This window comes from Kitasatospora sp. NPDC059408 (genome assembly GCF_042751525.1).
Classification (GTDB): domain Bacteria; phylum Actinomycetota; class Actinomycetes; order Streptomycetales; family Streptomycetaceae; genus Kitasatospora.
The window spans coordinates 69438-127108 of the sequence record NZ_JBHYWI010000016.1; the positions used below are offsets into that span (position 1 = coordinate 69438).

33 protein-coding genes (1 of these 33 only partly in view) are annotated in these 57671 nt (G+C 74.4%); 12 read left to right on the forward strand and 21 right to left on the reverse strand.

Going from position 1 to position 57671, the window contains the following annotated elements; all coding sequences use genetic code 11:
- On the reverse strand, window positions 1-26 hold the 5' end (the start) of the coding sequence (locus ACFXDE_RS13505; protein ID WP_380448769.1) for a thioesterase II family protein. The gene continues 700 nt to the left of window position 1, outside the view; only the first 26 of its 726 coding nucleotides appear in the window; the start codon lies at window positions 24-26; its stop codon lies beyond the left edge, outside the window.
- Between the two features lie 145 nt (window positions 27-171).
- On the opposite strand from ACFXDE_RS13505, the gene ACFXDE_RS13510 reads away from it, so the two are divergent.
- On the forward strand, window positions 172-2049 hold the full coding sequence (locus ACFXDE_RS13510) for a KedN5 family methylcobalamin-dependent radical SAM C-methyltransferase (RefSeq protein WP_380493841.1): 1878 nt from the start codon (window positions 172-174) through the stop codon (window positions 2047-2049).
- Between the two features lie 75 nt (window positions 2050-2124).
- Here the strand turns inward: ACFXDE_RS13510 and ACFXDE_RS13515 are convergent, their stop codons facing one another.
- Genes ACFXDE_RS13515 through ACFXDE_RS13565 form a run of 11 tightly spaced genes read right to left on the reverse strand, consistent with a single transcriptional unit; the run spans window position 2125 to window position 19205 of the window.
- Window positions 2125-4464 (reverse strand): amino acid adenylation domain-containing protein, encoded by a 2340-nt coding sequence (locus tag ACFXDE_RS13515; RefSeq protein ID WP_380493843.1) that lies wholly within the window; start codon window positions 4462-4464, stop codon window positions 2125-2127.
- Complete coding sequence (locus tag ACFXDE_RS13520; protein ID WP_380449105.1) at window positions 4461-4751, reverse strand: acyl carrier protein; 291 nt, start codon at window positions 4749-4751, stop codon at window positions 4461-4463. The genes ACFXDE_RS13515 and ACFXDE_RS13520 overlap by 4 nt, the downstream gene beginning before the upstream one ends.
- Window positions 4751-11218, reverse strand: a complete 6468-nt coding sequence (locus ACFXDE_RS13525; protein ID WP_380493846.1) for a condensation domain-containing protein — start codon at window positions 11216-11218, stop codon at window positions 4751-4753. Before ACFXDE_RS13525 ends, ACFXDE_RS13520 begins: the two co-directional genes overlap by 1 nt.
- Complete coding sequence (locus ACFXDE_RS13530) at window positions 11215-11496, reverse strand: hypothetical protein (RefSeq protein ID WP_380493848.1); 282 nt, start codon at window positions 11494-11496, stop codon at window positions 11215-11217. The genes ACFXDE_RS13525 and ACFXDE_RS13530 overlap by 4 nt, the downstream gene beginning before the upstream one ends.
- Window positions 11497-11530: 34 nt before the next feature.
- Window positions 11531-13126, reverse strand: coding sequence for a benzoylformate decarboxylase (gene mdlC / locus ACFXDE_RS13535; protein WP_380493850.1), 1596 nt, complete (start codon window positions 13124-13126; stop codon window positions 11531-11533).
- A gap of 50 nt (window positions 13127-13176) precedes the next feature.
- Window positions 13177-15561 carry a xanthine dehydrogenase family protein molybdopterin-binding subunit gene (locus ACFXDE_RS13540; RefSeq protein WP_380493852.1) on the reverse strand — a complete coding sequence of 795 codons (2385 nt, stop codon included), beginning with the start codon at window positions 15559-15561 and terminating at the stop codon, window positions 13177-13179.
- Window positions 15558-16034, reverse strand: coding sequence for a (2Fe-2S)-binding protein (locus ACFXDE_RS13545; RefSeq protein WP_380441153.1), 477 nt, complete (start codon window positions 16032-16034; stop codon window positions 15558-15560). The genes ACFXDE_RS13540 and ACFXDE_RS13545 overlap by 4 nt, the downstream gene beginning before the upstream one ends.
- Window positions 16035-16052: 18 nt before the next feature.
- Window positions 16053-16922 (reverse strand): FAD binding domain-containing protein, encoded by an 870-nt coding sequence (locus ACFXDE_RS13550; RefSeq protein ID WP_380493854.1) that lies wholly within the window; start codon window positions 16920-16922, stop codon window positions 16053-16055.
- Window positions 16919-17200: a hypothetical protein gene (locus ACFXDE_RS13555; RefSeq protein WP_380493856.1), complete on the reverse strand. Its 282-nt coding sequence runs from the start codon at window positions 17198-17200 to the stop codon at window positions 16919-16921. Before ACFXDE_RS13555 ends, ACFXDE_RS13550 begins: the two co-directional genes overlap by 4 nt.
- A 43-nt stretch (window positions 17201-17243) precedes the next feature.
- Entirely contained in the window at window positions 17244-17813 is a 570-nt protein-coding gene (locus ACFXDE_RS13560) for an aromatic-ring-hydroxylating dioxygenase subunit beta (RefSeq protein ID WP_380441064.1), read from the reverse strand.
- Between the two features lie 30 nt (window positions 17814-17843).
- Window positions 17844-19205 (reverse strand): Rieske 2Fe-2S domain-containing protein, encoded by a 1362-nt coding sequence (locus ACFXDE_RS13565; RefSeq protein ID WP_380493858.1) that lies wholly within the window; start codon window positions 19203-19205, stop codon window positions 17844-17846.
- Between the two features lie 239 nt (window positions 19206-19444).
- Between ACFXDE_RS13565 and ACFXDE_RS13570 the strand changes: the two genes are divergently transcribed.
- The gene (locus ACFXDE_RS13570) at window positions 19445-20689 is read left to right on the forward strand and encodes a cytochrome P450 (protein WP_380493860.1); all 1245 of its coding nucleotides are present in this window, start codon (window positions 19445-19447) and stop codon (window positions 20687-20689) included.
- A 62-nt stretch (window positions 20690-20751) separates the two neighbouring features.
- Window positions 20752-22185, forward strand: a complete 1434-nt coding sequence (locus tag ACFXDE_RS13575; RefSeq protein WP_380441072.1) for an aminobutyraldehyde dehydrogenase — start codon at window positions 20752-20754, stop codon at window positions 22183-22185.
- A gap of 71 nt (window positions 22186-22256) precedes the next feature.
- On the opposite strand, the gene ACFXDE_RS13580 is transcribed toward ACFXDE_RS13575, so the two are convergent.
- The 6 genes from ACFXDE_RS13580 to ACFXDE_RS13605 form a co-directional block, all read right to left on the reverse strand.
- Window positions 22257-23591, reverse strand: a complete 1335-nt coding sequence (locus ACFXDE_RS13580) for a condensation domain-containing protein (RefSeq protein ID WP_380493863.1) — start codon at window positions 23589-23591, stop codon at window positions 22257-22259.
- Between the two features lie 42 nt (window positions 23592-23633).
- Complete coding sequence (locus ACFXDE_RS13585; protein ID WP_380493865.1) at window positions 23634-24914, reverse strand: MFS transporter; 1281 nt, start codon at window positions 24912-24914, stop codon at window positions 23634-23636.
- Between the two features lie 97 nt (window positions 24915-25011).
- Entirely contained in the window at window positions 25012-26097 is a 1086-nt protein-coding gene (locus ACFXDE_RS13590; protein WP_380493867.1) for a diiron oxygenase, read from the reverse strand.
- Window positions 26094-26309 (reverse strand): MbtH family protein, encoded by a 216-nt coding sequence (locus ACFXDE_RS13595; RefSeq protein WP_380441082.1) that lies wholly within the window; start codon window positions 26307-26309, stop codon window positions 26094-26096. Before ACFXDE_RS13595 ends, ACFXDE_RS13590 begins: the two co-directional genes overlap by 4 nt.
- A 55-nt stretch (window positions 26310-26364) precedes the next feature.
- Window positions 26365-40098, reverse strand: a complete 13734-nt coding sequence (locus ACFXDE_RS13600) for an amino acid adenylation domain-containing protein (protein ID WP_380493870.1) — start codon at window positions 40096-40098, stop codon at window positions 26365-26367.
- A gap of 193 nt (window positions 40099-40291) precedes the next feature.
- Entirely contained in the window at window positions 40292-41752 is a 1461-nt protein-coding gene (locus tag ACFXDE_RS13605; protein ID WP_380493872.1) for a methyltransferase, read from the reverse strand.
- A gap of 319 nt (window positions 41753-42071) precedes the next feature.
- Between ACFXDE_RS13605 and ACFXDE_RS13610 the strand changes: the two genes are divergently transcribed.
- The 5 genes from ACFXDE_RS13610 (at window position 42072) to ACFXDE_RS13630 (ending at window position 48708) form a co-directional block, all read left to right on the forward strand.
- Entirely contained in the window at window positions 42072-42545 is a 474-nt protein-coding gene (locus ACFXDE_RS13610) for a nucleoside deaminase (RefSeq protein WP_380441088.1), read from the forward strand.
- A gap of 288 nt (window positions 42546-42833) precedes the next feature.
- On the forward strand, window positions 42834-43364 hold the full coding sequence (locus tag ACFXDE_RS13615) for a GNAT family N-acetyltransferase (protein ID WP_380493874.1): 531 nt from the start codon (window positions 42834-42836) through the stop codon (window positions 43362-43364).
- Window positions 43365-43549: 185 nt separating this feature from the next.
- On the forward strand, window positions 43550-44494 hold the full coding sequence (locus ACFXDE_RS13620; RefSeq protein ID WP_380493876.1) for an ABC transporter ATP-binding protein: 945 nt from the start codon (window positions 43550-43552) through the stop codon (window positions 44492-44494).
- Window positions 44491-45849 carry an ABC transporter permease gene (locus ACFXDE_RS13625; protein WP_380493878.1) on the forward strand — a complete coding sequence of 453 codons (1359 nt, stop codon included), beginning with the start codon at window positions 44491-44493 and terminating at the stop codon, window positions 45847-45849. Before ACFXDE_RS13620 ends, ACFXDE_RS13625 begins: the two co-directional genes overlap by 4 nt.
- Before the next feature lie 54 nt (window positions 45850-45903).
- Entirely contained in the window at window positions 45904-48708 is a 2805-nt protein-coding gene (locus ACFXDE_RS13630) for a bifunctional YncE family protein/alkaline phosphatase family protein (RefSeq protein WP_380493880.1), read from the forward strand.
- A 29-nt stretch (window positions 48709-48737) separates the two neighbouring features.
- Here the strand turns inward: ACFXDE_RS13630 and ACFXDE_RS13635 are convergent, their stop codons facing one another.
- Window positions 48738-50180, reverse strand: coding sequence for an aldehyde dehydrogenase (locus ACFXDE_RS13635; protein WP_380493882.1), 1443 nt, complete (start codon window positions 50178-50180; stop codon window positions 48738-48740).
- A gap of 283 nt (window positions 50181-50463) precedes the next feature.
- Here ACFXDE_RS13635 and ACFXDE_RS13640 point away from each other — a divergent pair, with 283 nt between their 5' ends.
- A complete protein-coding gene (locus ACFXDE_RS13640) occupies window positions 50464-50889 on the forward strand; it encodes an Ohr family peroxiredoxin (protein ID WP_380493884.1) in 426 nt (141 codons plus the stop codon).
- A 107-nt stretch (window positions 50890-50996) separates the two neighbouring features.
- Here the strand turns inward: ACFXDE_RS13640 and ACFXDE_RS13645 are convergent, their stop codons facing one another.
- Complete coding sequence (locus ACFXDE_RS13645) at window positions 50997-51545, reverse strand: CGNR zinc finger domain-containing protein (RefSeq protein ID WP_380493886.1); 549 nt, start codon at window positions 51543-51545, stop codon at window positions 50997-50999.
- Window positions 51546-51782: 237 nt separating this feature from the next.
- Here ACFXDE_RS13645 and ACFXDE_RS13650 point away from each other — a divergent pair, with 237 nt between their 5' ends.
- Window positions 51783-52838, forward strand: a complete 1056-nt coding sequence (locus ACFXDE_RS13650; protein WP_380493888.1) for an alpha/beta fold hydrolase — start codon at window positions 51783-51785, stop codon at window positions 52836-52838.
- A gap of 73 nt (window positions 52839-52911) precedes the next feature.
- On the opposite strand, the gene ACFXDE_RS13655 is transcribed toward ACFXDE_RS13650, so the two are convergent.
- Window positions 52912-54516: a tannase/feruloyl esterase family alpha/beta hydrolase gene (locus tag ACFXDE_RS13655; protein ID WP_380493890.1), complete on the reverse strand. Its 1605-nt coding sequence runs from the start codon at window positions 54514-54516 to the stop codon at window positions 52912-52914.
- Window positions 54517-54881: 365 nt separating this feature from the next.
- Here ACFXDE_RS13655 and ACFXDE_RS13660 point away from each other — a divergent pair, with 365 nt between their 5' ends.
- Complete coding sequence (locus ACFXDE_RS13660) at window positions 54882-56516, forward strand: ABC-F family ATP-binding cassette domain-containing protein (protein WP_380493892.1); 1635 nt, start codon at window positions 54882-54884, stop codon at window positions 56514-56516.
- Between the two features lie 162 nt (window positions 56517-56678).
- Window positions 56679-57341 (forward strand): hypothetical protein, encoded by a 663-nt coding sequence (locus ACFXDE_RS13665; RefSeq protein ID WP_380493894.1) that lies wholly within the window; start codon window positions 56679-56681, stop codon window positions 57339-57341.
- The last annotated feature ends 330 nt before the right edge of the window (window positions 57342-57671 follow it).

Here is a 57671-nt window from a genome sequence, read left to right on the forward strand (position 1 = left end):
TCCACCAGCCATCGATATTTTGCCATGGACGGCATGATAGGCATTTCCGGCGCCCGCTGTCCGCGTTCCGGTCAAACGCCGCTTTACCCTTCCTCCGTGGACCGTCAGACTTTCTCCCGAACCATTCGACGTGGAGAATTGGAGCGCTGAATGCATGGTCCTCAGCTCAGGGTGGCACTCGTTCAGCAGGGCGTCTGGGACATGCCGCTGGAATCCATGCCGCTGGCCTCCGGATACCTGAAGGCGATGATTCTGGAGGACCCCGGACTCCGGTCCGGGACGGCGGTCGAGATCTGCAACTTCCGGGGCCGCGTGACGCACGGGGAGATGGCCCACCGGCTGTTCCGCGAGGAGCTCCCCGACCTCGTCGGCTTCTCCGTCCTGGGCTGGAACGTGCGGGCCTTCGGGGCGCTCGCCGCGACCTACCGCCAACTGCAGCCCGACGGCTGGACGGTGTTCGGCGGCACGCACGTCAGCGGCCAGGCGGAGCGGGTGTTCCGGCTCCACCCGGAGGTCGACGTGATCGTCAACGGCGAGGGCGAGCTGACCTTCCCCGAGCTGGTCAGGGCCCGCCGCGACGGCCGCTCCCGGCACGAGCTCGACGACATCGCCGGAATATCCTTCCGGCGCCCCGACGGCACCGTCGTGACCACGCCGGACCGGCCCCGGATCGAGAACCTCGACATCATTCCCTCGCCCTTCCTGACCGGCGCGATCGACCTGCTCGACGAGGCCGGGAACTTCCGTTACGACGTCGCCCTGATCGAGACCAACCGGGGCTGCCCGTACAAATGCGCCTTCTGCTACTGGGGCGGCGCCGTCGGCCAGCGCGTGCGGGCCTTCTCGCGCGAGCGGCTGCGCGCCGAACTCGAACTCTTCGGCAAACTCGGCGTGCACACCGTGGTGGCCTGCGACGCGAACTTCGGGATGCTGCCGATCGACCTCGAACTGGTCGAGGACCTCATTTCCATCAATCGCCGGCTGGGATTTCCCCGGGCCTTCGAGACCTCCTGGGCGAAGAACAAGTCGAAGGTGTTCTACGAGATCGTGCGGCGGATGAAGGAGGCCGGCCTGCGCAGTTCGTTCACCCTCGCCCTGCAGTCGCTCAGCCCGGACGCCCTGGACTCGATGCGCCGGCGCAACATGAAGGTCAACGACTGGCGGGAGCTCGTCGAGTGGCTCGGGCGCGAGGGCCTGGACTGCTACGCCGAGCTGATCTGGGGCGCACCGGGCGAGACCGTCGAGTCATTCCTGCGCGGCTACGACGAACTCGCCGAGCACGTCTCGCGGATCGCCGTCTATCCGATCATGCTGCTGCCCAACACGGAGTACTCCGAGCAGAAGGAGGTCCACGGGATCGTCGCGCTGCGCGGCGACCACGACGACTTCGAGTACGTGCTGGCGCACCGCACCATGACCTTCGAGGACAACGCCCGGATGCAGCGGTTCCTGTTCTGGGCGCGGGTGGTGGCCGAGAACGCCGTGCTGCGGCACTGCTGGCTGCCGCTGCGGCGGCTGGCCGGGTGGACCCAGTCCGAGGTCCTCGACAGCCTGGCCGACTGGATCGACACCACCCCGGCCCCCGAGGCCGCGCCGCTGCGCGAGGCGGCCGCGCGGGCGCACGGCGGCGGCGCCCCCGCCTACGCGGCGGCGATCGGCTACCTGTTCACCGAGCAGGCGGGCCGCACGGCGCTCGAACGCTGGTGGGACGAGGCGGTGAGCCCCCGGCTCGGCGCGGAGCACCGGGCGTTCCTGGACGAGGTGTTCCGCTACGACCTGCTGACCCAGCCGGTCGTGGCGGACCAGGAGGCGCTGGTCGAGGAGGTGGCGGGCCGCGGCTACTTCCGGCGGGCCGGGGTGACGTTCAGCCACAACGTCCCGGCGGCACTGGCCCTGATGCGGGCCGGGCAGGAGCCGGACCTCGGCCCGGACCCGACCTGCCTGGACCTCTACTACCGCAGCGGCGCGCTGAACGCGGTGCGCTCCACGAACCACGAGGAGATCGTCCACTTCATGGGCGAGCCCCGGCCGGCCGGGGCGGCGTTCTGACGGGCCCCGCACGACGGAACGGGCGGGGTGGGGGATCTCCCGCCACCGCCCGTTCCGGCGTTCCCGCTCAAGGCGTCAGAGCAGCCGCAGCAGCGCCGCCCGGTCCACCTTGCCGGTGTCGCGCACCGGGAACGCGTCCACCGCCAGCACCCGCGCGGGCACCAGGTGCGCGGGCAGCCGGGCGAGGAGGTGCGCCCTGGCCTCCTCGGGAGCCGGCCCGTCGGCCGCCGGCACGTAGAAGGCGACCAGGTCCCGGCCGCCGGGCTGGTCCACCGTGGTGACGAGCGCCGCGCGCACCCCCGGGCACTGGTGCAGGGCGTGCTGGACCTCGCCGAGTTCGATCCGGTGGCCGCGCACCTTCACCTGCTCGTCCAGCCGGCCGAGGAACTCCAGGTTGCCGTCGGCCAGCCAGCGGGCGCGGTCGCCGGTGCGGTACATCCGCCCGCCGGGCTCCGGCGAGCCGGGTTCGGGACGGAAGGACGCGGCGGTCAGCGCGGCCCGGCCCGCGTAGCCCGCCGCGACGCAGGCCCCGGCGATGTAGAGGTCGCCCGGCTCCCCCACGGGCAGGGGCCGCAGGGCGGCGTCCAGGACGTGGTAGCGGGCGTTGGCCATCGGACGGCCGTACGGGATGCTCGGCCAGGCCGGGTCCACCTCGCCCACCGGGAAGGCGTTGGACCAGACCGTGCACTCGGTGGCACCGCCGAGGGCCACGACCTCGGCGCGGGGGAAGGCCGTGCGGATCTCGTCGGGGAGCGTGAGCGGCACCCAGTCGCCGCTCAGCAGCACCAGGCGCAGCGAGCCGCGCGCCTCGGCGGGGAGGCCGTCGGCGGGCCGTCCGTCGAGGAAGGGGGTGAGCATCGCGAGCGCGGCCGGTGCCGAGTCCCACAGGGTGATCGGCTCGGCCTCCAGGAGGTCGATCAGGACCTCGGGTTCGGCGATCTCGGGCTGGGTCGCCAGGTGCACCGAGCCGCCCGCCGCGAGCACCCCGAAGAGGTCGTAGACGGACAGGTCGAAGCAGAAGGAGGCGACCGCGAGGATGCGGTCCCCCGGCCCGACCGCCCAGGTCCGGTTCAGCCAGTCGATCAGGTTGACGACCGGGCGGTGCTGGACCATGACGCCCTTGGGCTTGCCGGTGGAGCCGGACGTGAACACGGCGTACCCGAGGTCGTCCGCGGTGACGGTGCCGGGCGGCAGCGCTCCGGCGGGCCTGGCCTCGATGTCGGCGCCGGTCCACACCCGGCCGGGCCGCACGGCGGGTGCCGTGCCCTCCCCCACGGTGATGAACGCGTCGTAGCGGTGGGAGAGTTCGCCGGCGAAGTCCTCCGCGCGGCGGCGGCGCACCTCGACCCCGGCGACCGGCGGCAGCAGCTGCGGGAGCCGCTCCAGCAGGGCGGGCGGGATCCGCAGGCCCGCGTGGGCCTCCAGGCCGGGGTCGATGAGGTCGGCCAGCAGCAGGGTGCCGCCGGGGCGGAGCATCGGCAGCAGGCCCCGGAGGGTCTCCAGGAAGTAGTCCAGGTCCGGGAGGAACTGGACGGTGCTCGCCATGATCGCCAGGTCGAAGGTTCCGGACACGGCCTGCGGCACCTCGTGGGCGTAGCAGACCGCGCCTTCCGCCGCGTAGCCGCCCGCGGCCGCCGCGGCCAGGTTGCGGTCGACGGCCACCGAGGACGGGTCGACCGCCACGTAGCGGGCGGCGGTGGGCGCCAGCGCCTCCGTGATCAGGCCGGACCCGCAGCCGACCTCCAGGATCCGGGCGCCCTCGCCGGCCGCCTCGCGGCCCAGCCGCCCGACGTGGTCGCGGTAGCCGGTCACGTCGCCCGGCCGGTAGGGGCGTTCGGAGCGGCGGAGGTTGAAGCCGGCCGCCTCCAGCGGGTCGGGCTCGCCGGAGAGGAAGTCGAAGAACTCCTCGACCATCTCGCGGTCCAGCACCTCGGCCCAGGTGTCCTTCGCGGTGATCTCGGGGCAGATCACCTCGCGCACCGAGGGCGCGTCCCAGCGCAGTTCCTGGACGGCCTTGAGGCGGGCGCGGCCGGCGACGACGCAGCTCACGCCGAGGTCGGTGAGGAGTTCGAGGGCGCGGGCCCGGGGCCAGGCCGGGTCGATCGGCACGTACGCGGCACCGGCTTTGAGCACCGCCACCAGGGAGGCGGCGGCCGACGGGGTGCGGTCGGCGTACAGCGCCACGTACGAGCCGCGGCCGATGCCGCGCTCGGCCAGCAGTCGGGCCAGCCGGTCCGTCCAGGCGTCGAGTTCGCCGTGGGTCAGGGCTGTGCCGTCGCTCGCCACCAGGGCGGGCCGGTCGGGGTGGGCCCGGGCGGCGGCCCGCAGCAGGTCGGGGACGGTCGCGGTGTCGGGGAAAGGGCGGCCGGTGGCGAACCACTGCGGCGGGGGCAGGAGGCGGTCCGGTCCGGTCATGACGCGCCGGCCCCCTTCTCCTCGCGGTCCTCGCCGGGGACGAGCCCCCGGGCCGTGAGCGCTCCGGCGAGGTCGGAGACGGTCGGGTGGTCGAAGAACATCCGCAGCGGCAGGCGGGTGCCGACCCGCCTGCCGATGCCGGCCATGATCCGGGCGACCAGCAGCGAGTGGCCGCCGACCGCGAAGAAGTCGTCCTCGTCACCGAAGTCGTCGCGCCCCAGCGCGGCCGCCCAGCCGGCCCGGACCAGGGCGGTGGCGGAGGGGAGAAGAGGGTGGGCTGTTGACACTACTGGCCTCCTGCGAGTGGGTGCGCGCGGTCCGCGGCGGGGACCGTCGCGAGCGTGGACACGATGGCCGTCAGGCCGGTCAGGACGCGGTCGAGCAGCCGCTGGACGTCGGTCTGCGGGTGAGCGACGGCGTTGTGGCGCACCCGCACCAGCAGCCGGTCGTCGATCAGCAGGGCGCTGACCTCCAGCGGGTAGGGGCGCGGGTTGTCGGGGCCGCGGTCGCCGGTGCCGGCGAGCGGCAGCGGGGTCAGCGCCCGGCCCTCGGCGGGCGTGCCGCCGCCGACCAGACGGCCCGCGCGGCCCAGGTAGTTGACGTTGACGGTGGCGGGCGGGCGCGCGACCAGCCGGGCGCGCACCGCGGGATCGCTCGCGGCGTGGCGGAGCAGGCCGTGGCCGAGGCCCTCGGCGGGCAGCCCGGCCAGCAGCGCGCGGACGGTGCGGTAGGTGGCGGCGGGGCCGGCCTCCCCGGTCTCCCTGGCCTCCCCAGTCTCCCTGGCCTCCCCGACCTCGCCGGCCTCCCCGGGCGACCGGTCCGGTGCGACCGTCACCGGGTGGACGGCGGTGAACCAGCCGACGGTGCGGCTGAGGTCGACGTCCGGGAACAGGTCGGCCCGGCCGTGCGTCTCGACGTCCAGCACCACCTCGCGCTCCCCCGTCCACTCGGCGACCGCCTGGGCGACGGCGGCGAGCAGCACGTCCTGCGGGCGGTCGCGCCCGCGGCCGCCGGTCGCGACCAGCAGCGCGGCCGTCGCCTCCGCGGGCAACGCGGCCTCGGCCAGGGCGGCCTGGCCCTCCGTGCCCGCGTCGGGGCGGGCGACCGGCCGGGCGGCCGGGCCGCTCCAGCGCTCCAGTTCGGCCCGGACGGCGGGCGAGTCGGCGTGGGCGTGCAGCCGGGTCGTCCACTCGGCGAAGGGGGTGGTGAGCGGGGGCAGGTGCACCTCCTCGCCCGCGAGCAGTTGCTCGCAGGCGCGGCCGAGGTCGTCCAGCAGGATCTGCCAGGAGACGAAGTCGACGACGAGGTGGTGCGCGGTGAGGAGCAGGCGCAGGCCGGGCTCCTCGCTCCCGGGGAGGAGCACGGCGGCGAACAACGGTCCGTCGGCCAGGTCCAGTTCGGCCTGCGCGCGGACGGCGGCGCTCTCCGGATCGATGCCCGTGCCGGTGGCGTCGATGACGCGGACCGGCTCGGCGTCGGGCCGGGCGGTCTGGTGCCAGCCGTCCTCGTCGCGGTGGTAGCGGAAGCGCAGCGCCGGGTGGTGCGCGGCGACGGCGAGCAGGGCGCGGCGCAGCAGGTCCGCGTCCAGGCCTGGGGCGGCGCGCAGCAGCAGTGTCTGGTTCCAGTGCTGCGGCCGGACGAGCGGCAGGTCGAGGAACCACTGCTGGACGGGCGCGAGCGGGACCTCCACAGGGCCGTCCGGCGACACCGGGGCGGCGGGCCCGGGTGCTGCCGTCCGTTCGGCGACGGCGGCGAGTTCGCGCACGGTGGGGTGGGTGAAGATCTGCCGGGGCGTGAGCCGCAGACCGGCCTCGGCGGCCCGGGAGACGATGCTCATGCTGGTGATCGAGTCGCCGTCGAGATCGAAGTAGTCGTCCTCGGGGCCGACTTCGGCGACGCCCAGCACCTCGGCCCAGATCGCGGCGAGGACGGCCTCCACCGGGTCCGTCGGGCCGGCCGGGCGGTCCGGCTCCTCGGTCCGGGGCTCCTCGGTCCGGGGCTGCGCGGCCGGCGCCGGGCCGGTGCGGGCGGTCTTGCCGTTCCGGGCGGCGGGCAGGCGGTCGGTCAGCAGCACCTCGGCGGGCAGCAGGTACTCGGGCAGGAGCTCGCGCAGCGCCTCCCGCAGGCGGGGCGTCGACCGCCCGACGGCCACGCGGGCGACGAGGTCGGTGTCCTCCGTCACGGCGACGGCGCCCAGCACCCCGGGCAGCCCCAGCAAGGCGGCCTCCACCCGGCCGGGCGGAACCAGGTAGCCGTTGCGCCGGGTGAGATCGCCGGCGCGGCCCAGCACGACGATCCCGCCGTCGGGCAGCCGGCAGGCGAGGTCGCCGGTGCGGACGGGCTCGTCGCCCGCGAAGCGCGTCACCCACAACTCGCCGGACACCCCGGGCGGGGTCGGACGGCCGACGTCGTCGAGCACCCGGGCGGTCATCCCGTCCAGGGCCCGCCCGACCGGCAGCGGCCGGAAGGGGTCGGTCGCGGGCAGGTCGTCGGCGACGACCTCGCGGGCGCAGACGACGGGCGCGGTCTCCGCACCGCCGTAGCCGTGCAGCAGCCGGGAGCCGGGGCTCACCGCCCGCCACCGCGCGGCCACCGCGGGGGTGAGCGGCTCCCCGGTGACGAGGAGCGTGCGCACGGCCGGCTCGCGGCCGGACGCGGCGAGGCCGGGGAGGAGCGCGGAGAGCTCGGACGGGGTGACGGTGACGAGGTCGAAGGAATCGGTGCCGCAGAGGAGCGGGGACAGCTCGCCGGAGGTGGCGACCACCACGGTGCCGCCCGCGGCGAGCGCCGCGAGCGACCTGGCCAGCACCTGGTCGGCGCCCGGCCCTCCGTGGACGAGGACGCGACCGCCGGGCCCGCACTGTCCGGCGAGCCAGTGGGCCCAGGCGGCCAGCGCGCCGTGCGGCTGCACCACGACCCTGGGCTCGCCGGTCACGCCGGACGTGTTGAGCACCAACGCGGGATCGCCCGGCCCGACGGGGACCGGCTCGACCCGGCCGGCTTCGCCCGGCGCCTCCGGGCAGAGCACCGGCACAGGCAGCGCGCCGAGTTCGGCACGGCCCTCCGCCGTGGTGATCAGCAGGGCCGCGTCCGCGCACGCCGCACGGACCTCGGCGGCCGTGTCGAGCGGCTCGGCGACCGCGCCGCACCACAGCACGGCCAGCCCGGCGGCCAGCAAATCCGCGGGCCGCCCGGGAAGCCGGAGCAGGACGCGGGCGCCCGGAGCCAGGCCCAGCGCGGCGATCCGGGCGGCCAGCTCCGCGGCCCGGTCGGACACCTGCCCGTACGTCAGCGTGTCGGCGCCCGCCACCAGAGCGGTCCGCCCGGGGTGGGCGCGCGCCAGGTCGCCGATCGCCTGCGGCAGCGCGGGCGGCGGGCCGGCCGGAGCGGTGCGATCGGGCCGAGGGCCGCGACCGGCGACCTGCCTGGCGGCGGGCGCGACCGGATCGTCGACCGGCCCTCCCTCCGGCGCGTCCCCCGCCGACGGCCGCTCCGGCCGCTCCGGCCGCACCGCCGGGCCACCCGTGGCCGGGCCGGCGAACGGCGCCACCGCCCCGCCACCCGCGTCCAGCTCCGCCAGCGGCAGCTCCGGCCGCTCCAGGAGCCGCCCCACCCACTCCTCGAACCGGGCGGCGAACCGCTCGACCGTGGCCGCCTCGTAGAGGTCGGTGTTGTACTCCCAGGCGATCGCCACCGAGTCCGCGGACTCGTGGACCGCGCCGGAGAAGTCGTAGACCACACCGCGCCGCCGCAGCGGGAGCGACTCCAGCGCGAGCGAGCCCAGCCGCAGTTCCTGGCCGGCCCCGGACAGGAAGCGGCTCACCGCGAGCATCCCGCCGTCCTGGGCCTTGTTCTGGCCGAAGCCGATCTCCACCAGCGGCGTCCGGCTGCGGTCGCGCCGGCGGCCGGGGTGTTCGGCGGCCAACTGCTCCACGACCGTCGCGAAGGGCAGTTGCTGGTGCTCAAGACCCGCCAGCAGCCCGCGGCCCGTAGAGGCGAGCAGGTCGGTGAACGGGAGCTGCGGGTCCACCTGCGTGCGGCACACCACCGGGTTGACGAAGTAGCCGAGCACGTCGGCGAATTCGGAGCGCTGCCGGTTGGTGGTGATGGTCGCGACGGCGATGTCGCGCTCGCCGGTCCAGGCGTGGAGGTAGCCCTGGAAGGCGGCGAGGAGGACGGTGTAGACGGTGCTGCCGTGGCGGCGGGCGAAGTCCTGCAGGGCCTTGACCCGCGGCTGGTCGAACTCGTGGACGTGGAGGGCGCCGCGCTGGCTCTGGACCACCGGGCGGGGCCGGTCGGCGGGGAGTTCGAGGGCGGGCGGCGGGTCGGCGAGGAGGTCGCGCCAGTACGCCCGGTCGCGTTCGGCCGCCGGGCCGGCGAGGGTCTCGGCCTGCCAGCGGACGTAGTCGGTGTAGCCGTGCCGGGGCGCGGGCCGGTACAGCTCGCCGTCGGCGGCGTGGGCGGCGGCGAGGTCGCGCAGGAGGGCGACGGTGGACCAGAAGTCGGTGGCGATGTGGTGCACCGTCACGAGCAGGACCGGGCCGTCGGCGGCGCCGAGGTGCAGCCGGACGCGCAGCGGAGTCTCGCGGTCGAGCTCGAAGGGGCGGAACGCCGTCGCGCTCAGCTGCTCCGTCCGGTCGGGCCAGTCGGCGGGGACGGTGAGCACCGCGAAGTCGACGTCCGCGTGCTCGGCGACGCGCTGGACCGGGCGGCCGTCGCGCAGCGCGAAGGTGGTGCGCAGGGCGGGGTGGCGGTCGACGAGGGCCTGGAAGGCGCGGTGCAGGGCCGCGGGGTCGCAGTGCGAGGTGATCCGGGCCGCGAAGCTCTGGTTGTAGGCGGCGGCCTCCGGGACGAGCTGGTCGGCGTGCCAGATCGCGGACTGGTTGTGGGAGAGCGGGAACTCGCCGACGACGGGCCCGCGGACGACGAGCGCCTCGGTGGGCCCGGCGGTGTCCTCGGCGAGGCGGCGGGCGAGGGTGTCGAGGCTGGCGCCGCCGAGGAGTTCGGGCAGGCCGACGGTGCGGCGCAGGTCGTCCTGGACGGCCATCTTGAGGCGCAGCGCGGCCAGCGAGTCGAGGCCCTGGGCGTGCAGCGGCGCGGCCGGGTCGAGCCGCTCGGGCGGGACGGCCAGCAGCTCGGCGGCGCGTCGGCGGAGGTGTTCGGTGAGGAGGCGGGCGCGCCGGCGCGGGTCGGGTTCGTGCCGGATCCCGGCGGCCGGGCGGTCCGCGTCGGCGTCCACGAGGGCGGCGAGTTCGGCGGCCAGGCGGCCCCGGCGGAGCTTGCCGAGTTCGGTGCGCGGCAGGCCGTCGACGGTCTCGAAGCGCGCCGGGACCTTGTGCCCGGCGAGGCGGGCGCGGCAGTGCGCGCGCAACTCCTCGGCGGGGACGGGGCCGTCGTCGCCCGGTACGACGGCGGCGACGAGCAGGTCGCCGCCGCCGGCCAGGGGGACGCCCACCACGGCCGCCGCGCGGACCGCCGGGTGCGCCTCCAGGACCTCCTCGACCTCGACGGGGTTGACCTTGTGCCCGCCCGTGTCGACCAGGATCCGCTTGCGGCCGGTGAGGTGGAGGCGGCCGTCCTCGTCGAGCCGGCCCAGGTCGCCGGTGAGGTAGCGCTCGCAGCCGGGGCGCAGCAGGGTGCCGCCGGGGGCGAGTTCGCCGAGCATGACGGAGCGGCTGGTGACGGCGATCTCGCCGGTGCTGCCGGTCGGCAGGGCGCGTCCGTGCTCGTCCAGGACCTCGACCCGCACCCCGTGCAGGGGGCGGCCGACGGACTCGGGGACGAAGCCGTCGGGGTCGCAGTCCCAGCTGACGCTGCCGGCCTCGGAGCTGCCGTAGGTCTGGCGGACGGGGACGCCGAACCGGGCGAGGAAGCGCTCCCGGACGGCGGGCGGCAGGAAGTTGCTGCCGGAGAGGCAGAGCCGGACGGAGGAGAGGTCGGCGGGGCGGTCCTCGGGCCAGTCGGCGAGGGCGCCGAGCAGGTAGGGCACGGACGGGAGGACGGTGACGCGGTGGCGGGCGACGAGCGCCAGCAGGTCGGCGGGGTCGGGCCCGCCCGCTCCCGCCGCACCGGAGGGCTCGGGCAGGACGAGGGTGGCGCCCGCCAGCACGGCGACGATCATGCAGCAGAACTGGCCGAGCGCGTGGTACAGCGGCACGGGGCAGAGCAGGACGTCGTCGGGGGTGACGGCGGCGCTGGCGATGATGTGGTCGGCCTCGGCCAGCTGGTTGTCCTGGCTTCGGCAGATCCGCTTGGGCTCGCCGGTGGAGCCGGAGGAGTAGGTGAGCACCCACGCCCGGTCGGGGTCGGCCGGGCGGGCGGGCAGCGCGTCGGCGCGCATCAGCTCGTCGAAGTCGAAGGGGTGCCCGGCCGCCACCGGGCCGCCGACGACCACCAGGGCGGCGCCCGGGGCGAGTTCGGCCCAGCGGGGGGCGAGCGCCGCCGTGGTGACCACGACGTCGGGCCGGCCCTCGGCCAGCACCCGGCGGTACTCCGCCTCCGTCAGCCCCGGGTCCAGCGCGAGCACGCGGGCGCCGATGCCCGCCGTGGCGAAGTAGCCGACCACGAACTCGGGGCAGTTGGGCAGCGCGAGCAGCAGCAGGCCGTCCGGTCCGAGGCCGAGCGCGTGCAGTCCGCCGCGCGCCCGGGCGATCCGGTCGGCGAGTTCGCCGTGGGAGATCCGGCGCTCGCCGCAGACCAGCGCCGCCCGTCCGGGCCCGCGGTCCGCCACGGCGCGCAGCCGTCCGTCGATCACGCCGCGCCCCCGCTCGCCTCGGCCCGGGCCAGTTCGGCGACCACGTACTCCTGGACGTCGCTGAGCCGGCGGATGAGCCGGGCCCGCTCGCGGTCGATCGCCGGCAGGCCGTACTCGTCCTCCAGCGCGAAGGCCAGTTCGAGCAACGCGAGGGAGTGGTAACCGAGTTCCTCGACCAGCTCCGGGTCGGGCCGGTCGGCGAGGCCCTGATCGGGCGCCATGCCGATCACGATGTCGCGGATGTCCCGCCGGATCTCTTCCGCGGTGCGCTGGGTCATGGAGGTTGTCTCTCCCTCTCGAAGGAAACGGGATTCAGTCGCCGACGCGGACGTCGAGCAGGTACGGCCGGGGCGAGGCCAGGGCGGTGCGCAGGGCCCTCGCCAGGCGGGCCGGGTGCTCGACCCGGCCGGCCGCGCAGCCCTGGGCGCGGGCGAGGGCGGCGAAGTCGAGGCCGCCGATCCGCGTCCCGACGGCCTTGCCGAGCCCGAAGCGGTCGGCGAAGCGGTCCACCGTGGCGTAGCGGCCGTTGTTGACGACCAGGACGGTCAGCGGCAGGCCGAGTTCGGCGGCGGACCACAGGGCCTGGATCGAGTACATCGCGGAGCCGTCGCCGACCACCGCGATCACCCGCTCGTCGGGCCGGCCGAGGGCCATGCCGACGGCGGCCGGCAGCGAGTGGCCGAGCGAGCCGCTGGCGCACGTGTAGAAGCTCTCGGGCCGCTCGTTGGGCAGGTACTCGCACATCACCGGGCGGCTGCTCGGGGCTTCCTCGACGATGACGCTGCGGGCCGGGCGCAGGTCGGCGAGGGTGCGCATCAGCAGCGGCTGGGTGATGACGTCGCTGTCCGGGACGGGGGCCGGTGCGGGCCGCGGGGGCGGGAGTTCGCGGGGGACGGCCGGGTCGAAGGCGAGCAGGTCGCACACGCCGAGGCGGATGCCGGTGAGCAGCGCGTCGCCGACCGGGGTCCAGGCGGCGGTGGCCGGGTCGTCGGTGAGCTGGTGGAGCGCGGTACCGGGCGGCAGCACCGGACCGGTGCCCGCGACGTGGTAGGTGAAGACCGGTGCGCCCAGCGACAGCACGAGGTCGTGGCCGGTGAGCCGGGCCACGATCTCCTCGCGCACCGGGGGCAGGAAGCCCGCGAAGAGCGGGTGGGTCTCGGGGAAGGCGCAGCGCGAGGACATCGGCGCGGCCCAGACGGCGGCGCGGTGGCGCTCGGCCAGCTCCACCACGTCGGGAACCGCCCGGTCCTGGTCGACCGCGGCGCCCACCACGAAGGCGGGGCGGGCGGCGCCGGCCAGGGCGCGGCCGACGCGTTCCAGCGCCTCGGGGTCGGCGCGCAGCGTGGTGGAGACCGTCCGGGGTTCGACGGGTTCGCAGGGCCGGTCCCAGTCGTCGGCGGGCACCGAGACCAGGGTCGGGCCGTAGGGCGGTGACATGGCCAGGTAGCAGGCGCGGGCGATGGCGGCCGGGACGTCCTCGGCACGGGCCGGCTCGCGGCTCCACTTGACGTACGGTTTGGGCAGTTCGGCCGCCTGGTCGTTGAGCAGGTACGGTTCCCCGCCGAGCAGCGAGCGGGCCTGCTGGCCGGCGACGATCACGAGCGGGGTGCGGTTGCGCCAGGCGGTGAACAGGCTGCCCATCGCGTGGCCGACGCCGGCGGCGGAGTGCAGGTTGACCACGGCGGGGCGGTGGCCGGCCTGGGCGAAGCCGTCGGCCATGGCCAGCACCACGGACTCCTGGAGCCCGAGGACGTAGCGGAAGTCGGCGGGGAAGTCGCGGAACATCGGCAGCTCGGTGGAGCCGGGGTTGCCGAAGACCGTGGTCATGCCGAGGCTCCGCAGCAGCGCGAAGGTGGCCTCGCGGACGGTGGGCGGGCGGCCGGTCGGCTCGTCCTGACGGGCTGGCACGCTGGTGGTCCCTTCGGGGTCGGGGGTTGCGGCGGTACGGTCCGTGCGGGTCAGTCCCGGTCGGCCTCCGAGAGCTCCTTGGCCTCCGACAGCGCCGCCCAGATCCGTTCCGGCTTGAGCGGTGTGGCCGTCAGCCGGTGGGCGATGTGCGGGACGGCGGCGGCGACGGCCCCGGCCACGGTGGCCGGGGCGGGGATGACCCCGCCCTCCCCGAGGCCCTTGAAGCCGCCGGGGATGACCGTGCTCGGCGTGCACCGGTGCTCCACCGTGACCGGCGGGACGTCGGCGCAGACCGGGAGCACGTAGTCGGTGAAGCCGGTGGCGAGCGGCCGTCCGGTGGCCGGGTCGTGCACGGCCTCCTCGACCAGGGCGATGCCCAGGCCCTGGACGACGCCGCCGACGATCTGCCCGTCGGCGATGGCCGGGTTCACCAGGACGCCGCTGTCGTTGACGGTCCAGTAGTCCTCGACGGTGACCTCGGCGGTCTCCAGGTCGACCGCGACGGCGGCGCCGTGCGCGCTGTAGGAGTAGGTGATGGCGGGCGGGTCGAAGTCGACGCTCTCCTCCAGCCGGATCCGGTCCGGGTCGGGCCGGCCCCAGCCCCGCCAGCCGCGGGCGGCGACCTCGGACCACGCGGTCGTGGCGTTCCCGGCCGGCCAGCGGAACTGGGCGCCGTCCAGCACCACTTCGTCCGGCGGGGCGCCGAGGTGGGCGGCGGCGAGGGCGTGCATCCGCTCGCGCATCCGCCCGGCGGCCCGCACGAGGGCCCCGCCGGCCAGCGTGACCGAGCGGCTGGCCTGCGAGGTGAGGTCCGAGTAGGGCGCGGTGGCGGTGTCGCCGAGCTCCACCGCGATCCAGTCCAGGGGCACGCCGAGCCGGTCCGCGACGATCTGGGCGAGGGTGGTCTCGATGCCCTGGCCCACCGGGATCACCCCGGCGAACACGGTGACGGTGCCGTCCTGGTTGACCCGCACCCGGGCGCTCTCCCAGCCGGCCCAGTCGATCCGGAACAGTTCCAGCAGCGCGGAGGGGGCGAAGCCGGTGATCTCCACGCTGGCCGTCACCGCGACTCCTCGGCGCACCGTCCCGGTGGACTCCCGGGTGCGCTCCCGGGCCAGTTCGGCGGCGCGGCGCAGCGCGGCGGGGTAGTCGCCGTTGTCGTAGGTGAGCCCGGTCCGCGTGGTGTACGGGAGTTCGTCCGGCCCGAGCAGGTTGTGCAGCCGCAGCCGGACGGGGTCGTGGCCGAGTTCGCGGGCGGCCTCGTCGATCAGCCGTTCGCGGATCCAGGCCGCCTCCTGCATGCCGTAGCCGCGGTAGGCGCCGGTCGGCACGGTGTTGGTGTGGACGGTGGTGATGGTGGCCCCGGCCCGCGGGAACCGGTACGGGCCCTCCAGGGCGAGCCCGGCGACCTGGAACGGGCCGCTGCCGGCCTGGATCGCGAACGCGCCGAGGTCCCCGGTGATCTCGGCGGCGAGCGCGAGGAAGCGCCCGTCCGCGTCGAGGGCGAGGCGGGCGCGGGCCCGCTGGCCGCGTCCCTGGTAGGAGGAGCTCAGGTTCTCGGTGCGGTCCTCGATCCACTTGACCCGGCGGCCGAGCCGCACGGCGGCCAGGCAGACCAGCGCCTCGTCGACGTACAGGGTGACCTTGCCGCCGAACGACCCGCCGACGTCCGGCGTCACCACCCGCACCTGGTCGACCCGCAGGCGCAGCGCGGTGGCGAGCTCCTGGCGGACGGCGTGCGGGGACTGGGTGCTGCTGTGGACCGTCAGGCGCCCGGTGGCGGGGATCCACTCGGCGAGCAGGCCGCGCGGCTCCATCGGGCTGTGGTTGATCCGCTGCACCGCGAACTCCCGCTCCACCACGTGCGGGGCGGCGGCGAGGACGGCGTCGAGCGCGGCCGGGTCGTCGCCGAAGTGGATCCGCCCGCCGATGTTGTCGGGGGCCTCCGGGTAGAGCCGCGGGGCGTCCGGCGCGAGCGCGGCGGCCAGGCCGATCGCGGCGGGCAGCGGGTCGATGTCGACGGCGACCAGCTCCGCGACGTCCTCGGCGAGCGCCCGGCCGCGCGCCACCACCAGGCCGATCGGCTGGCCGACGTAGCGGACGGTGCGGTCGCCGAGGGCCACGGTGCCGGTGAGCTGGCCGGGGATCCGCCAGGCGGTGGGGATCGGGTCGGTGAACCGCTCGATCTCGTCCGGGCCGAGCACCAGCAGCGCCTCGCCGCCGGCCAGCGCCGCCGCCGGGTCGAACCGGGTGATCCGGCCGTGCGCCACCCGGCTGCGCAGCACGACGGCGTGCAGGGCCCCGGCGTCGTCGATGTCGTCGACGAAGCGGCCCTGGCCGCGCACCAGCCGGGGCGCGTGCACGCGCGGGACGGCGCGCCCGATCATGCGGCCGGCGTCGGGACCGGGCCCACGGCCGGCGTCGGACGCGGTCATGCCGTCGCCCCCTCGCCCTGCCAGTGCCGCTCGATGGCGGCGCGGATGCCCGCGTAGCCGGTGCAGCGGCACAGGTGCCCGCGCAGCACCTCGGTCACCGCCTGGTCGGCGCTCAGGCCGGCCCGGTCGGCGTAGGTGAGGCCCATCAGCACGCCGGGCGTGCAGAAGCCGCACTGCAGGCCGTGCTCGTCGGTCATGGCCTGCTGCAGCGGCGCGGGCCGGCCGTCCTCGGCGAGGCCCTCGACCGTTTCCACCCGGCAGCCGTCGGCCTGGCGGGCGAGCATCAGGCAGGAGCGCACCGGTTCGCCGTCCACCAGCACGGTGCAGGCGCCGCACACGCCCTGCTCGCAGGCCACGTGGGTGCCGGTGAGGCCGAGGCCGTGGCGCAGGAAGTCGCTGAGCAGGGTGCGGTCCTCGGCCTCGGCGGTGTGTGCGGTGCCGTTGACGCTCAGGCTGATCGATGTGCCGCTCATCGGTGACGTGGGCACGGGCTAGCTCCCCTCGGTGAGCAGGTGGACGGCGGCCCGGCGGAGGACCGCGCGCAGCAGGTCGCCCCGGAACCCGGCGCTGCCGTGGAGGTCGGAGGGCGGGCGGGTGCCGGCGACGGCCGCGTCGGCGACCTCGCCCAGCGCGCCGTCCGCCGCGGCGGCGCCGTACCCGGCCAGGGCCTGTTCGGCCCCGGTGAGCCGCAGCGGGCGGTCGGCCACCCCGCAGGCGGCGATGCGGGCCTCGGCCACCGCGCCGGCCTCCAGCCGTACGCCCACGCACACGCCGACCAGGGGGAAGCCCGCCCCACCGCGCCGGGTGACGGACTCGAAGCGGTAGCGGAAGCCGGGCCTGCGCGGGAAGGAGACGGCGGTCAGGAGTTCGTCCGGCCGACGGACGGTGCGGTGCGGCCCGGTGAAGAACTCCTCGGCGGGCACGGTCCGTTCACCGCCCGCCCGGCGCAGCCGCAGCGTCGCCCCGAGCGCGACCGCGGTGGCCGCGAGCTGCGCGGCGGGGTCGGCGTGGCAGAGCGAGCCGCCGAGGGTCGCGCGGTGGCGGATCTGCCGGTGCGCCACCCGGGCGGCGGTCTGCGGCACGACGGGCAGCGCTGCTCGCAGCCCCTCGTGCCGTTCCAGGTCGTGCAGCCGGGTCATCGCCCCGACCAGCACGGCCGTGCCGGTCACCTCGACGCCGGCCAGCTCGGTCAGCCGGTTGAGGTCGAGCACCACGGCGGGCCGCACCCGGCGCAGGTTGAGCAGCGGCACGAGGCTCTGCCCGCCGGCCAGCGGGGCGATGCTGTGCCCGGGCGGGTCGAGCAGGGCGAGGGCCTCGTCGAGCGTGCCGGCGGCCCGGTACTCGAAGGGTGCGGGTTTCACGGGGCGACTCCTACGGCGGTGGCGTCCCCCTCGGCCGGGCCGGCGCCCTCGGTGCGCTCGCGGACCAGGTCGGCGGCGCGCTCCGGGGTCAGGTGGCACAGGGCGTCCAGCACGGTGGCGTCCAGGAGGACGGCCGCGCCGGAGCGTTCCGAGACGAGTTTGAGCCGGGTCCCGTTCCCGGTCGGGTAGCTCGACACCGTGACCGCCGCCGACTCGCAGCAGATCCGGCACAGTTCGGTCTCCCGGCGTTCCTCGGCCGTCCAGGCCAGCCCGTTCATGCCGCTGCCTCGCCTCCCGCGGGCCGGCGCGTGCCGGCCCGCGCTAGAAGATGATCGAGAGTTGCTGGTGCGTGGCGACCTCGGTGTCCAGCAGGACCCGGCGCCGCAGCAGCCGGTAGCCGGCGCCGGGCAGGCAGCGCACGATGTCGTGCCGGGCGGCGGTGGCGAGGGCGGCCTCGCCCCGGCCCCGCGTCCAGGAGGCGAGCACGTTGCACTCCACCCGCCAGGTGTCAGCCTCGGGCGCGGCGAACACCCGCACGCCGCTGATGAAGTGGCGCGTCACCCCGCCCGGGCGGTCGGACCACGCGTGCCGCAGGCCGGTGCGGCCGAGCTTCATCGCGAGGATGTGCTTGGTCGCCTCGAACAGCAGCGCCCGGTCGCTGTGCCGGGGCAGGGCCGGGTCCTCGCGCAGCAGCGGGACGGGCACCTGGTAGAGGAAGCGCTCGTCGAGGAGGTCCAGCCAGTCCTGGTGGCGGCCCTCGTCCAGGGCGGCCGACTCCTCGGTGAGGAAAGCGCCCGCGGAGGCGTCGAGTTCGACCTGGCGGGCCCCGCGCGGCGGGAACGGCTGGAGCTCGTAAGCGGGTTGGTGGTCCGTGCGGACGGGCTCGCTCATCGTCGCCCTCCGAACGCGGTGCGGGCGGCCTCACGCATCGTCGCCCTCCATCAGCTCGGCCCAGCGGCGGTAGAAGGCCCGCTGGTTCTGCTCGGACAGGGTCAGGTACTCGGCGCGGCCGGGGCCCGGGAAGTCCGGCACCGGTTCGCCGAGGCCGAGGCCGAGCGAGAGGTCCAGCGGGGCGCCGTCGGCCACCGTGCCGCCGATCGCGGCGTCGATCCGGGCGAAGTTCTCGAAGTCGTCCATCTCGAAGAGGATTCCGCCGGCCGACTGGGAGCGGGCCTGGAAGGCGTACGAGCGGCGCTTCCACTCCTCGTCCACGTGCCGCTTGGGCACCAGCGTCCAGTAGAGGCACTCGGTGTGCCGGGCGTCGATCGGGTTGTGCACGCGCCACACGAAGTACTTGGTCAGCGGGTCGTCCTCGCGCCCGATCGCCCGGTCGTGCGAGACGCTCAGGAAGGCGGCGTTCGGGAACAGCACGCCGTGCACGACCTCGCAGTGCGAGTTGAAGCGCACCTGCTCGGGCGTCTGCCCGGCGGTGAACGCCTCCCACACCTCGCGCGGGTAGCCGATGTAGGCCGGGTCCTCGACCTTGGCCGGCAGGGTGCGCCGGCCCTTCTCGACGACGTAGCCGGCCCGCACCGCGTGCCCCTGCGGCGTGGGGACGTTGATCCCGATCAGCTCCAGTTCGCCCTTGCCGAGCGTGCCGTCGGCCAGGCTGGAGCCGTAGATGCCCTGCTCGAACGCGGCCTGGTGGGTGGTGCCCATGTGGTAGCCGTCGCCGGCGAAGTTGTCGGTGACGACCTTCCAGTTGCCGGTCGTCACCGAGCGCTGCGGCGGCCCGTACACCTCCCACTCGCCGCCCGCGAGGTCGAGCAGCGCGTCCAGGTACCAGCGGGCGTCGCCCAGGTACTCCTCCAGCGGCGGGGCGCTCTCGCTCCAGGTCGCGAAGACGAAGCCGCGGTAGCAGGTCACCCGGGCCCGGGGCAGGTCGTAGCGGTCCTTGCGGAAGTCCTCCGGGTAGTTGCTGCGCAGCGCGGGCACGCCCACCAGGCGGCCGTCGTTGGCGAACGTCCAGCCGTGGTAACTGCACCGGAAGTGCGCGGCGTTGCCGAACGTCGCCCGGCACAGCTGGGTGCCGCGGTGGCTGCACGAGTTGAGCAGCACGGTGAAGCGGCCCTGTTCGTCGCGGGCCACGATCACGCTGTCGTTGCCGAGCGTGCGGACCAGGTAGTCGCCGGCGTCGGGCAGTTCCGACGCGAACGCCAGTAACTGCCAGGACTCCCGGAACACCCGGCGCAGTTCCCGGTCGAGGACCGCTTCGTCGGAGAACGCCCGACGGTCCAGCGGATATCCGGGCAGGACTTCCTGCCAGGGCAGAGCTTCAGCCATCCGTACTCCACGGGCCGGTCGGCGGACGGGGGAAAACAACAGGGAAAGCGGGGGACGCGAAAACGCAGGTTAGGCCGTCCCGCCGCGCACTGGCCAGTGTCCAACCGCAGCCGCCCGAACACCGCGCTGACCTCGGGCGATGGCCCGATCACCGTTCACCGGTGACGCCTTGTCAGGCGTTCGGCGCCTTTGGTCCACTGAGGCCGTCCACGACCCGAATCCCGCCCGGAGGAATTTCCTTGGCCACCCACGCGCTCGCCGCCGAAGATTTCTCGCACAACGACTTCGAGTACATTCCCGACCCTTTCTCCTTCTACGACCGAATGCGCGCCGAGCACCCGGCGTACCGCTCCGAGAAGATCTTCGGCGGGGCCTGGCTCTTCTTCGGCTACGCCGACTGCCTGGCCCTGATGAAGGACGAGCGGCTCTCCAACGCCCGGGCGGCAGTGCCGCTCTGGTTCCTGCCCGAGGAACAGCGCACCGACTACGCCGACATGCTCGGCGTCTACGAACGCTGGCTGGCCTTCCACGACGGCGCCGAGCACACCAAGAACCGGCGCCAGGCCAACCGCAGTTACGTCCCCTTCACGGACGCCGCGCTGGAGCCCCGGATACAGCGGCTGGTCGACGGGCTGCTCGACGCCGTCGACCCGGCCGGCTTCGACCTGATGACCGACTTCGCCTTCCCGCTGCCGGCCATGGTCATCGCCGACGTCCTCGGCGTGCCCGTCGAGGCGCACCCCGAGCTGACCCGCTGGACCGACGACATCGCCTACCTCTTCGGCTCCACCAAGGTCACCGTCGAGCACCTCGACCGCACCCGCACCAGCACCCGCGAACTCGCCGAGTTCCTCGCCTCCCCCGAGTGCGCCAAGCTCTCCGAGGAGCAGAACGGCCTGCTGCACACGCTGCGCACCACCGAGGTCCACGGCCACCGCTTCAGCGACGAGGACGTCGTCGCCCAGGCCGCGCTCCTGCTGTTCGCCGGGGTCGCCTCGATCCGCTACCTCATCGGCAACAGCGTGCAGGCCCTGGAGGAACGCCCGCTGCACGAGCGCGACCTGCTGCTGGACCCGGCCACCGTCGGCCCGGCCGTCGAGGAGCTGCTGCGCTTCTGCACCCCGGTCCAGTTCGTCGGCCGGGTCGCCCGCGAGGACTTCTCCTACACCACCGCCGCCGGCCAGGAGATCGTGCTGCCGGCCCGCCGCCCGATGATGCTCTACGTCGGCTCCGCCAACCGCGACGCCGCCGCCTTCGACCGGGCCGACGAGCTCGTCCTCGACCGCCCGCTGCCCAACCGCCACCTCACCTTCGGCGCCGGCCGCCACCTGTGCTTCGGCGACCCGCTGGTGCGCCAGACCCTCCGGATCGCCCTCGCCACCCTGTACCGGCGCTGGCCCGCGCTGCGCGTCTCGCAGGACGGCTTCAACTGGAACAACAACCTCGGCTTCCACGGCTTCACGTCGCTGCGGGTGAGCGCCTGAGCGGCGACGACCGCCCCCGGATCCGCCGACCCCGCCGCCACCGCCGACCCACAGGAGCGCTGATGACCCCTCCCCGCCTGCCCCGCCTCGGCAACTTCGTCGACGGCCGGTCCGCCGAACCCGCCGACGGCACGTACACCGAACTGCTCGACCCCTGCACCGGCACCCCGTACCTGCTGGCGCCCGACAGCGGCGAGGAGGACGTCGACCGGGCGATGCGGGCCGCCGCCACCGCCTTCGAGCAGTGGCGCTGGACCAGCCCCGCCGAGCGCCAGGACGCCCTCCTGCGCATCGCCGACGCCCTCGCGGGCCGGCTCGACGAGTTCGCCGCCGCCGAGGCCCGCAGCACCGGCAGCGCGGCGGCGGCCGGCGAGACCCCGCTGATGGTCGACCAGCTGCGCTTCTTCGCCGGCGCCGCCCGGGTGCTGGAGGGCCTGGCCGCGGGCGAGTACTCCCCCGGCCACACCTCCTACACCCGCCGGGAGCCGGTCGGCGTCTGCGCGCAGCTCGCGCCGTGGAACTTCCCGCTGCTGATGGCCGTGCTCAAGAGCGCGCCCGCCCTGGCCGCGGGCAACACCGTGGTGCTCAAGCCCGCCGAGACCACCCCCGAGACGGCCCTGCTGCTCGCCGAGCTGGCCGCCGAGGTGCTGCCGCCCGGGGTGCTCAACGTGGTCTGCGGCGGCCCGGACACCGGGCGGCTCATGGTGCGCCACCCCGTCCCGGCGCTGGTGTCGCTGACCGGGTCGGTCGCGGCGGGCACGGAGGTCGCGCGGGACGCGGCGGCCGGGCTCAAGCGGGTCCACCTGGAACTGGGCGGCAAGACCCCGGTCGTGGTCTGCGCCGACGCCGACCTCCCGGCCGCCGCCGCGAAGATCGTCGAGGGGGCGTACGGCAACGCCGGCCAGGACTGCACGGCCGCCACCCGGGTGCTGGTCGACCGGGCGGTCCAGGAGGACCTGCTGGTGGCGCTCACCAAGGCCGCGCAGGCGGCCCGCCCCGGCCCGCCGGACGACGCCGGCGCGCTGTACGGGCCGCTCAACAACGCCGACCAGCTGGCCCGGGTCGACGGCTTCGTCCGCCGCCTGCCCGCCCACGCGCGGGTCGTCACCGGCGGCCACCGGGTGGGCGAGGCCGGGTACTTCTACGCGCCGACGGTCATCGCCGACGTCCGCCAGGACGACGAGATCGTGCAGCGGGAGGTCTTCGGGCCGGTCATCACCGTGCAGCCGTTCGCCGACGAGGACGAGGCGGTCGCCCTCGCCAACGGCGTCGAGCAGGGCCTGGCCTCCGCGGTGTGGACCACCGACCACGCCCGCGCGATGCGGTTCACCCGCCGGCTGGACTTCGGCTGCGTCTGGGTCAACACCCACCTCGGCTTCCCGAGCGAGATGCCGCACGGCGGCTTCAAGCACTCCGGGTACGGCAAGGACCTGTCGGTGTACGGGTTCGAGGCCTACACCCGGGTGAAGCACGTGATGCACCACCTGGGCGAGTAGCCCGGCCGGCCGGAACACCGAAGGGGCCCGAGCGTTTCGACGCTCGGGCCCCTTCGGTGTCACGCCTGTGTTCAACTGCCGCCGCCGCGCACTCGGACAGCGTCCTGCGCGAGCCGCGCGACGAGCTCCGCCAGCGGCCGTCCGGGCTCGGCGACGGCCGCTTCCGCGAGCCGCCGGAAGTCGGCGGTCAGGCCCTCGACCCAGGCCGGGTCGAAGCGGCGGCGGTCGTACCAGACCTGCCCCTCGATCCGGTCCTCGGTGGGCATCAGCACGAACTCCAGGTCGAACCGGCTCGCCATGCCGCCCGGCGGGTGGACCTGGGTGACCTCCAGGCCGCTCAGCCTCAGCGCGTACTCGGGCCCGACCGCGACCTGGAACAGGATGTTCTCCAGCCCCTCGCCCCGCTCCCCCCGGCCCTGCGGCACGAGGTGGTACGGGACCTCCTGGTGGGCGAGCGAGTCCAGCACGGTGTCCCGGGTCGAGCGCAGCACCTCCAGGAAGCCCGCCTGCGGTTCCAGGTCCAGGCGCAGCACCAGCAGGTTGCACAGGAAGCCGACAGTGCCCGCCAGTTCGGGCCGCGTGCGGTTGGCGAACATCGAGGCGAGCGCGACGTCCCGCTGCCCCTCCCGGCCGTACAGCACGCCGGCGAACAGGGCCAGGGCGGCGACGAAGATCGTCGAGCGCTGCTTGCGGCACAGCGCCGTCAGGCCCGCCACCAGCTCCGGCTCCAGGGTGAGGGCGGCCAGTCCGGGCAGCTGGCCGACGCCGTCGCGGATCGCCGACGTGCCGGGCAGCCGGGGCGCCTCGGCCCCGGCCAGGGTGTCGCGCCAGTACTTCTGGCTCTCCGCCAGCACGCCGTCCTCGTAGCGCTGCCGCTGCCACTCGCTGAAGTCGGCGAACTGCCAGGCCGCCTTGCCGAGTTCCGCCGCCGCCTCGCCGCCGGGCCGGTACAGCCGCCCGAGCTCCTGGGAGAGCACCCCGCCCGACCAGCCGTCGGTGGACAGGTGGTGGATGTTCAGCACCAGCACGGACTCCTCCGGCCCGACCGTCAGCAGCGCGGCGTGCAGCGGGGTGACGGCCAGGTCGTGCCGGTGCCGGGCGTGCCGCAGCAGCGCCTCGGCCAGCGCCTCGGGCTCCGGCCCGACCTCCTCCTCGACCAGCGCGGCCGGCCAGGGGGTGTGGACGTGCTGGACGAGCCTGCGCCGCACCGACTCGTAGGTGGTGCGCAGCGCCTCGTGCCGTTCGACGAGCCGGTCCAGCGCGGTCCGCAGCGCGGGCCGGTCGAGCGGGCCGCGCAGCCGGTAGCAGGCGTTGACGTTCAGCGGGGTGTCGGCGCCGCGGTAGTGCTCCATCATCCAGAGCAGCCGCTGCCCGGGTGTGGCGTCGACGGTCCTGAGGACGGTCATGTGTGAGCCCTTCTGGTGGTGGCGGGGCCTTGGGGTCAGGCCCTAGGACTGGGCCGGCGCGGCCTCCGTGACCGGGGCCGGGCGGGCGGTCCCGGCGGAGTGGCGCACCGCACGGTTGACGGTGGTCAGCACCGCGAGCAGGATCAGCCAGCCGCCGAAGATCACCGTGGTGGTGCGCGGGCCGAGGCCGTCGATCATCACGCCGCCGATCAGCGCGCCGAGGGACATCGCGCTCATGCCGAGGGTCTGCACCGCGCTGGAGACCCGCCCGCGCAGGTGGTCCGGGGTCGCCGCGAGCCGGTAGCTGGACAGCGCGACCATGTACACCGGCGCCAGCACCGACTCCGCGGCGGCCACCGCACCGAGCAGCCAGGCGTTCGGGGCGACGGCGTAGAGCGGGAACATCAGCGCCTCGACCCACAGCGTCACGGTGGCGATGCGGCCCAGCGGGAAGCGGTCGTTGACCCGGCTGGAGACCAGCGCCCCGACCATCGCACCGACGGCCGCCCCCGTGAAGACGAACCCGATCTCGGTGGGCGAGGCGCCGATCCGCTCGGCCAGCGTGATGATCACCAGGTAGCCGGCGCCGTAGCGGATCGCGTCCGCCGCCGAGATCAGCGCGAGGAAGCGGATCAGCGGCTGGCCCATCAGCCAGCTCAGGCCGGCCCGGACCTCCTTCAGCAGGCCGGCGGGGGTCTCCTCGCTGCGTTCCTCCTGGAACTTCGCCCGGGTGAAGCGCAGCGAGATCGCGGAGAGCACGAAGGAGACCGCGTCCACCACGAACGGCACCGCCCGCCCGAGCGAGTACAGCGCGCCGGCGACCATGCCGCCGCCGATCCGCACGGTGTTCGTCGCGGTCTCGAACCGGCCGAGCGCCGCCCCCAGTTGCCCGGCGCCGACGACGTTCGGCAGGGCCGCCGAGTTGGCCGACTCGAAGAGCGTCTCCAGCACCCCGTTGAGCACGGCCACCGCGCACAGCTGGGCGACCGTCAGGCCGTCCAGCCACATGGCGAGCGGCACACTGACCGTCACCACGGCGCGGCCCAGGTCGCACAGGATCATCGTGGTCTTGCGGTCCCAGCGGTCCGCCAGCGCGCCCGCGAAGGGGCCGAAGAGCAGCCAGGACAGCGAGCTGAGGCCCATCACGAGCCCGGCCTGGGTCGGCGAGCCGGAGACGGCGAGCACCAGCAGCGGCAGCGCGAAGACCTGGACCTGGCTCCCCAGGAACGAGACCACCTGACCGCTGATCAGCAGCCCGAAGTCGCGGTTGCGCCAGAGCCCCTGGGGCTTCTCGGCAGGGTCGGTGTCTGGGGACTGGGCCATGTGGGACCTCTTGTTCGGGGCCGCCGCGGTGCGACGGCCGTGGTGGACCGGACACGGTCAGCGACCGTACTCAGGTCGGATCGTCGACGACAAGTGATCAGGTGTGCACACGGCCGGTCCGCGCACCGAGCGCCGCCCGTTCCCGCCGGACCCGGGCGACGGTGTCCGCGCTCAGGCGGCTCAGCAGGTCCATCGACTCCAGGCCGCGCATCACGCGCGGGGTGAGCAGCCCGATCCGGGCGAGCATGGGCACCACCCGGGAGAACAGCATCTGCCGGTAGCCGGCCAGGCCGGGGTCGGCCAGCGCGAAGGCCGTGCCCTCGGCGGCCGGGACCTCGAAGCGCTCCCACAGGTCGCCCAGCAGGAAGCGGCGGCGCATGAGTTCGACGGACGCCAGCAGGAAGTCCTCCCTCCGCGCCAGTTCGGCCGCCGACAGCCCGGGGACGACGTCGCGCAGCAGCAGCACCCCGAAGGAGACGTGGCGGGCCTCGTCCCGGGCCACCCGGGCGGTGATCTGCTTGATCAGCGGATCGTGGAAGGTGGCCTCCGCCAGCCGGAAGCCGGCCAGTGCCAGCGGCTCGACCAGGCACTGGACGGCCAGCGCGAGGAGGTCCCACTCGGTGGCCCCGAGCGCGTCCGCGAACAGCCGCCGCAGCCCCTCCGAGACCGGGTACGGCTCGGGGACGTGCTCCCCGACGTAGCGCCCGAACGCCTCCGCGTGCCGGGCCTCGTCCCCGGCCTGGCTGACGGCGCACAGCTTCGCCTCGATGTCCGGCAGCACCTCGGCCAGCCGGGCGCCCGCGAGCATCGCCGCCTGCTCGCCGTGCAGGAACTGGCAGACCGTCCAGGCCTGGGTCTGCCAGCGGAAGTCGTCCCAGGCGCGGGGCCCGCGCCGGCCGATCGGCGAGGCGCGCAGCGAGTCCAGCGCGTACGCCGAGCCGGCGGGCAGCGGCTCGCCGAAGGGGACGTCCAGCGACCAGTCGATGTCGGTGGCGGCGTTCCACTGGGCGAGCTTGGCGCCCTCGTACAGCTGGGCGAGCCCCGAGCCGGCCGTGGAGCGCTCCCAGCCGAGGACGGCGGTCACCGGGGTGTCGACCCGGAGGTCGGCCAGCCCGGCGAGGGCGGTCGGGAGCCGGGGCGCCGCCGGCCGGGGCGGCCGGTCGTCCCGGGGCGGGGGCGTCACGCCCGCCCGGCCTGCTCCGCCATCAGCCGGCGCAGACTGAGCGGGCGCAGGTCGGTCCAGACCCGGTCGATGTGCGCGGTGCACTCGTCGAGGGTGCCGGTGGTGCCCTCGGCGGTCCAGCCGGCCGGGATCTCCTGGTCCTCGGGCCAGACGGAGTACTGCTCCTCGTGGTTGAGGACGACGTGGAAGCGGGCGGTGTCGCTGTCGAACACGGTGTTTCCCTTCGGTGGTTTCGGTCGGGTGATCACGGGGGGGACGGGGACGGGCTCAGCACCCGTCCAGGGCCTCGGCGACGAACCGGGCGATCGCGGCCAGCGGCTCGGGGCGGGTCAGGTCGAAGTGCTCGGCCGCGACCTCGTGCCGGTCGATCCCGCCGGCCGCGTACGGCTCCCAGGCCTCGGCGCCGGGCGCGTCCCCGGACCGGCCGAGGGTCGCGGTGACGTGCAGCACGCGGCCGTCGAACCGTCCGGTCGGGGCGTCCGCCACCGCCCGGACGACGGCCGTCGCGGTGGCGGCGAGGTGGTCGAGCGCGGCGGCGCCGGGGGCGAACCCGCCGCCCTCGCGGCCGAGCAGGTCGGCGACCAGCGCCGCGTCGACGTCCTCGGGTTCCGCGCCCCAGTGTCCGCTCTCGACCGGGTAGGCGTCCAACACGGCCAGCAGGCGCACCTGTTCACCGGCGGCGCGCAGCGCGCAGGCCATGGCGTGCGCGATGTTCCCGCCGGTCGACCAGCCGAGCAGGTGGTAGGGGCCGGCCGGCTGCACCTCGCGGATCCGGTCCACGTAGTCCCCGACCATCGCCGCCAGGTCCGCGGGCCGCTCGGCGCGACGGTCGAGCCCGCGGGCCTGGAGGCCGTAGACCGGGCGGTCCGGCAGCCCGTCGGCGAGGCCGGTGTAGCAGCGGCCGAGGCCGGTCACCGGGTGGACGCAGAACAGCGGCGGCCGGTCGCCCTCGCCGCCGAGCCGCACCAGCACCCCGGGGTCCGCGGCCGGGCCGCCGTCCAGCAGGGCGGCCAGTCCGGCCGGGCTCGGGGCGCGGAACAGGTCGGTCAGCTCGGCGGGTTCGCCGAGCTCGGCGCGGATCCGGGTGACGAGGCGGGTGGCCAGCAGGGAGTGGCCGCCGAGGTGGAAGAAGTCGTCCTCCACCCCGACCTCGGGCAGGCCGAGCGCCTCGGCGAACAGCCGGCAGAGCGCCTCCTCGCGGGCGCCCCGGGGCGCGCGGGTGACGCGCACCTCGGCCTCGGGGGCGGGCAGGGCGCCGCGGTCCACCTTGCCGTTGCCGGTCAGCGGCAGCGCGTCGAGCACCACGACGGCCGACGGGACGGCGTACTCCGGCAGGACGGTGCCCAGGTGGCGGCGCAGTTCGGCGCCCGTGACGGCCGCGCCCTTGCGCACCACCGCGTAGCCGACCAGCCTCCGGTCTCCCGGGCGGTCCTCCCGGACCACGGCGACGGCGCCGGTGACGTCCGCGCGGCGCTCCAGCGCCGCCGACACCTCGCCCGGCTCGATCCGGACTCCACGGACCTTCACCTGGTCGTCCGCCCGGCCCACGAAGACGAGTCGGCCGTCCGCCGTCCACCGCACGAGGTCTCCCGTGCGGTACATCCGCTCGCCCGGCCCCGCGAAGGGATCCGGGAGGAAGCGCGACGCCGTCAGCCCGGGACGCCCGAGGTAGCCGCGCGCCACCTGCGCCCCGGCGACGTACAGTTCGCCGGCCACGCCGGCCGGCACCGGCCGCAGCCCGGCGTCCAGCACGTAGACCCGGGTGCCGTCGAGCGGGCGGCCGATGGGCGCCCCGCCGTCCGGCCGCAGCGGCTCGCTGGCGGTCGCGCAGACGGTGGTCTCGGTCGGCCCGTAGGCGTTGATCAGCTCCCGGCCGGGTGCCCACCGCGCCACGAGCTCGCCGGGCAGGGCCTCGCCCGCGACGACCAGGACGGCCAGTCCGCCCAGGTCCGCCGCCGACCGCGCGGGCAGCGTCGCGAGGACGGCGGGCGTGATGACGGCGTGGGTGACACCGCGCTCCGCCAGCACCCGCGCGAGCGGCTCGCCGGACCGCGCGTCGGCGGGCGGCAGCACCAGCGCCGCTCCGGCCAGCAGCGCGTTGGCCCACTCGTAGACGGCCGCGTCGAAGCCCGGCGAGGCCAGCTGGAGCAGCGAGCGGCCCGGACCGAGGCGCAGCTTCGCCGCGGACGCGGCCACCAGGTTGGCGAGGCCGGCGTGCGGGACCTGGACGGCCTTGGGGGTGCCGGTGGAGCCGGACGTGTAGATCAGGTAGGCGGCGTTCTGCGGGTGGACCCGGCTAGGCAGGTCCTCGCTCGGATGTGCCGCCACGACGGCCGTCACCGTCGGGTCGTCCAGCAGCAGGCACGGCCCGTCGATCCCCAGCGCCGACGTCGTGAGCACCAGCGACGGACGGGCGTCGGCCAGCATGAACTCCACCCGCTGCCGCGGATATCCCGGATCCACCGGCAGGTACGTCCCACCGGCCTTCAGCACTGCCAGCACGGACACCACAGCGTCTGTGGAGCGAGGCAGCGCCACTGCCACCACCGACTCCGGCCCGACACCCCGCACCACCAGCTCCCGCGCCAACCGGTTCGCCCGCGCGTTCAGCTCACCGAAGCTCACCTCGCGGTCCCCGTCGACCACCGCCGGCGCGGACGGCTGCTCCGCCGCCCTCGCCTCGAACACCTGGTGGGCGAGCAGGCCGGAGTCCGCAGCGCGCACGGCTCCCGTCCCGTGGGCCAGGAGGGCGGCCCGCTCGGCGGGCTCCAGGAGCTCCAGCGCGCCGACCCGGGCTTCCGGGTCCGCCACCATCCCGGACAACAGCCGGACGAACCGGCGCGCGAGCGTCTCCGCCGTCGAGCGGTCGAACAGGTCCGTCGCGAACTCCAGCTCGCCGCCGATCCCGCCCGGCCCGCCGTCGCCGGTCCGGCGCTCCCAGAGGCCGGCCGCGAGGTCGAACTTGGCGTTCGGCAGGTCGACCGGGACCTCCTCGACCTCAAGACCCGGCAGCCCGGCCTCGGTCCACGCGTTGTTCTGCAGCACGAGCGCGGTCTGGAAGAGGGGGTGCCGGGCCGCCGACCGGACCGGGTTGAGCACCTCGACCAGCCGCTCGAACGGCACGTCCTGGCTGCCCAGCGCCTCCAGGTCCGCCTCCCGCACCCGGCGCACCAGCTCCCGGACGCTCGGGTCGCCGGAGACGTCGGTGCGCAGCACCAGGGTGTTGGCGAAGAACCCGACCAGGTCGTCGAGCGCCTCGTCCGAACGGCCCGCCACCACCGTGCCGACGGGGATGTCCGCCCCGGCCCCGAGGCGGGACAGCAGCAGCGCCCAGCCCGCCCGCAGCGCCATGAACAGCGTCGCCCCGGACTCGCGCGCCAGCGCCACCAGTCCCGCGTGCACGTCGGCGGGCACCTCGACGTCCACCGTGTCGCCCGCGAAGGTCGCGACGGCGGGCCTCGGACGGTCCGACGGCAGCGCCAGCTCCTCCGGCAGGCCGCGCAAACGGTCCTTCCAGAAGGCGAGCTGACGGTCCATCACATCCGGCTCGCCGAGTACCCGGTGCTGCCAGAGCGCGTAGTCGCCGTACTGGACGGGGAGTTCGGACCAGGCCGGAGCCCCGCCGCTCGCACGGCGGGTCGTGTACGCGGCGGTCAGGTCGCGCAGCAGCGGGCCCATCGACCAGCCGTCGCACGCGATGTGGTGCACCACCAGCAGGAACACGTGCTCGTCCGGTGCGACGCGGAACAGCGAGGCGCGCAGCGGAAGTTCGCGCGCCAGGTCGAACTCGTGCCCGGCCGCGCCGGCGATCCGCCCGGGCAGGTCCTCCGGGGCGCAGCCGGCCGCTTCCCAGGGGACGAGCGATTCGCCCGTCACCGGCACCACGTGCTGCCAGGGCGAGCCGTCCGCCACCGGGAAGACCGTCCGCAGGCTCTCGTGCCGGCCCACCACGTCCTCCAGCGCCGCCCGCAGCGCCCCCTCGTCCAGTGCCCCCTTCAGTCGCAGCGCGGTCGGCACCGTGTACGTCGAGGCGCTCCCGGTGCCCTCCCACTCGCGCAGGAACCAGAGGCGCTGCTGGGCGTACGAGAGCGGCGTCCGCTCGCCGCGCTCCACCGCGACCAGCGGCTCGTGCGGCGCTGCGGTCCGCGACTGCAGCAGCGCGGCGAGCCGGGCGGCCGTCGGCGCCTGGAAGAGGTCGCGGATGCCCAGCTCCACGCCGAGCGCCGCCCTGGCCCGGACGAGCAGGCGGATGGCCTGCAGGGAGTGCCCGCCCAGCGCGAAGAAGTCCTCGTCCACACCGACCCTGGGCACGCCCAGGATCTCCGCGAAGAGCCCGGCGAGGAGTTCCTCGCGGGCGTCGCGCGGGGCGTGCGCGACCTGCGCGACGACCGCGGGCGCGGGCAGGGCACGGCGGTCCACCTTGCCGTTGCCCGTCAGCGGCAGCGCCTCCAGCACCACGACGGCCGACGGCACCGCGTACTCCGGCAGCACCGACGCGACCTCGCCGCGCACGGCGGCGGCATCGGGTGAGGCCCCCGCGACCGGGACGACGTAGCCGACGAGCCGACGGTCCCCAGGGCGGTCCTCCCGGACCACCGCGACCGCGGCGACGACGTCCGCACAGCGCTCCAGCGCCGCCGACACCTCGCCCAGCTCGATCCGGAAACCGCGCACCTTCACCTGATCGTCCGCCCGCCCCACGAAGGCGAGTTGGCCGTCCGGCAGCCACCGCACCACATCGCCCGTGCGGTACATCCGCTCCCCCGGACCGGCGAAAGGATCCGGGAGGAAGCGCGACGCCGTCAGCCCGGGGCGGCCCAGATAGCCGCGCGCCACCTGCGCCCCGGCGAGGTACAACTCGCCCGGCACCCCCACCGGCACCGCACGCAGCCCCGCATCCAGCACGTAGGCCCGCGTGTTCGTCGTCGCCCGGCCCAGGACCGGCGAACCGGCCGCCGACAGCGGCGTCATCACCGTGTCGACGGTGCACTCGGCCGGTCCGTACGCGTTGTGCGCGACCAGGCCGGGCGTCGCGCGCAACCGCTCCCACAGCGGTGCCGGGAGCGCCTCGCCGCCCAGGAGCAGGGTCCGCACGACGGGCAGGCCCTCGGCCGGATCCGGGTCGAGCAGTCCCTCCTCGACCAGTTCCGCCGCGTAGGCGGGCGTGGTGTCCAGCAGGTCGACGCCCGCGCGGCGTAGGTCCGCCACGGCGGCGGGGCCGTCCCGGCGGGTCTCCTCGTCCAGCACGTACAGCTCGTGTCCGAGGAACAGCGCGCTCAGCGACTGCCAGCTCGCGTCGAAGGAGGACGACGACGTGCTCGCGACGCGGGCCCGGGAGCGGCCCGTCGCGGCGAGGTGGTCGGCCAGCACCGAGCGGTCGAGGTGCCGGGCGAGGTTGGCGAGGCCGGCGTGCGGGACCTGGACGGCCTTGGGGGTGCCGGTGGAGCCGGACGTGTAGATCAGGTAAGCGGCGTTCTGCGGGTGGACCCGGCAGGGCAGGTCCTCGCTTCCATGTGCCGCCACGGCGTCCATCACCGTCGGATCGTCGAGCAGCAGGCACGGCCCGTCGATCCCCAGCGCCGACGTGGTCAGCACCAGCGACGGACGGGCGTCCGCCAGCATGAACTCCACGCGCTGCCGCGGATACCCCGGATCCACCGGCAGGTACGTCCCACCGGCCTTCAGCACCGCCAGCACGGACACCACGGCGTCCATCGAGCGCGGCAGGGCCACCGCCACCACCGACTCCGGCTCCACACCTCGCACCACCAGCTCGCGAGCCAGCCGGTTCGCCCGCGCGTTCAGCTCACCGAAGCTCAGCCCGTGGTCGCCGAACACCAGAGCGCGTTCGGCCGGGCGCGTCCTCGCCTGCTGCTCGAAGAGCCGGTGCACCGGCTCGACGTCGAGCTCGGGCGCCACGGCACCGGCCCACTCCTCCAACTGGTGCCGCTCCGAGTCCTCCAGGAGCTCCAGCACGCCCACCCGGGCGTCCGGGTCCGCCACCATCCCGGACAACAGCCGGACGAACCGCCGCGCGAGCGTCTCCGCCGTCGAGCGGTCGAACAGGTCCGTCGCAAACTCCAGCTCGCCGCCGATCCCGCCCGGCCCGCCGGCCGCCGTCGTCAGCTCCCAGCAGTCCACCGACAGGTCGAACTTGGCGATCCGGTGCTCGACCGGGACGTCCTCGGTCTCCAGTCCGGGCAGGTCCAGCTCGGACCAGGTGGTGTTCTGCAGGATCAGCAGCGTCTGGAAGAGCGGGTGCCGGGCCGCCGACCGGACCGGGTTCAGGACCTCGACCAGCCGCTCGAACGGCACGTCCTGACTGCCCAGCGCATCCAGATCCGCCTCCCGCACCCGGCGCACCAGCTCGCGAACACTCGGATCGCCCGACAGATCCGTCCGCAGCACCAACGTGTTGACGAAGAACCCGATCAGCTCGTCCAACGCCTCGTCCGAACGACCCGCCACCACCGTACCGACGGGGATGTCGGTACCGGCCCCAAGGCGGGACAGCAGCACCGCCCACCCCGCCCGCAACACCATGAACAACGTCGCACCACTCTCACGAGCCAGCGCCACCAGCCCGGCGTGCACGTCGGCGGGTATCGCGAGGTCCACGGTGTCGCCCGCGAAGGTCGCGACGGCGGGCCTCGGACGGTCCGACGGCAGCGCCAGCTCCTCCGGTATGCCGGCCAGCCGCTCGCGCCAGAAGTCGAGTTGACGGTTCATCAGTGAATCGGAGTCATCCTCCTCACCCAGCACGCCGAGCTGCCAGAGCGCGTAGTCGCCGTACTGGACGTCGAGTTCGGACCACGCCGGGGGCTCGCCCGTCCCGCTGCGGGCCGCGTACGCGGCGGTGAGGTCGCGCAGCAGCGGTTCCATCGACCAGCCGTCGCACGCGATGTGGTGCATCACCAGCAGGAACACGTGCTCATCGGGAGCGATCCGGAACAGCCAGGCCCGGAGCGGGAGTTCGCTCGCGAGGTCGAAGACGCCGTGCACGGCCCCGTCGATCAGGCCGGTGACGGCCTCCGCCGCACACGCCACGCTCTCCCAGGGCACGAGCGGTTCGCCCGTCACCGGCACGACCCGCTGCCACGGCACGCCGTCGACGACCGGGAACACCGTCCGCAGGCTCTCGTGCCGGCCCACCACGTCCTCCAGCGCCGCCCGCAAGGCGCCCTCGTCCAGCGCACCCCGCAGCCGGACGGTCAACGGCATCGCGTACGTCGCCGTCCGGGCCTCGCTGTCCACGGTCCCGAGGAACCAGAGGCGCTGCTGGGCGTGCGAGAGCGGGAGCCGCTCGGGGCGCTCGACGGGCCGCAGCGGCGGCCTCGGGTCGGCCTCCCCGCGCTGGTCGAGCAGAGCGGTCAGCCCGGCCACGGTCGGCGCCTGGAACAGGTCGCGGATGCCCAGCTCCACGCCGAGCACCGAGCGGACCCGGGCGACGAGGCGCATGGCCAGCAGCGAGTGCCCGCCGAGCGCGAAGAAGTCGTCCTCCACACCGACCCGCGCACGGCCCAGCACCTGCTCGAACAGCCCGCACAGCACCTCCTCCCGCGCGTCCCGGGGCGCCCGCGTGACATGCACCTCGGCCTCCGGCGCGGGCAACGCACGGCGGTCCACCTTGCCGTTGCCGGTCAGCGGCAGCGCCTCCAGCAGCACGACGGCCGACGGCACCGCATACTCCGGCAGGAGCGCGCCGAGCTCGCGCCGCACCTCGGCACCCGTGACGGCCGCGCCCTCGCGCGCCACCGCGTACCCGACGAGCCGCCGGTCTCCCGGGCGGTCCTCCCGGACCACCGCAACCGCGGTGACGACGTCCGCACAGCGCTCCAGCGCCGCCGACACCTCACCGAGCTCGATCCGGAACCCGCGCACCTTCACCTGGTCGTCCGCCCGCCCCAGGAAGGCGAGTTGGCCGTCCGCCGTCCACCGCACCAGGTCCCCGGTGCGGTACATCCGCTCCCCCGGACCACCGAACGGGTCCGGCAGGAACCGCGACGCCGACAGCCCGGGGCGGCCCAGGTAGCCGCGCGCCACCTGCGCCCCGGCGAGGTACAACTCGCCTGCCACGCCCACCGGCACCGGACGCAGCCCCGCGTCCAGCACATAGGCCCGCGTGTTCGTCGTCGCCCGCCCGAGCAGCGGCCCGTCGGTGTCGCCGAACCACGCCGCCAGCGCGTCCACGGTGTTCTCCGTCGGGCCGTAGGTGTTCTGCCCGGTCCACCCCGGCGCGTCCAGCATCCGGCGCCACAGCGACTCCGGCAGCGCCTCGCCGCCGACCACGAGGGTCCGGGGCGAGCGCGGGTCCGCCTCCAGCAGGCCCTGCTCGACCAGTTCGGCGGCGTAGCCCGGCGTCGTCTCCAGCAGCTCGATGCCTTCCCGCCCGATGTACTCGGCCAGTCGGGCGGCGTCGCGGCGGTCGTCGTCGTCCGTCAGGTGCAGTTCGTGGCCGAGGAACAGCCCGAGCACCGGGGTCCAGCTGGAGTCGAAGGCCAGCGGCGCGGTCGAGATCATGCGGATCCGGGTGGCGCCCGAGCGGGCCCGGTGACCGGCGAAGGTCACGCGCTCGTAGTGGTGGCAGAGGTTGGCGAGGCTGCCGTGGTCGATCACGACGCCCTTGGGCCGGCCCGTCGAACCCGAGGTATAGATGACGTACGCCGCGTGCCGCGGAGCCAAGGCCACCGCAAGGTCCTCATCGGCGTGCCGTGCCACCGCCTCGTCATCGAGCAGCAGTTGAGCGACGTGCGGATAGCCGGCACCCAGCTCCCGATCGGTGACCAGCACCTCCGGAGCCGCGTCCGCCAGCATGAACTCCACCCGCTCACGCGGATACTCCGCGTCGACCGGCAGATACGTACCACCCGCCTTCAACACCGCCAGCAGCGCCACCACCGACTCCACCGACCGCGGCAACAGCACCGCGACCCGCACCTCCGGCCCCACACCCCGCGCCACCAGCTCCCGCGCCACCCGGTTCGCCCGCGCGTTCAGCTCGCCGAAGGTCCAGGCCCGGCCGCCGAACACCAGCGCCCGCTCGTCCGGGCGGCTCCGGGCCTGCTCCTCGAAGAGCCGGTGCACCGGTTCACGGTCCACGGCCGGCTCGACGACACCGGCCCACTCCTCCAGCAACCGGTGCCGCTCCGACGGCTCCAGCACCTCCAGCGCGCCCACCCGGGCGTCCGGCTCCGCCGCCATCGCCGCGAGCACCCGGACGAACCGGCGGGCCAGGTCCTCGGCGGTCGACCGGTCGAACAGGTCGCTCGCGTACTCCAACTGACCGCCGAGCCCGACCGGTTCACCCGCCGGGCCCGCCTGCTCCCAGAAGTCGACGGACAGGTCGAACTTCGCGATCCGGTGGTCCACCGGGATCTCGTCGACCCGCAGGCCCGACAGGCCCGGCTCCGACCACGCGTTGTTCTGCAGGATCAGCATGGTCTGGAAGAGCGGGTGGCGGGCCGCCGACCTGGCCGGGTTCAGGACCTCGACCAGGCGCTCGAACGGCACGTCCTGACTGCCCAGCGCATCCAGGTCCGCCTCCCGCACCCGGCGCAGCAACTCGCGCACGCTCGGATCGCCCGACAGATCCGTCCGCAGCACCAGCGTGTTGACGAAGAACCCGACCAGGTCGTCCAACGCCTCGTCCGAACGGCCCGCCACCACCGTGCCCACGGGGATGTCGGTGCCGGCCCCGAGGCGGGACAGCAGCAGCGCCCACCCCGCCCGCAGCACCATGAACAGCGTCGCCCCGGACTCCCGCGCCAGCGCCACCAACCCGGCGTGCACCTCCGCCGGCACCGCCACGTCGACCACGCCGCCGGCGAAGCCCGGTTCGAGGGGCCGCGGCCGGTCGGTGGGCAGCGTGAGCTCCTCCGGCAGGCCGGACAGCCGCGAGCGCCAGAAGTCGATCTGACGGTTCGTCAAGGACTCGGGATCGTCCTCCGCGCCCAGCACGCCGCGCTGCCACAGCGCGTAGTCGCCGTACTGCACCGGGAGTTCGGACCACCCCGGAGCGTCGCCGGTCGTGCTGCGGGTGGCGTGGGCGGCGGTGAGGTCGCGCAGCAGCGGTCCCATCGACCAGCCGTCGCACGCAATGTGGTGCACCACGAGGAGCAGCACGTGATCCTCCGGGGCGATCCTGAACAGCCAGGCCCGGAGCGGGAGTTCATTCGCGAGGTCGAAGCCGTGGCCGGACGCCGCCGCCAGCCGCTCGTCGAGCTCCTCCCGGCCGCACGCAGACACCTCCCACGGGACGAGCGATTCGCCCGTCACCGGCACGACCTGCTGCCACGGCACGCCGTCGACGACCGGGAACACCGTCCGCAGGCTCTCGTGCCGGCCCACCACGTCCTCCAGCGCCGCCCGCAGCGCACCCTCGTCCAGCGCGCCCCGCAGCCGCAGTGCGGTCGGCACCGTGTACGTCGAGGCGCCGCTCGCCCGTTCCCACTCGCGCAGGAACCAGAGGCGCTGCTGGGCGTACGAGAGCGGGAGCCGCTCGGGCCGCTCGACGGGCCGCAGCGGCGGCCGCGGGGCCACCGCGCCGCGCTGGTCGAGCAGGGCGGTCAGCCCGGCCACGGTCGGCGCCTGGAACAGGTCGCGGATGCCCAGCTCCACGCCGAGCACCGAACGGACCCGGCTGACCAGGCGCGTCGCCAGCAGCGAGTGCCCGCCCAGCTCGAAGAAGTCGTCCTCCACCCCGACCCGCGCACGGCCCAGTACCTGCTCGAACAGCCCGCACAGCACCTCCTCCCGCGCGTCCCGGGGCGCCCGCGTGACGTGCACCTCGGCCTCCGGCACGGGCAGGGCGCGGCGGTCCACCTTGCCGTTCCCCGTCAGCGGCAGCGCCTCCAGCACCACCACCGCCGACGGCACCGCGTACTCCGGCAGCGCCGACGCCGCCTCCCTGCGCACGGCGGCGGGATCCGGCGCGGCTCCGGCGGCGGGGACGACGTACGCCACGAGCCGGCGGTCCCCCGGGCGGTCCTCCCGGACCACGGTGACGGCGGCCGAGACCTCCGCGCAGCGCTCCAGCGCCGCCGACACCTCGCCCAGCTCGATCCGGAACCCGCGCACCTTCACCTGGTCGTCCGCCCGGCCCAGGAACACCAGTTGGCCGTCCGCCGTCCACCGCACCAGGTCCCCGGTGCGGTACATCCGCTCCCCCGGACCGCCGAACGGATCCGGCAGGAAGCGCGACGCCGACAGCCCGGGGCGCCCCAGGTAGCCGCGCGCCACCTGCGCCCCGGCCACGTACAGTTCCCCGATCACCCCGGCCGGCACCGGCCGCAGCCCGGCGTCCAGCACGTAGGCCCGCGTGTTCGTCGTCGCCCGGCCCAGCACCGGCGACGGCGCGACGGCGAACCACGCCATCAGCGCGTCCACGGTGTTCTCCGTCGGGCCGTAGGTGTTCTGCCCGGTCCACCCCGGCGTCGCCAGCACGCGTCGCCAGAGCGACTCCGACACCGCCTCGCCGCCGACGTTCAGCATGCGCGCGAAGCCGGACTCCCCGTCCAGGAGCCCCTGTTCGACCAGCTCCGCCGCGTAACCCGGAGTGGTGTCGAGGAACTCGACCCGGGCCCGGTCCAGGTACTCCACCAGCCGCGCGGCGTCGCGTCGGGTCTCGTCGTCCAGCAGGTGCAGCTCGTGGCCGACGAACATGGCCAGCAGCGCCACCCAGCACGAGTCGAACGCGAGCGGGGCCGTCGTGGCGACGCTCGCCCGCTCCCGGCCGGTGGCGGCCAGCAGTTCGGCGTAGGTGGTGACCTCGTAGTGGTGGCAGAGGTTGGCGAGGCTGCCGTGGTCGATCACGACGCCCTTGGGCCGGCCCGTCGAACCCGACGTGTAGATGACGTACGCCGCGTGCCGCGGAGCCAGGGCCACCGCGAGGTCCTCATCAGCGTTCCGTGCCACCGCCTCGTCATCGAGCAGCAGTTGAGCGACACCCGGATACCCGGCGCCCAGCTCCCGATCGGTGACCAGCACCTCCGGAGCCGCGTCCGCCAGCATGAACTCCACCCGCTCACGCGGATACTCCGCGTCGATCGGCAGATACGTACCACCCGCCTTCAACACCGCCAGCAGCGCCACCACCGACTCCACCGACCGCGGCAACAGCACCGCGACCCGCACCTCCGGCCCCACACCCCGCGCCACCAGCTCCCGCGCCACCCGGTTCGCCCGCGCGTTCAGCTCGCCATAGCTCAGTTCCCGCTCTTCACAGACCAGAGCGCGCTCGTCCGGGCTCGTCCGCACCTGCCGCTCGAACAGCCGGTGCACCGGTTCGGGGTCGGCCGCCGGCTCGACGACACCGGCCCACTCCTCCAGCAACCGGTGCCGCTCCGACGGCTCCAGCACCTCCAGCGCACCCACCCGGACGTCCGGATCGGCCACCATCCCCGCCAGCACCCGGACGAACCGCTCCACCAGCCCCTCGGCCGTCGGCCGGTCGAACAGGTCGCTCGCGTACTCCAACTGGCCACCGAGGCCGGCCGGCTGCCCGTCCTCGGCGAAGTGCTCCCAGGCGTCCAGGGACAGGTCGAACTTGGAGATCCGGTGGTCCACCCGGAACTCCTCGGTCTCCAGGCCCGGCAACCGCAAGGTCGTCCAGGAGTTGTTCTGCAGCACCACCATGGTCTGGAAGAGCGGGTGCCGGGCCGCCGACCTGACCGGGTTCACCACCTCGACCAGCCGCTCGAACGGCACCTCCTGGCACCCGAAGGCGTCCAGGTCCGCCTCCCGCACCCGGCGCAGCAGCTCGCGCACGCTCGGATCGCCCGACAGGTCCGTCCGCAGCACCAGCGTGTTGACGAAGAAGCCGATCAGCTCGTCCAACGCCTCGTCCGACCGGCCCGCCACCACCGTGCCGATCGGAATGTCCGCCCCGGCGCCCAGCCGCGACAGCAGCAGCGCCCACCCCGCCCGCAGCACCATGAACAGCGTCGCGCCGCACTCCCGCGCCAGCGCCACCAGCCCGGCGTGCACGTCGGCGGGTACCGCGAGGGCCACGGTGTCGCCCGCGAAGGTCGCGACGGCGGGCCTCGGACGGTCCGACGGCAGCGCCAGCTCCTCCGGCAGGCCCTCCAGCCGCTCGCGCCAGAAGTCGAGCTGACGATCCATCAGTGAACCGGGATCGTCCTCCTCGCCCAACACCTCCCGCTGCCACAGCGCGTAGTCCCCGTACTGCACCGGGAGTCGCGACGACCAGACCGGCGCCTCGCCCGTCGCGCCACGCGCGTCGTACGCGGCGGCCAGGTCACGCAGCAGCGGCCCCATCGACCAGCCGTCGCACGCGATGTGGTGCACCACGAGCAGGAACACGTGCTCCTGCGGCGCCGTCCGGAACAGCGAGGCCCGCAGGGGCAGTTCGTGCGCCAGGTCGAAGGCCCGGGCCACGGTCGCGTCGACCAGCCCGGTCAGCTCCCGCTCGGCACACTCCCGCACCTCCAGCGGCACCAGCGGCTCGCCCGTCACCGGCACGACCTGCTGCCACGGCACGCCGTCCACCGCGGGGAAGACCGTCCGGAGGCTCTCGTGCCGCCCCACCACGTCCTCCAGCGCCGCCCGCAGCGCCCCCTCGTCCAGCGCACCCCGCAGCCGAACCGCGACGACCTCGTTGTAGACGGCCGCGCCCTCCTCCAACTCCCGGAGGAACCACAGGCGTTGCTGGGCGTACGAGAGCGGGAGCAGCTCGGGGCGCGCCATCGCCTGCAGCGGCGCCCGCTTCTCCGCCGCGCCGCTGTCGAGCAATTCGGCGACGCCCGCGACGGTCGAGGCGTCGAAGAAGTCCCGGATGCCGATCTCCACCCCGAAGACCGCCCGGATCCGCCCGAGCAGCCAGGTGGCCAGCAGCGAGTGCCCGCCGAGGTCGAAGAAGTCGTCCTCCACCCCGACCCGCGGCCGCTCCAGCACCTGCTCGAACAGCCCGCACAGCACCTCCTCGCGCGCCGTCCGAGGCACTCGGGGCTCACTGGCGAAGGGCTGGTCGGGGTTGGTCGGCATGGCGTCACCTCAGCGGGATCGTGGGGCTTCGGGGGCTCCCTGGCAGGCGGGCGCAGGGGCATCACAAGGGAGAAGGGCACTACGGGGAAGGGCACGCGGCACAGCGCGCGGACGGACGGCCGGGCACCGCCGAAGCCGTCGCAGCGCATCATGGCCCGAGGGGCCGGGCGTCCACCAGGGCCGTGGCCGTCGGTCAGCCGAGCGCCAGGACGAACTCGACCTCCGGCGGCTCGCCGGCGTCCGGGGCGTGCCGGGCGAGCGCCTCGCACACCGCCCGCCGCCAGTCCTCCGAGACAGCGGGCGGCACCAGTTGCTGACGGCACCCCGCGCCCGGCGCCGCGGCGGGCACCGCGACCCGGTAGTGCGCCTGCTCGTCCGCGTCCAGGCCCGGGAACCACGCGTCGTAGTCCCCCGGCCGGCCGTCCAGGCTCCAGCGCAGCCGGACGGGCCGCCCGTGCCGTTCGGCCAGCCGGTGGACGGCCTCCGGGTCGAGGCCGGGCGCGCCCGGCCCGTCGACCGGCTCCGCCCGGCGGGCCGCGTGCAGCCGGCGGGCCTCGCCCAGGCGGGCGTTGGCGATCCCGCTGACGCCGAACGCCGCGGCGTCGCCCGCCAGCAGCCAGTCGAGCTCGTCGAGCCCGATCCGGGCGGCGGGCCGCCACGGGCCGGCCTCCGCCGGGGCCGGGCAGCCCACGTGCAGGACGGCGTCGTAGCGGAACAGCGTCATCTCGGTGGGCGCCGCGCCCAGGCGCGGGGCGAGCTCGACCGCCGTGATCGCCGGGAAGCGCCGCGGCAGGTCCGCCAGGTAGCCGGGGTCGACGCTCAGCTCGACGTCACCGGCGAGTTCGACCGCCACGTGGTCCAGGCGCAGGCCGCTGCGCGGTCCCGGCTCCCGCCGCAGCTCGTGCTTGAGCACCGCGAAGTGCTCCAGCAGGCGGGAGTCCCGCAGGTCGCCGAGGAACACGTGCCCGCCGGGCGCCATCCGCGGCAGCGTCGCGGCGATCACCGACTCCAGGTACGCCACCGAAGGGAAGTACTGGACGACCGAGTTGACGACGGCGGTGTCGTAACCGCCCGGCGCCGCGGCCGGCGGGGCGGGCACGTCGGCCGCGGCCTCCGCCACCGTGATCACGGCCTCCGGCCTGCCCCGGCGCAGGTCGTCGCCCAGCCGGCGCAGCAGGCGCACCGCCTCGGCGGAGAAGTCCGTCGCGGTGTACTCGCGGACGCCGAGCCGCTCGACCAGCGGCCGCGCGAGCAGCCCGGTGCCGGCACCGATCTCCAGGACGGCGCGGGGCCCGAGCCGGGCGAGCCGCTCCACCGTGGTGTCCACCCACTCGGCCATGTGCGCGGCGACGATCGGCCGGCCGGTGAAGCTGTCCGTCCAGCCCGCCAGCCGGCCCGCCTCCGGACCGTCGTCGTCCGCGACCAGCCCGTACGCGTCCTCGAACACGGCCTGCCAGGACTCGACCACGACGGCCTCGTCGTCCTCGTCACCCGCCGGCCCGGGTTCGGGCAGCACCTCGACGAGCAGCCGCCGCGCCCCGGCCCCGTCGGCCCGCACGGTCACCGCCCGCACCGGCACCAACGGGGCCAGCGCGGCGGCGACCACGCCGGACAGGTCCGGCCGGGCGTCGTTCTCGTGCTCACGCTCTCGCACTGACACAGCATCAACTCCGGGATCGGGGTGCCGGAAACGGAGGTCCGCCCGCGAACGGCGGGCCACTGCTGCGCCATTTACCTGGAGCCGCGAACGGTCTGTCAATCGATCACCGCACCCCCCGGTGTCCAACCGCAGACGCCCGCGGTTGGACACCCGGCCGCCCGTCCCCGGACACCCGCCCCGCGCTGCTACCCTCGCGGACCGGCCCCTTCCGCTCCAGGTCGACCGGCGGCCCCGGCGGTTTCGATCAACCCCCGACGGGCCCGCGCGCTATACGTTTGTCCTCGTCGCCCGCGCCGCCCCGAGGAGAACCGTCATGGCCGACCAGACCCGCGCCCACCTGCTCACGGCCATCGAGCTCGCGGCCTCCGCCCGGGCCCACGGCAACCACCCGTTCGGCGCCCTGCTGACCGACGGCGCCGGCGGCGTCCTGCTCACCGCCGAAAACACCGTGCTCACGGACCACGACGTCACCGCCCACGCCGAGACCAACCTCGTCCGCCAGGCCTCCCGCCACCTCGCCCCGACCCAGCTCACCGGCGCCACCCTGTACTCCAGCACCGAACCGTGCGCCATGTGCGCCGGAGCGATCTACTGGAGCGGCATCCGCCGGGTCGTCTACGCCCTCGCCGCCCCCGAGCTGAACGCCATCGCCGGCGTGGACCCGGACGAGCCCGTCCTCGCCCTCCCCTGCCGCGACGTCTTCGCCGCCGGCGGCAACACCGTCACCGTCTCGGGCCCCCACCTCTACGACGAGGCGGCCGCCGTCCACACCGGCTACTGGGGATAGCCGCCCGGTGCGGATCCGCGGCCGACAAACGACGTGACCTCCCGACCGGGTCGGTGTTACGGTGGAGCGGTTCGTGTTCGACCGGATCGAGGAAGTGGGGAGGTGGGGTTGATGACCGCGCTCAAGGCCGTCGCCGTGCGCAGCGCCCGGGTCACCCTCACGTCCCGGGCGTCGGCCTGACCCCGCCCTCGAATCCCCCTTCCCCGCCGGGAGCGTGAGCTCGCGGGGCCGGGGACGCATCGCCGTCCCCGGACGAACACACCACACCGGAACGGATCTTCGTTCATCATGACCATCTCCACCACCTCCACCCCGCGCTGGATCACCCGCACCGAGACCGCCGACGACGTCCCGGCCGTCCGGGAGATCGTCCTCGCCGCGTTCGGGTCGCCGTCGGAGGCCGACCTCGTCGACGCCCTGCGGACGGACGGGGCCTGGATCGACGAGCTGTCCGTGCTGGCCGTCACCCCCGACGGCAGCCCGGTCGGCCACGCGCTGCTCACGCGCTGCCACATCGGCGACGTCCCGGCCCTGTGCCTGGCCCCCTGCGCCGTCCTGCCCGCGTACCAGCGCACCGGCGCCGGCTCCGCCGCGATCCGCGCCGCGCTCGACGAGGCACGCCGCCTGGGCGAGCGCTTCGTCGTCGTCCTCGGACACCCGGACTACTACCCGCGCTTCGGCTTCGGCCGGGCCTCCGCCCACGGGATCGGGCTGAGCATCGAGGTGCCGGACGAGGCGCTGATGGCGCTGGGCCTGGACCCGGAGCACCACCCGCTGCCGTCCGGCACGGTCCGGTACGCGGCTCCGTTCGGCATCTGACGGTCCAAGCCCTCCGGCACAACCCTCCGGCACAGCCCTCCGCGGCCGGGACAGACGCCCTGTTCCGGCCGCGGAGGCGTCCGCATACGGACATACCGACTGCTGTTCCATCCGAGTTCAACCGCGCGCTCCTGACGCCGCCCCGCGCACCCCCTACCTTCCGTGGGGGACTGCGAGAAGGGGCCATGAACGACAGACAACATGCCGTACGGGCACGCGGATTGACGAAGCACTTCGGTGACGTCGTGGCGCTCGACGGGGTCGGGCTCGACCTGGCGGCCGGGCGGATCCACGGGCTGGCCGGGCCGAACGGCGCCGGGAAGACGACGCTGCTCGGGCTGCTGCTGGGCCTGGCCGTCGCCGACGGGGGCGAGTTGGAGGTGCTGGGCAGACCCGTCGGACGGGCCCTCGCCGGGCCGCCCGGCGTCGCCGGGTTCGTCGACGGCCCCGGCCTCTACCCGTCCCTCACCGCCCGCCGGAACCTGGCCGCCCTCGCGGCCCTGACCGGCCAGGACGCCCGCACCGGCCGCATCGACGGGGTCCTGGCCGAGGTCGGGCTGAGCGACGTCGCGGACGACCGCGTGCGCGGGTTCTCCCTCGGCATGCGCCAGCGCCTCGGACTGGCCGCCGCGCTGCTCACGGACCCGCGCCTGCTGGTGCTCGACGAGCCGTCCAACGGCCTCGACCCGGCGGGCAAGCAGCACGTGCACCGGGCGCTGCGCCGCCTCGCGGACGACGGCGTGACCGTCGTGCTCTCCAGCCACCGCATGGACGACCTGGAGGCGCTCTGCGACGAGGTCACGATCCTCGCGACGGGCCGGGTCCGCTTCTCCGGCCCGCTGGAGAAGCTCGCGACCGACAGCCCCGAGCTCGACTACCGCCTGCTCACGTCCGATCCGTCGGCCGCCCGGGCCGTGGCCGCCGAGACCCCTGGCATCAGGGCCGTCACCGGGACCGGGCCCCGGCGCGCGACCGGGACGCTCGTCGTGCGCGCTTCGGCGCCGGCCGTCGAGCAGTTCGTGGGTGCCCTGGTGCACGCGGGCATCGGGGTGCGGGAAGTCGCTCCCGTGGTCCCGCCGCTGGAGGCCGCGTTCCTCGCCCTGACCGACCAGCAGGAGGGTGCCCGATGAGCACCGCACTCGCATCCCCGAAGGCGGCCCCCGGGACGCGGCCGGTACCGGTCGCCCGGGTGTACCGCTTCGAGGTCGTCAAGCTCGTCTCCCAGTGGCGGATCCGGCTGCTGGTGCTGGCCTGCTGGACGCTGCCCGGCCTGTTCGTCGCCGCCGTGGCCCAGCAGGGCACACTGCCGTCCGACACGCTGTTCGGCCGCTGGATGCACGCCACCGGCTGGGCCGGGCCCCTGGTGGTGCTGGGCTTCGCCGGCTCCTGGGCCCTGCCCCTCCTCACCTCCGTGGTCGCGGGCGACGTCTTCGCCGCCGAGGACCGCCTCGGCACCTGGCGCCACCTGCTGGTCGCGATCCGCTCCCCGCGGCGGATCTTCGCGGCCAAGGCGCTGGCGAGCGGCACCGTGATCGTGCTGCTGGTGGCCGGGCTGATGGCGTCCGGGACGGCCGGCGGGCTGGCGGCGGTCGGGAACCGGCCACTGGTCGGCGTCGACGGGCACCGGCTGCCGCCGTCCGACGCGGCCGGCGGCGTCCTGCTCGCGTGGACCTGCGCACTGGCACCGACCCTGGCGCTGGCCGCGATCGGGCTGCTCGGCTCCGTCCTCCTCGGCCGCTCGCCGATGGGCCTGCTCGTCCCCGCGCTGACCGCGGTCGCGATGCAGCTCGCGCAGATGCTGCCGCTGCCGGTGGCGCTGCGCCTCGCGCTGCCCGGCTACGCCTTCGTCTCGTGGAACGGGCTGTTCGCCGACCCGGCGCAGCTCGACGAGCTGCTGATCTCGGTCGTGGTCAGCCTGGTGTGGGCTGTCGTGGCGACCGCCGCGGCCTACCGGCTGTTCGTGCGGCGCGACTTCACCAACGGCAGCGAGGACGGCGCGGAGCGCCGCGCGCTCACCTCCGGCGTCCTGCCGCTGGCCGGGGTGCTCGCGCTGACGTTCGGCGCGGTGGCCGTGGCCGCGCCGTCGACGGGCTCGGGGATCACCCAGGCGAAGGTGCAGCAGTCGGTGTCGACCGTGTTCGCCCACCTGTACCGGCTCCAGACCGAACAGCTGCACCGCCCCGCCGTCACCGAGGAGCAGCTGCGGGTCACGGCGGCGTGCGACCGCGGGGACGGCCACGTCGACCCGGAGGGCCCCGGCAACGACTGGCGCTGCGTCGTCACCTGGCACCTGCCGGGCGTGGCCGCGCCGGGCACGGCGGTCTACCAGCTCGACGTCGCCTCGGACGGCCGGCTGATGGCCGACGGCGACGGGCCGAAGGAGGTCAACGGCTACTTCCTGGTGCAGACCCCGGACAGGGACGCGCCGAACCCGCTGTGGCAGTTCGACGGGCAGCTCCCGCTGCTCTCCTCCTCACCCCACTGAACGCACCGCACACGCACCCCCCCAACCAGCCCCACTCACCGAAGGGATGACGCCATGCAGGTAACGCGTCGTCGTCGCGTCCCGAGAGAACACCCCGCCCTTCTCGGCCGGCGCATGGGCCGCCGTGCCACGCTCGCCACGGCGTGCATCACGGCGGTGGCCGTGGCCACGGGCACGGCTTTCGCGACCACCCACCAGTTCGGCACCGACCAGGTCGGCCAGGTCACGGTCAACGGCCAGGTGATCTCCAGTGACCAGTACATCGCCCCCTACGGCACCCGGTCGGTCGTCAACGACGGCAAGATCATGGGCTCCCGGGTCAGCCCGGACGGCGCCCATCTGGCCGCGGCGCTCGCCGACGGCGGCGCGTCGCTGGTCATCGTCGACCTCAAGACCGGGCAGGTGCAGCAGCGCGTCGGCACCGCGAAGGCGGACGACCTGCACCTGAGCGACGGCTCGGTCGGCCAGGAGGCCCCGGCCTACTCGCCGGACGGCAAGCAGCTGTGGCTGGGCCAGCTCGACGGCTACACCCGCTTCACCGTGAACGCCGACGGCACCCTGGCCAACCCGGTGAAGGTCGCGATCCCGGCCGACGGCGCCAAGCACGCGCTCGCCTCCGGCGCGGTGTTCTCCGCCGACGGCTCGACGGTCTACCCGGCCGTCAACGGCCAGAACCGGGTGGTCGCGATCGACGCGGCGAGCGGCACCGTCAAGCAGAGCTGGACGGTGGGCAACGCGCCGCGCGGCATCGCCCAGGTCGGCCACAAGCTGTACGTCGGCAACGAGGGCGGCCGCCCGGCCACCGAGGACGACGACACGCTCAACTCCTACGGCACGCAGGTGCCGGCCGACCAGGACACCGGCGCCACGACCTCCGGCACCGTCAGCGTGATCGACCTCGGGGACGCCTCCGCCGCCGTCGGCTCCATCGACGTCGGCCTGCACCCGACGGCGCTGTACGCCAAGAACGGTGTGCTGTTCGTCGCCGACACCGGCTCGGACACGGTGTCGGTCGTCGACACCGCGCACGACCGGGTCGTGCAGACCGTCTCCACCAAGCCGTGGCCGGAGGCCTCGGTCGGCTACGAGCCCACCGCGGTGACGCTCACCGACGACGGCCGCCTGCTGGTCACCCTGGGCCGCGCCAACGCGGTGGCCGTCTACCGGTTCACCGGTGCGCAGGAGCCGGTGAGCTACGTCGGCCTGCTGCCCACCGACTACTTCCCGGCCGAGATCACCACGGTCGGCTCGAAGGTCGTCGTCTCCAACACCCGCGGCATCGACGCCCGCCGCCCCAACGCCACCGGCGCGCACAACACCCACGACACGACGTCGAGCATCACGCAGTTCACACTGCCGGGCGACCGCGAGATCCGGGACCAGACCGCCAAGGTCTTCCGGCAGAACGGCTGGACCGACGGCGCGGTCCGGACGGCCGACCACAAGAAGGCCAAGCCGGTACCGGTGCCCGCGCGGATCGGCGACCCGTCGCCGATCAAGCACGTCTTCATGATCGTCAAGGAGAACCGCACCTACGACCAGCTCTTCGGCGACATCGCCAAGGGCAACGGCGACCCGAAGCTCGCACAGTTCGGCGCCAACGTCACCCCGAACCAGCACGCCTTGGCCCAGCAGTTCGGGCTCTACGACAACACCTACGACATCGGCACCAACTCCGCCGAGGGCCACAACTGGCTGATGCAGGCGGACAACCCGGAGTACACCGAGTCCTCGGCCGGCGAGTACCAGCGCAGCTACGACACCGAGGACGACGCCCTCGGCCACCAGCGCTCGGGCTTCCTGTGGACCGGCGCGCAGGCCGCCGGGACGGACGTGCGCGACTTCGGCGAGTTCCACCAGTTCCTGACCAAGCCCGACGGCGCGAGCTGGCAGAACCTGTACTGCGACGCGAAGACGATGGACGCGACCGGGCAGGACACCGCCTACCCGCTCAACTCCTCGTCGCCGATCCCCTCGCTCAACGACGTGTCGGTGCCCGGCTTCCCGAAGTTCGACCTCGACGTACCGGACCAGTACCGGTACCAGATCTGGAAGCAGGACTTCGAGCAGAACGGCCCGGCCGGCCTCAACATGCTGTGGCTGTCCAGCGACCACACCGGCGGCCCGGCGGGTCCGGCCGCGCAGGTCGCCGACAACGACCTCGCGGTGGGGAAGATCGTCGACGAGATCTCGCACAGCGAGTACTGGAAGGACTCCGCGATCTTCGTGGTCGAGGACGACTCCCAGGCCGGCCTCGACCACGTCGACGGCCACCGCGCCCCGATCCAGGTCATCAGCCCCTGGGCGCAGCACGGCACCGTCGACAGCCGCTACTACTCGCAGATCACCATGGTCCGCACCATCGAGCAGATCCTCGGGATCCACCCGATGAACCAGAAGGACAGCGCGGCCAGCCCGATGACCACGGCCTTCACCGACAAGCCGGACTTCACGCCGTTCACCGTGGTGCCCAACCGGACGTCGCTGACCGACGGCCTGAAGACGCCCCCGTCCTGCGGCGTCGACGTGCCCGGCGCGGTCCAGGACCGCGCGGCCGCCCCGGCCCCGACCACGGTCGCGCCGCCGGCGGCGGAGCAGGGCGTCGCGGCGCAGTGGGACTCCTGGAAGTCCAAGCAGCGCCTCACCGGCCCGAACGCCGCACCGGACCGCGCGAACCCGGCGCAGATGAACCACCTGACCTGGTACCAGACGCACAACTGGACGGCCCCGTACCCGGGAGAGTCCGAGATCCACGCCCCGAACGACGTCCCCGGCGCCTACATCCCGTCCGCCGGCACACGCCCTCGGTCATCCGACCGCCACGCCCGGGCGCTTGCGAGGACATCCGGACTGCCCTGACCCCCGGCCCCGCTCCGGCAATCCGTCGGTCAGACGGTGATCGTCTTGTACTCGGTGTAGGTTCCGAGCCCGACGGCCCCGTACTCGCGGCCGATGCCACTGGCCTTGAACCCGCCGAACGGGCCGTCGAAGCCGACGGACGCGCCGTTGACGGTGACCGTCCCGGTGCGGATGCGGCGGGCCACGGCGAGCGCGTGCTCCTCGCTGGCGGACCAGACACCGCCGGACAGGCCGTACTCGGAGTCGTTGGCGATGCGGACGGCGTCGTCCTCGTCGTCGTAGGGGATGACGACCAGCACCGGCCCGAAGATCTCCTCCTGCGCGATGCGCATGGAGTTGTCGACGTCCGCGAAGAGCGTCGGGGTGACGTAGTTCCCGCGCTCCAGCCCCTCGGGGACCTGCGGGCCGCCGGTGACGAGCCGGGCGCCCTCCTCGACGCCGAGGGCGATGTAGCGCCGGACCTGCTCCTGCTGGTCGCGCCGGATCATCGGCCCGACGAACGTGTCCGGGTCACCCGGGTCGCCCACCTTCAGGGACTCGATCACGTCCTTGAGCCCCGCCACGACCTCGTCGTAGCGCTCTCGCGGGGCGAGGATCCGGGTCTGCGCGATGCAGGACTCGCCGTTGTTGAGCAGGGAGGAGAACTTCAGGCCGTGAACCGCCGTCGCGATGTCCGCGTCGGGCAGGATCACCGCCGCCGACTTGCCGCCCAGTTCGAGGCTCACCCGCTTCAGCTGCTCGCCCGCGATCGCGGCGATGCGCCGGCCGGCCCGGGTCGAGCCGGTGAAGGCGATCTTGTCGACCCCGGGGTGGGAGACCAGGTGCTCGCTCGTCTCGCGGTCGGCGGGCAGGACGCTCACCACACCCCCGGGCAGGCCCGCCCGGTCGAGCAGCTCGGCGAGGAACCCCATGCTGAGCGAGTTCTCCGGACAGACCTTCAGGACCACCGAATTGCCCGCCAGCAGGGCCGGGATGAGCTTCGACGTCGCCGAGGAGAACGGCGAGTTCCACGGAATGACCGCGGCCACGACCCCGACCGCCTCGCGCCGCACGACGCTGCGCACCGGCGAGGCCGGGTCGGACGGGACCAGCGTCTCCTCCCAGCCGAACTCCTCCGCCGCCTTCAGGTAGGCGTTGGCCTGCCGGGTCAGCCCCGGCTGTCCGGCCCGGGTGAACCAGCCCGCCGAACCGTTCTCGGCCGCGATCAGCTCGGCGATCCGGTCGGCGTTCTCCTCCCGCAGCGCGTTGAAGCGCCGCAGCACCGTCACGCGCGCCGGCGGCGGGGTCTCCCGCCAGACGCCCTCGTCGAACGAGGCCCGGGCCGCGGCCACCGCCCGGTCCACGTCCGCCGGCCCGGCCTGCGCGGCCCGGCCGAGCAGCCTCCCGTCGTGCGGGGAGCGGATGTCCAGCAGCCCGGCCCGGCTCGGCTCGGTCCAGGCACCCGCGATGTAGAGCCGGTCGTACGTCAGCATGTTCCGCTTCCTCGTCCCTTGAGCGCGTCGTGGTCTCCGGACGAGTCTGATGCGTCATCAAATAACCTGTCAAGACAGTTACTCCTGAAGCAGCAAGCGGCACCGGGACACGCCGAATTCCAGCCGTACAACACCCAAATCTGCTGCATTCCAGCCAGGTCAGCGGACAGGCTCCTTGACAGCCATCCCGGCCGGCGCGAATAGTCGTCACCAGTCAGACCGGTTACCGCGAGGGCGGTCCGCCGGACCGAAGAGCAAGAGAAGAGCAAGAGGAGACACGGCCATGGCAGTCAGCTACACCGGTGTGGTCACCGTGACCGGCGAGGGCCGCAACGGCGGGCAGGTCGTCGCCGACGACGGCAGCCTCACCACGGCGCTCGCCATCCCGAAGGAGTTCGGCGGCGCCGGCGGCGCGACCAACCCGGAGCAGCTGTTCGCGGCCGGCTGGGGCGCGTGCTTCCTGGGTGCCGTCCGCCGCGCGGCCGGCGAGCGCAAGGTCCGGCTGACGAGCACCGCCATCAGGGTCGAGGCGACCCTCACCCACGGCGACGACGGCGAGTTCGGCCTCGGCGCGGTCCTCGACCTCGAACTCGGCGGCGTGGACCAGGAGACGGCCGACGAACTGGCCGCCGCGGCCCACCGGCTGTGCCCCTACTCCAAGGCGACGCGCGGCAACATACCGGTCACCGTCACCGCGACCGCCGTCTGACGCCACCACAGACCCCGCCCGGGCCCGACTCCCCCGACGGGCCCGGACGGACGCATGTCCCCGAGCGGTGACCACACGCTCGCGGGGGTCCCGCTACAGAGCGGCCGTCAGCTCCCGGCGCCGCCGTGCTGACGCGCCCGGTAGGTCGCGGCCTTGACCCGGTTCCCGCACGTCCGCATGGCGCACCACTCGCGCCGGTAGCCGCGCGAGCGGTCGAGGTAGACCTGGGTGCACTCGGGCCGGGCGCACTCGCGCAGCAGCGCCGCGTCGTCGCCGCCGAGGATCTCGACGGCCTCGCGGGCGAGCGCGGCCAGTCCCTGTGCCACGGACCCGGTCCTGGTGGCGCCCGAGGGGTGCAGGCGCAGCGCCACCGGCAGTCCCGCCGCGTGCCGGTTCACCTCGGCGATCGCCCGGGTCGGCATCGGCTGCCCGTCGAGCCGGGAGGCGACGAGCGCGTAGACCGCCTCGCGCAGGTCCACGGCGATGTCGAGGTCCGTGGCATCGGCGCCGGGCACGGTGTCGAACATCCCCGACTCGACGAACCAGGCGTCGAGTTGACCGGGCGTGGCCAGCTTCTCCATCGGCACCTCGTTGCGCCGCGCGCGGTAGGTGCCGACGAAGTCGAGGGGCAGGGTCCCACAGGGGAAGGCATGCATCACGTCACCATACTGACCAGTGACCGCTGGATGCGCAATGCCCGTGCCCCGGCCCCGGCCGTTGCCCCGGCCGCACCTTCATCACTGGCCAGACCGGTCACGACGTACGACGGCCCCTCGACACCGACCGTCAAGTGACCGATGTGACGCACGAAAGCGGAGCGGAAGAGTGACCCGCGCTCCGGACAGCCGCCTCCCCACCAGGGGACGCGTCCGCATCTCCCCGAGAGGAACCACATGATCGACAGGCGCAGTTTCACCAAGGCCGTCGGCCTCGGCGCCGGGGCGGCCACCGCCTCGCTCACCGGCCTGCAGGGCATCGCCGGTGCGGCGCCCGCCTCCGGCCCGGCCCCCGTCGTGCCGGACGTCGTCCCCGGCACGCACACCTCCTTCCCCGTCCTGAAGCAGGTCACCGCCGGCGTGCTCGACGTCGGCTACGCCGAACTCGGGCCCGCCGACGGGCCGGTGGTCCTGTTGCTGCACGGCTGGCCGTACGACATCCACAGCTACGTCGACGCGGCACCGCTCCTCGCCGACCTCGGCTACCGCGTGCTCGTCCCCTACCTCCGCGGCCACGGCACGACGCGCTTCCTGTCGTCCCGCACCCCCCGCAACGGCCAGCAGGCGGCCATCGCCCGCGACATCATCGCCTTCCTGGACGCCCTCCGGATCGACCGCGCGGTCGTCGCCGGCTTCGACTGGGGCTCGCGCACCGGCGCCGTCATGGCGGCCCTGTGGCCCGAGCGGGTCAAGGCCCTGGTGCCGGTGAGCGGCTACATCATCACCAACCGCGAGGCCCAGACGAAGCCGCTCGCGCCGGGCGCCGAGCGCACCTGGTGGTACCAGTTCTACTTCGCGACCGAGCGCGGCAAGGCCGCCATGCAGGACCGCACCCACCGGCGCGACCTGACCCGGTTCGTCTGGCAGACGGTCTCCCCGACGTGGCGCTTCGACGACGCCACCTTCGACCGCACCGCGGCCGCCTTCGACAACCCCGACTACGCGGCGATCGTCATCCACAACTACCGCTGGCGGCTGAGCATCGTCGAGGGCGAGCACCGCTACGACCACGACGAACACCTGCTGGCCCGCAGGCCCGCCATCGCCGTGCCGACCATCACCATGGACCCGGTCCTGGACCCGTTCACCGCCACCCCCGCCGACGGCTCCACGTACCGGGACATGTTCACCGGCCCCTACGAGCACCGCACCCTGACGGACGTGGGCCACAACCTCCCCCAGGAAGCCCCCACCCGCTTCGCCCAGGCCGTCGTCGACGTCGACCGGTTCTGACGACCGGGCACCACGCACCCCGGCCCGCACCCATCGGTGGGTGCGGGCCGGGGTGCGTCGCGCGGCGCCGGGGTCAGTCGCGGGTGGCCGGGGTGCAGCGGAAGCTGGTCGCGTCGGCCGGGTCGCCGTGGCCGTCGTAGCGGGAGACCTGCGGGTAGGGGCAGAGGTCGCGCTTCACCTGCCGGCCGGAGGCCGTCCCGAGGGTCGCCGGGAGCGTCTGCGGGGCCTTGCCCTGCTCGACCCAGGCGGTCAGGGCGCCGAGGTCGTCGGTGCGGCCGGTGAGACCGCAGTGGGCCGTGCCGGGGGCGAGGAAGAGGCGGTAGAAGTCGTCGACCTCCTCCGGGCCGCCCATCTCCCGCTCGACCTGCTCGCGGTAGCGCACCGTGCCGTCGGCCGGGATGAACTCGTCCGCGAGCCCGTGCCAGGTGAGCAGCTTGCCGCCGGCGTCGCGGAAAGCGGAGAGGTCCGGGTCGGCCGTCCCGATGACATCGCCGTACTCGGCCACCGACTGCCGGAACAGCCGCGCCAGGTCGCCGGAGGTGAGGGACGCGACCTGGAAGGACGGGTCCTTCTTCAGCCACGTCCCCACCCACGCCGCCGGCACCGGGAACGGCGCGCCGACGCGGTTGCCCGCGGCGTCGACCGTGCTGCCCGCGAGGCCGCTCAGGTCGGCGCCGACCGGGACGCCCGGCCAGAGTTTGCGGCCCGACGGCGTGCGCGGCCCGTCCCAGATCCGCCGCACCACCTCGGCGTCCGCCTCGCTGATGGTCACCTGCCTGCCCTCGCACTCCACGGTGGTGCCGATGAGCCGCCGTGGGTTGAACCCGCACTCGTCGGGTTTGCCGACGAGCCCGTCCACCGCCCCGTCCAGCCCGTCGCACGCCCGGACGGCGGCGTCCGTGAACGCCTTGAACTCGCACGCCGTCGGGTAGGTCTTCGCCTCGTTCATCACCACCTGCGGCCACAGCGTGGCGACTTCGAACCGCGTCCAGTCGATGGCGGGCGCGTTGGCGAGGATCCCGTTGTAGTCCTCGGGATACCGCTGGGCCTCCGCGTAGCCCTGACGGCCGCCGGTGGAACAGCCGTTGAAGTACGCGTAGGAGGCGGCGCGCCCGTAGTGGCCGGCGATGACGGCCTTGGCGACGACCGCCGCCTCGTGCTCGGACCGGGACGCGAAGTTCTCCAGCAGCGCCTCGTCGACCTTCCCCCGGCCGTCGAGCGCCCACTTGGTGTCGACGTACGAGCCGACGCCGGCGTCGGTCGTGGCCGCGGCGTAGCCGCTCTTGACGACGGCCGCGAGGTTGGCGCCGTAGTCGCCGGCGGCGTAGGCGAGTCCGCCGACGGTCTGCAGGCGGCCGTTCCAGTTCTGCCGGGGCAGCCAGACCCGCACCTTGGCGTGGTCGCCCTGGCCAGGGTGGGTGAGCGTGACGGTGACGTCGCAGAAGGCCGGGACGTCGGGGATGTGCGCGTCGGACAGCGGGAACACCGCGGGCACGTCGACGGTGCCGGCGGCGTGGGCGACGGCGGTGACGCCCTCCACCCGGGTCCCGGGCGGGGCCTGCACGGCGGGGGCAGCGCAGCTGTACGGGGTGCGGGTGTCCGCGACGGCGCTCGGCGCGTAGAGCGCGGCTGCGAGGGGCACGGCCGCCGCGAGGGCTGCCAGGAGTCGTCGGTTCATGGGTGTTCCCGTCCTTGGGTGTGAGCCGTGGCCCCATCGGGCCAAAAAGTAACCGTTCTGAACGGTTATCATGCTGGCGGGTATCCGACGCTCCGTCAAGACGCCCGGACCGCACCGCACCGTCCGAAATCCGGAGGCCGCCGCCACCCCGAACTGGTACGGTGACGAACGACGAACCCTCGTGACCGACGCGTGGAGCAGACATGGCAGGCGACGACGACATCTCCGGGTGAATCCCGGACCAGAAGGCCGTAGCGGGTGCGTGGCACCCAGCGCTTCGGCCCGATGCGTCGCGCCCAGCGCCCCTGTCCCCCTGTCGTTTCGGGCCGGACGTGCCTCCGCCCGCTCACTCCCAGGTCGCCTTCATGTCCTCTGCCTCGATCGTCTGCTCCCACCTGTCCTTCTCCTGGCCGGACGACACCCCCGTCTTCCGCGACCTCTCCTTCGCCGTCGGCACCGGCCGCACCGGCCTCGTCGCCCCCAACGGCTCGGGCAAGTCCACGCTGCTCAAGCTGGTCGCCGGGCAACTGCGGCCCGCCGGGGGCACGGTGGCGACGGCCGGCACGGTCGCGTACCTCCCCCAGGACCTGCCGCTGACGGCGGGCCTCACGGTCGCCGAGGTGCTCGGCGTCGCCGCGGTGATCCGCGCCATCGACGCGGTGGAGTCCGGCGACGTCGCCGAGGAGCACTTCACAACCATCGGCGACGACTGGGACATCGAGGAGCGCAGCCTCGCCCAGCTCGACCGCCTCGGCCTCGCGGGCCTCCACCTGGACCGGCCGCTGGGCACGCTCAGCGGCGGCCAGGTCGTGCGACTCGGCCTCGCCGCCCAACTGCTGCGCCGCCCGGACGTGTTGCTGCTCGACGAACCGACGAACAACCTCGACCTCGGCGCCCGGCACCACCTCCACGACGCGCTGGACGACTTCTCCGGCTGCCTGCTGCTGGTCAGCCACGACCGCGCCCTGCTCGACCGGATGGACCGCATCGCCGAACTGGACTCACATGAACTCCGGCTGTACGGAGGCGATTTCACCGCCTACGAGGAGGCCGTGCAGGCCGAGCGCGAGGTCGCGGAGAAGAACGTCCGCAGCGCCGAACAGGAGCTCAAGCGCGAGAAGCGCGAGCTGCAGCAGGCCCGCGAACGCGCCGAGCGCCGCGCCGGCAACGCGGCCCGCACCCTCAAGAGCGCCGGCCTGCCCCGCATCTTCGCCGGGAACATGAAGCGCGGCGCCCAGGAGTCCGCGGGCCGCTCCGGACAGGTGCACGCCGCCCGCGTCGACGAGGCCAAGTCCCGTCTGGACCAGGCGGAACGCGCCGTGCGCGACGACCAGCGCCTCACCCTGGACCTCACCGGCACCCGGGTGCCCGCCGGACGCGACCTCTTCATCGGCGAACACCTGCAAGTGCTGCGCGACGGCACGCCCTTGTTCGCCGGGGACGGCGTCGGCCTGAGCGTCCGGGGCCCGGAGCGGATCGCCCTCCTCGGCCCCAACGGAGCCGGGAAGACCACCCTGCTGCGCCTGCTCGCCGGGGACCTCACCCCGGACGAGGGCCGGGTGAAGCGCGCCGACGGCCGCGTCGCCTACCTCTCCCAGCGCCTGGACCTCCTCGACCCGGACCTCACCGTCGCGCAGAACTTCGCCGCGGCCGCCCCGGAGCGGCCGGAGGCCGAGCGGATGAACCTCCTCGCCCGCTTCCTCTTCCGGGGCGCCCGGGCCCACCTGCCGGTGCGCGCGCTCTCCGGCGGCGAGCGTCTGCGCGCCACCCTGGCCTGCGTGTTGTGCGCCGAGCCCGCGCCGCACCTGCTGCTGCTCGACGAACCGACCAACAACCTCGACCTCATCAGCGTCGGGCAGCTCGAAGGCGCGCTCGACTCCTACCAGGGGGCGTTCCTCGTGGTGAGCCACGACGAGCGGTTCCTCGCCGGGATCGGGGTCGACCGCTGGCTGCGGCTGGCGGACGGGGTCCTGGAGGAGACGGGCCCTCCCGTGATCTGACGGTCCGTCAAGGAGCCCGGCGGCTGACACGTGTGTTCTCCCGCGCGCTACCACGTGCGCGAACGTCACCCGACTGAAGGGTTATTTCACCTTCGACGCCGTGCGCGGGCCCTCGACACGGGTACCATGCGCAACAACGTCCACAGGCAGGAGTGACCGGTCGTGACCAGCCAATCAGCCGCCTCGCTCCGATCGCGGTACGCCGTACAGGCCGCGTCGGATCTCGCGGGGAACCGCCGCCGGCAGCAGGAGCTCGCCGACGAACTCACCAAGCTCCAGCAGGAGGAGGCGCTCCTCGTCGACATCATGTCGGTGGCCGAGCGCTACAGCGACGACACCGGGCCCGCTCCCGTCCAGGAGCAGGCCCCGGACTCGACGCCCGCCCCGGAGCCGGCCCGCACCCAGGACGAGCCGGCCCCCGCCGACGCGTCCCCCGACACACCCACCGAGGCACCCGCCGAAGCGCCCGCCGCGAAGGCGCCGCGCCGCAAGCGGGCGCCGCGCACCCCGTCACCGCGGGCCGGCTCCACGGCCGCCCCCACGGTCAAGGCGGCCGCCAAGTCCCGCCGCGTCGCGAAGGTCCCGTCGCAGCGCCCGCTGCTGGGCGACGTCCTGACGCACCTGCTCGCCGGCCACGGCGAGCCCCGCACCGCCAAGGAACTGCGCGACGAGTTCCTGGTGGCGCACCCGGACCGCGAGCCCACCCCGCAGGTCGTGCGCAACGCGCTCGGCGCGCTCGTCGCGAAGGGCCGCATCGAGCGCCGCAAGGACCAGCGGTCGGTGATGTACAGCCTCGTCGAGGACAGCGGCACCCCGGCCGGCTGACCCCCTCGGGGAACACCAGCGGGGCGGCCCGGGAACCGACCACGTCGGTCTCCCGGGCCGCCCGCCGCCGTCCGGGGCGCGGGCCCGAAGTACCGTCCTCGGTAGGCGCCACACCCTGGCGCGTGTTCCCGACGGCCTCCGCCCCTACGACCAGTGGTACTCGGCGACTTCGACACCGCGGGACGGTCGGTGTGGTGTCCCGGGTGTCCGCAGTGCGCCGGGGCGCCCGCACCGCGGCACGTGCCGGGTCAGCACACACGACCGCTTCCCACCCGAGCGGAGCAGCCGCGCCGCAGGCCGCCCGCAGGTCGCGGGACTTCGATGAGAAAG

Coding starts and splice junctions, on each gene's coding strand:
- ACFXDE_RS13660 (WP_380493892.1), top strand. CDS start 54,882: ATGTCCTCTGCCTCGATCGTCTGCTCCCACCTGTCCTTCTCCTGGCCG.
- ACFXDE_RS13635 (WP_380493882.1), bottom strand. CDS start 50,180: ATGCTGACGTACGACCGGCTCTACATCGCGGGTGCCTGGACCGAGCCG.
- ACFXDE_RS13600 (WP_380493870.1), bottom strand. CDS start 40,098: ATGCCGACCAACCCCGACCAGCCCTTCGCCAGTGAGCCCCGAGTGCCT.
- ACFXDE_RS13630 (WP_380493880.1), top strand. CDS start 45,904: ATGCAGGTAACGCGTCGTCGTCGCGTCCCGAGAGAACACCCCGCCCTT.
- ACFXDE_RS13540 (WP_380493852.1), bottom strand. CDS start 15,561: ATGACCGCGTCCGACGCCGGCCGTGGGCCCGGTCCCGACGCCGGCCGC.
- ACFXDE_RS13545 (WP_380441153.1), bottom strand. CDS start 16,034: ATGAGCGGCACATCGATCAGCCTGAGCGTCAACGGCACCGCACACACC.
- ACFXDE_RS13515 (WP_380493843.1), bottom strand. CDS start 4,464: ATGACCGGACCGGACCGCCTCCTGCCCCCGCCGCAGTGGTTCGCCACC.
- ACFXDE_RS13625 (WP_380493878.1), top strand. CDS start 44,491: ATGAGCACCGCACTCGCATCCCCGAAGGCGGCCCCCGGGACGCGGCCG.
- ACFXDE_RS13645 (WP_380493886.1), bottom strand. CDS start 51,545: ATGCATGCCTTCCCCTGTGGGACCCTGCCCCTCGACTTCGTCGGCACC.
- ACFXDE_RS13575 (WP_380441072.1), top strand. CDS start 20,752: ATGACCCCTCCCCGCCTGCCCCGCCTCGGCAACTTCGTCGACGGCCGG.
- ACFXDE_RS13615 (WP_380493874.1), top strand. CDS start 42,834: ATGACCATCTCCACCACCTCCACCCCGCGCTGGATCACCCGCACCGAG.
- ACFXDE_RS13580 (WP_380493863.1), bottom strand. CDS start 23,591: ATGACCGTCCTCAGGACCGTCGACGCCACACCCGGGCAGCGGCTGCTC.
- ACFXDE_RS13620 (WP_380493876.1), top strand. CDS start 43,550: ATGAACGACAGACAACATGCCGTACGGGCACGCGGATTGACGAAGCAC.
- ACFXDE_RS13585 (WP_380493865.1), bottom strand. CDS start 24,914: ATGGCCCAGTCCCCAGACACCGACCCTGCCGAGAAGCCCCAGGGGCTC.
- ACFXDE_RS13530 (WP_380493848.1), bottom strand. CDS start 11,496: ATGACCCAGCGCACCGCGGAAGAGATCCGGCGGGACATCCGCGACATC.
- ACFXDE_RS13650 (WP_380493888.1), top strand. CDS start 51,783: ATGATCGACAGGCGCAGTTTCACCAAGGCCGTCGGCCTCGGCGCCGGG.
- ACFXDE_RS13565 (WP_380493858.1), bottom strand. CDS start 19,205: ATGGCTGAAGCTCTGCCCTGGCAGGAAGTCCTGCCCGGATATCCGCTG.
- ACFXDE_RS13560 (WP_380441064.1), bottom strand. CDS start 17,813: ATGAGCGAGCCCGTCCGCACGGACCACCAACCCGCTTACGAGCTCCAG.
- ACFXDE_RS13640 (WP_380493884.1), top strand. CDS start 50,464: ATGGCAGTCAGCTACACCGGTGTGGTCACCGTGACCGGCGAGGGCCGC.
- ACFXDE_RS13610 (WP_380441088.1), top strand. CDS start 42,072: ATGGCCGACCAGACCCGCGCCCACCTGCTCACGGCCATCGAGCTCGCG.
- ACFXDE_RS13555 (WP_380493856.1), bottom strand. CDS start 17,200: ATGAACGGGCTGGCCTGGACGGCCGAGGAACGCCGGGAGACCGAACTG.
- ACFXDE_RS13655 (WP_380493890.1), bottom strand. CDS start 54,516: ATGAACCGACGACTCCTGGCAGCCCTCGCGGCGGCCGTGCCCCTCGCA.